At 56.4% G+C, this 56,815-nt stretch carries 54 protein-coding genes and 4 tRNA genes (2 of these 58 running past the window's edge); 45 read left to right on the top strand and 13 right to left on the bottom strand.

Annotation, left to right across the window (positions count from 1 at the left end; translation table 11 throughout):
* The 16 genes from wzzE to OQV00_RS25410 form a co-directional block, all read left to right on the top strand.
* Positions 1 to 623, top strand: partial view of an ECA polysaccharide chain length modulation protein gene (gene wzzE / locus OQV00_RS25485; RefSeq protein ID WP_015585414.1) — the 3' portion only. It extends 424 nt beyond the left edge of the window; only the last 623 of its 1,047 coding nucleotides appear in the window; its start codon lies beyond the left edge, outside the window; its stop codon occupies positions 621 to 623.
* A gap of 56 nt (positions 624 to 679) precedes the next feature.
* On the top strand, positions 680 to 1,810 hold the full coding sequence (gene wecB, locus OQV00_RS25480) for a non-hydrolyzing UDP-N-acetylglucosamine 2-epimerase (protein WP_004869538.1): 1,131 nt from the start codon (positions 680 to 682) through the stop codon (positions 1,808 to 1,810).
* Positions 1,807 to 3,069 carry a UDP-N-acetyl-D-mannosamine dehydrogenase gene (gene wecC, locus OQV00_RS25475; RefSeq protein ID WP_004869543.1) on the top strand — a complete coding sequence of 421 codons (1,263 nt, stop codon included), beginning with the start codon at positions 1,807 to 1,809 and terminating at the stop codon, positions 3,067 to 3,069. Before wecB ends, wecC begins: the two co-directional genes overlap by 4 nt.
* Complete coding sequence (gene rffG, locus OQV00_RS25470; protein WP_004869547.1) at positions 3,066 to 4,133, top strand: dTDP-glucose 4,6-dehydratase; 1,068 nt, start codon at positions 3,066 to 3,068, stop codon at positions 4,131 to 4,133. The genes wecC and rffG overlap by 4 nt, the downstream gene beginning before the upstream one ends.
* 17 nt (positions 4,134 to 4,150) lie before the next feature.
* Positions 4,151 to 5,032 carry a glucose-1-phosphate thymidylyltransferase RfbA gene (rfbA, locus tag OQV00_RS25465; protein WP_004869550.1) on the top strand — a complete coding sequence of 294 codons (882 nt, stop codon included), beginning with the start codon at positions 4,151 to 4,153 and terminating at the stop codon, positions 5,030 to 5,032.
* Complete coding sequence (rffC, locus tag OQV00_RS25460; RefSeq protein WP_266280722.1) at positions 5,010 to 5,684, top strand: dTDP-4-amino-4,6-dideoxy-D-galactose acyltransferase; 675 nt, start codon at positions 5,010 to 5,012, stop codon at positions 5,682 to 5,684. Before rfbA ends, rffC begins: the two co-directional genes overlap by 23 nt.
* Before the next feature lie 4 nt (positions 5,685 to 5,688).
* Positions 5,689 to 6,819, top strand: coding sequence for a dTDP-4-amino-4,6-dideoxygalactose transaminase (rffA, locus tag OQV00_RS25455; RefSeq protein WP_004869556.1), 1,131 nt, complete (start codon positions 5,689 to 5,691; stop codon positions 6,817 to 6,819).
* Between the two features lies 1 nt (position 6,820).
* On the top strand, positions 6,821 to 8,071 hold the full coding sequence (gene wzxE, locus OQV00_RS25450; RefSeq protein WP_004869559.1) for a lipid III flippase WzxE: 1,251 nt from the start codon (positions 6,821 to 6,823) through the stop codon (positions 8,069 to 8,071).
* A complete protein-coding gene (locus OQV00_RS25445; protein WP_032718474.1) occupies positions 8,068 to 9,147 on the top strand; it encodes a TDP-N-acetylfucosamine:lipid II N-acetylfucosaminyltransferase in 1,080 nt (359 codons plus the stop codon). Before wzxE ends, OQV00_RS25445 begins: the two co-directional genes overlap by 4 nt.
* A complete protein-coding gene (gene wzyE, locus OQV00_RS25440) occupies positions 9,144 to 10,493 on the top strand; it encodes an ECA oligosaccharide polymerase (RefSeq protein ID WP_004869567.1) in 1,350 nt (449 codons plus the stop codon). Before OQV00_RS25445 ends, wzyE begins: the two co-directional genes overlap by 4 nt.
* 8 nt (positions 10,494 to 10,501) lie before the next feature.
* Positions 10,502 to 11,242, top strand: a complete 741-nt coding sequence (wecG, locus tag OQV00_RS25435) for a lipopolysaccharide N-acetylmannosaminouronosyltransferase (RefSeq protein ID WP_015585408.1) — start codon at positions 10,502 to 10,504, stop codon at positions 11,240 to 11,242.
* Between the two features lie 344 nt (positions 11,243 to 11,586).
* Positions 11,587 to 12,972, top strand: a complete 1,386-nt coding sequence (gene thrP / locus OQV00_RS25430; protein ID WP_004869573.1) for a bifunctional threonine/serine APC transporter ThrP — start codon at positions 11,587 to 11,589, stop codon at positions 12,970 to 12,972.
* A 102-nt stretch (positions 12,973 to 13,074) separates the two neighbouring features.
* Positions 13,075 to 13,151, top strand: a tRNA-Arg gene (locus OQV00_RS25425).
* 67 nt (positions 13,152 to 13,218) lie between these two features.
* A tRNA-His gene (locus OQV00_RS25420) sits at positions 13,219 to 13,294 on the top strand.
* A 22-nt stretch (positions 13,295 to 13,316) separates the two neighbouring features.
* Positions 13,317 to 13,403, top strand: a tRNA-Leu gene (locus tag OQV00_RS25415).
* Between the two features lie 42 nt (positions 13,404 to 13,445).
* A tRNA-Pro gene (locus OQV00_RS25410) sits at positions 13,446 to 13,522 on the top strand.
* A 529-nt stretch (positions 13,523 to 14,051) separates the two neighbouring features.
* Here OQV00_RS25410 and hemY read toward each other — a convergent pair.
* From hemY to hemC, 4 genes are read right to left on the bottom strand one after another with little or no spacing between them, the layout of a single operon-like run.
* Positions 14,052 to 15,248 carry a protoheme IX biogenesis protein HemY gene (gene hemY, locus OQV00_RS25405; RefSeq protein ID WP_266279607.1) on the bottom strand — a complete coding sequence of 399 codons (1,197 nt, stop codon included), beginning with the start codon at positions 15,246 to 15,248 and terminating at the stop codon, positions 14,052 to 14,054.
* A 3-nt stretch (positions 15,249 to 15,251) separates the two neighbouring features.
* A complete protein-coding gene (gene hemX / locus OQV00_RS25400; RefSeq protein WP_032718476.1) occupies positions 15,252 to 16,439 on the bottom strand; it encodes a uroporphyrinogen-III C-methyltransferase in 1,188 nt (395 codons plus the stop codon).
* Positions 16,440 to 16,460: 21 nt separating this feature from the next.
* Complete coding sequence (gene hemD, locus OQV00_RS25395; RefSeq protein WP_088911967.1) at positions 16,461 to 17,201, bottom strand: uroporphyrinogen-III synthase; 741 nt, start codon at positions 17,199 to 17,201, stop codon at positions 16,461 to 16,463.
* Entirely contained in the window at positions 17,198 to 18,139 is a 942-nt protein-coding gene (gene hemC / locus OQV00_RS25390) for a hydroxymethylbilane synthase (RefSeq protein WP_032724311.1), read from the bottom strand. Before hemC ends, hemD begins: the two co-directional genes overlap by 4 nt.
* A gap of 356 nt (positions 18,140 to 18,495) precedes the next feature.
* Between hemC and cyaA the strand changes: the two genes are divergently transcribed.
* The gene (cyaA, locus tag OQV00_RS25385) at positions 18,496 to 21,048 is read left to right on the top strand and encodes a class I adenylate cyclase (protein WP_266279604.1); all 2,553 of its coding nucleotides are present in this window, start codon (positions 18,496 to 18,498) and stop codon (positions 21,046 to 21,048) included.
* Between the two features lie 84 nt (positions 21,049 to 21,132).
* On the opposite strand, the gene cyaY is transcribed toward cyaA, so the two are convergent.
* Positions 21,133 to 21,453 (bottom strand): iron donor protein CyaY, encoded by a 321-nt coding sequence (gene cyaY, locus OQV00_RS25380; protein ID WP_044348999.1) that lies wholly within the window; start codon positions 21,451 to 21,453, stop codon positions 21,133 to 21,135.
* 138 nt (positions 21,454 to 21,591) lie between these two features.
* Here cyaY and lptM point away from each other — a divergent pair, with 138 nt between their 5' ends.
* From lptM to OQV00_RS25340, 9 genes are all read left to right on the top strand, one after another.
* The gene (gene lptM, locus OQV00_RS25375) at positions 21,592 to 21,795 is read left to right on the top strand and encodes an LPS translocon maturation chaperone LptM (protein ID WP_015585402.1); all 204 of its coding nucleotides are present in this window, start codon (positions 21,592 to 21,594) and stop codon (positions 21,793 to 21,795) included.
* A gap of 35 nt (positions 21,796 to 21,830) precedes the next feature.
* Positions 21,831 to 22,655 carry a diaminopimelate epimerase gene (gene dapF / locus OQV00_RS25370; RefSeq protein WP_004869591.1) on the top strand — a complete coding sequence of 275 codons (825 nt, stop codon included), beginning with the start codon at positions 21,831 to 21,833 and terminating at the stop codon, positions 22,653 to 22,655.
* A complete protein-coding gene (locus OQV00_RS25365) occupies positions 22,652 to 23,359 on the top strand; it encodes a DUF484 domain-containing protein (protein WP_004869595.1) in 708 nt (235 codons plus the stop codon). The genes dapF and OQV00_RS25365 overlap by 4 nt, the downstream gene beginning before the upstream one ends.
* On the top strand, positions 23,356 to 24,258 hold the full coding sequence (gene xerC, locus OQV00_RS25360) for a tyrosine recombinase XerC (protein WP_004869598.1): 903 nt from the start codon (positions 23,356 to 23,358) through the stop codon (positions 24,256 to 24,258). The genes OQV00_RS25365 and xerC overlap by 4 nt, the downstream gene beginning before the upstream one ends.
* Positions 24,258 to 24,974: a 5-amino-6-(5-phospho-D-ribitylamino)uracil phosphatase YigB gene (yigB, locus tag OQV00_RS25355; protein ID WP_004869603.1), complete on the top strand. Its 717-nt coding sequence runs from the start codon at positions 24,258 to 24,260 to the stop codon at positions 24,972 to 24,974. Before xerC ends, yigB begins: the two co-directional genes overlap by 1 nt.
* 78 nt (positions 24,975 to 25,052) lie before the next feature.
* Positions 25,053 to 27,215: a DNA helicase II gene (gene uvrD / locus OQV00_RS25350; RefSeq protein WP_004869607.1), complete on the top strand. Its 2,163-nt coding sequence runs from the start codon at positions 25,053 to 25,055 to the stop codon at positions 27,213 to 27,215.
* Positions 27,216 to 27,363: 148 nt separating this feature from the next.
* Positions 27,364 to 27,420, top strand: coding sequence for a YsgD/CorL family protein (gene ysgD / locus OQV00_RS27200; protein ID WP_350028775.1), 57 nt, complete (start codon positions 27,364 to 27,366; stop codon positions 27,418 to 27,420).
* A gap of 148 nt (positions 27,421 to 27,568) precedes the next feature.
* The gene (corA, locus tag OQV00_RS25345) at positions 27,569 to 28,519 is read left to right on the top strand and encodes a magnesium/cobalt transporter CorA (protein WP_004869610.1); all 951 of its coding nucleotides are present in this window, start codon (positions 27,569 to 27,571) and stop codon (positions 28,517 to 28,519) included.
* Positions 28,520 to 28,734: 215 nt separating this feature from the next.
* A complete protein-coding gene (locus OQV00_RS25340; RefSeq protein ID WP_004869612.1) occupies positions 28,735 to 29,637 on the top strand; it encodes an endonuclease/exonuclease/phosphatase family protein in 903 nt (300 codons plus the stop codon).
* A gap of 57 nt (positions 29,638 to 29,694) precedes the next feature.
* Here the strand turns inward: OQV00_RS25340 and rarD are convergent, their stop codons facing one another.
* Positions 29,695 to 30,588 (bottom strand): EamA family transporter RarD, encoded by an 894-nt coding sequence (gene rarD, locus OQV00_RS25335; protein ID WP_004869614.1) that lies wholly within the window; start codon positions 30,586 to 30,588, stop codon positions 29,695 to 29,697.
* A gap of 49 nt (positions 30,589 to 30,637) precedes the next feature.
* Positions 30,638 to 31,102, bottom strand: coding sequence for an acyl-CoA thioesterase YigI (yigI, locus tag OQV00_RS25330; protein WP_004869617.1), 465 nt, complete (start codon positions 31,100 to 31,102; stop codon positions 30,638 to 30,640).
* 155 nt (positions 31,103 to 31,257) lie between these two features.
* On the opposite strand from yigI, the gene pldA reads away from it, so the two are divergent.
* From pldA to rhtC, 3 genes are all read left to right on the top strand, one after another.
* On the top strand, positions 31,258 to 32,130 hold the full coding sequence (gene pldA / locus OQV00_RS25325) for a phospholipase A (RefSeq protein ID WP_004869621.1): 873 nt from the start codon (positions 31,258 to 31,260) through the stop codon (positions 32,128 to 32,130).
* Positions 32,131 to 32,197: 67 nt separating this feature from the next.
* Positions 32,198 to 34,024, top strand: coding sequence for an ATP-dependent DNA helicase RecQ (gene recQ, locus OQV00_RS25320; RefSeq protein WP_004869624.1), 1,827 nt, complete (start codon positions 32,198 to 32,200; stop codon positions 34,022 to 34,024).
* An 84-nt stretch (positions 34,025 to 34,108) separates the two neighbouring features.
* Positions 34,109 to 34,729 (top strand): threonine export protein RhtC, encoded by a 621-nt coding sequence (gene rhtC, locus OQV00_RS25315; RefSeq protein WP_015585398.1) that lies wholly within the window; start codon positions 34,109 to 34,111, stop codon positions 34,727 to 34,729.
* Positions 34,730 to 34,774: 45 nt separating this feature from the next.
* On the opposite strand, the gene rhtB is transcribed toward rhtC, so the two are convergent.
* On the bottom strand, positions 34,775 to 35,395 hold the full coding sequence (gene rhtB, locus OQV00_RS25310; protein WP_004869632.1) for a homoserine/homoserine lactone efflux protein: 621 nt from the start codon (positions 35,393 to 35,395) through the stop codon (positions 34,775 to 34,777).
* 109 nt (positions 35,396 to 35,504) lie between these two features.
* Here rhtB and pldB point away from each other — a divergent pair, with 109 nt between their 5' ends.
* The 3 genes from pldB to OQV00_RS25295 all read left to right on the top strand — a co-directional run bounded on the left by pldB (position 35,505) and on the right by OQV00_RS25295 (position 38,330).
* A complete protein-coding gene (gene pldB, locus OQV00_RS25305; protein ID WP_266279600.1) occupies positions 35,505 to 36,527 on the top strand; it encodes a lysophospholipase L2 in 1,023 nt (340 codons plus the stop codon).
* Positions 36,528 to 36,541: 14 nt separating this feature from the next.
* Positions 36,542 to 37,342: a sugar/pyridoxal phosphate phosphatase YigL gene (yigL, locus tag OQV00_RS25300; RefSeq protein WP_004869637.1), complete on the top strand. Its 801-nt coding sequence runs from the start codon at positions 36,542 to 36,544 to the stop codon at positions 37,340 to 37,342.
* Between the two features lie 88 nt (positions 37,343 to 37,430).
* Positions 37,431 to 38,330, top strand: a complete 900-nt coding sequence (locus tag OQV00_RS25295; RefSeq protein WP_004869640.1) for a carboxylate/amino acid/amine transporter — start codon at positions 37,431 to 37,433, stop codon at positions 38,328 to 38,330.
* Here OQV00_RS25295 and metR read toward each other — a convergent pair.
* The gene (gene metR / locus OQV00_RS25290; RefSeq protein WP_004869643.1) at positions 38,218 to 39,171 is read right to left on the bottom strand and encodes an HTH-type transcriptional regulator MetR; all 954 of its coding nucleotides are present in this window, start codon (positions 39,169 to 39,171) and stop codon (positions 38,218 to 38,220) included. The two genes, OQV00_RS25295 and metR, sit on opposite strands and share 113 nt — an antisense overlap.
* A gap of 231 nt (positions 39,172 to 39,402) precedes the next feature.
* Here metR and metE point away from each other — a divergent pair, with 231 nt between their 5' ends.
* Positions 39,403 to 41,664 carry a 5-methyltetrahydropteroyltriglutamate--homocysteine S-methyltransferase gene (metE, locus tag OQV00_RS25285; RefSeq protein ID WP_048024900.1) on the top strand — a complete coding sequence of 754 codons (2,262 nt, stop codon included), beginning with the start codon at positions 39,403 to 39,405 and terminating at the stop codon, positions 41,662 to 41,664.
* Between the two features lie 161 nt (positions 41,665 to 41,825).
* Positions 41,826 to 42,515, top strand: coding sequence for a transporter substrate-binding domain-containing protein (locus OQV00_RS25280; protein WP_081351894.1), 690 nt, complete (start codon positions 41,826 to 41,828; stop codon positions 42,513 to 42,515).
* Between the two features lie 4 nt (positions 42,516 to 42,519).
* On the opposite strand, the gene OQV00_RS25275 is transcribed toward OQV00_RS25280, so the two are convergent.
* On the bottom strand, positions 42,520 to 43,332 hold the full coding sequence (locus OQV00_RS25275) for a dienelactone hydrolase family protein (protein ID WP_044347819.1): 813 nt from the start codon (positions 43,330 to 43,332) through the stop codon (positions 42,520 to 42,522).
* A 266-nt stretch (positions 43,333 to 43,598) separates the two neighbouring features.
* On the opposite strand from OQV00_RS25275, the gene udp reads away from it, so the two are divergent.
* The 9 genes from udp (at position 43,599) to tatD (ending at position 51,559) form a co-directional block, all read left to right on the top strand.
* On the top strand, positions 43,599 to 44,360 hold the full coding sequence (udp, locus tag OQV00_RS25270) for a uridine phosphorylase (RefSeq protein ID WP_004869655.1): 762 nt from the start codon (positions 43,599 to 43,601) through the stop codon (positions 44,358 to 44,360).
* Between the two features lie 139 nt (positions 44,361 to 44,499).
* Positions 44,500 to 45,948: a DNA recombination protein RmuC gene (gene rmuC / locus OQV00_RS25265; protein WP_004869657.1), complete on the top strand. Its 1,449-nt coding sequence runs from the start codon at positions 44,500 to 44,502 to the stop codon at positions 45,946 to 45,948.
* A 66-nt stretch (positions 45,949 to 46,014) separates the two neighbouring features.
* Positions 46,015 to 46,770 carry a bifunctional demethylmenaquinone methyltransferase/2-methoxy-6-polyprenyl-1,4-benzoquinol methylase UbiE gene (gene ubiE / locus OQV00_RS25260; RefSeq protein WP_004869660.1) on the top strand — a complete coding sequence of 252 codons (756 nt, stop codon included), beginning with the start codon at positions 46,015 to 46,017 and terminating at the stop codon, positions 46,768 to 46,770.
* A 13-nt stretch (positions 46,771 to 46,783) separates the two neighbouring features.
* Positions 46,784 to 47,389, top strand: a complete 606-nt coding sequence (gene ubiJ / locus OQV00_RS25255; protein WP_004869663.1) for a ubiquinone biosynthesis protein UbiJ — start codon at positions 46,784 to 46,786, stop codon at positions 47,387 to 47,389.
* The gene (gene ubiB / locus OQV00_RS25250) at positions 47,386 to 49,026 is read left to right on the top strand and encodes a ubiquinone biosynthesis regulatory protein kinase UbiB (RefSeq protein ID WP_004869667.1); all 1,641 of its coding nucleotides are present in this window, start codon (positions 47,386 to 47,388) and stop codon (positions 49,024 to 49,026) included. Before ubiJ ends, ubiB begins: the two co-directional genes overlap by 4 nt.
* Before the next feature lie 131 nt (positions 49,027 to 49,157).
* A complete protein-coding gene (gene tatA / locus OQV00_RS25245) occupies positions 49,158 to 49,409 on the top strand; it encodes a Sec-independent protein translocase subunit TatA (protein ID WP_004869668.1) in 252 nt (83 codons plus the stop codon).
* A gap of 3 nt (positions 49,410 to 49,412) precedes the next feature.
* Positions 49,413 to 49,961, top strand: coding sequence for a Sec-independent protein translocase protein TatB (gene tatB / locus OQV00_RS25240; RefSeq protein WP_004869670.1), 549 nt, complete (start codon positions 49,413 to 49,415; stop codon positions 49,959 to 49,961).
* Between the two features lie 2 nt (positions 49,962 to 49,963).
* Complete coding sequence (gene tatC / locus OQV00_RS25235) at positions 49,964 to 50,737, top strand: Sec-independent protein translocase subunit TatC (protein ID WP_004869672.1); 774 nt, start codon at positions 49,964 to 49,966, stop codon at positions 50,735 to 50,737.
* A 27-nt stretch (positions 50,738 to 50,764) separates the two neighbouring features.
* Complete coding sequence (tatD, locus tag OQV00_RS25230; RefSeq protein WP_162268847.1) at positions 50,765 to 51,559, top strand: 3'-5' ssDNA/RNA exonuclease TatD; 795 nt, start codon at positions 50,765 to 50,767, stop codon at positions 51,557 to 51,559.
* An 8-nt stretch (positions 51,560 to 51,567) separates the two neighbouring features.
* On the opposite strand, the gene rfaH is transcribed toward tatD, so the two are convergent.
* The gene (rfaH, locus tag OQV00_RS25225) at positions 51,568 to 52,056 is read right to left on the bottom strand and encodes a transcription/translation regulatory transformer protein RfaH (protein WP_004869678.1); all 489 of its coding nucleotides are present in this window, start codon (positions 52,054 to 52,056) and stop codon (positions 51,568 to 51,570) included.
* A gap of 177 nt (positions 52,057 to 52,233) precedes the next feature.
* Here rfaH and ubiD point away from each other — a divergent pair, with 177 nt between their 5' ends.
* Both ubiD and fre read left to right on the top strand, forming a co-directional pair.
* Positions 52,234 to 53,703 carry a 4-hydroxy-3-polyprenylbenzoate decarboxylase gene (gene ubiD, locus OQV00_RS25220; protein WP_004869680.1) on the top strand — a complete coding sequence of 490 codons (1,470 nt, stop codon included), beginning with the start codon at positions 52,234 to 52,236 and terminating at the stop codon, positions 53,701 to 53,703.
* A gap of 55 nt (positions 53,704 to 53,758) precedes the next feature.
* Positions 53,759 to 54,460: an NAD(P)H-flavin reductase gene (gene fre, locus OQV00_RS25215; RefSeq protein ID WP_004869682.1), complete on the top strand. Its 702-nt coding sequence runs from the start codon at positions 53,759 to 53,761 to the stop codon at positions 54,458 to 54,460.
* Between the two features lie 295 nt (positions 54,461 to 54,755).
* On the opposite strand, the gene fadA is transcribed toward fre, so the two are convergent.
* Together fadA and fadB are read right to left on the bottom strand one after the other, a co-directional pair.
* Positions 54,756 to 55,919, bottom strand: a complete 1,164-nt coding sequence (fadA, locus tag OQV00_RS25210) for an acetyl-CoA C-acyltransferase FadA (protein WP_004869684.1) — start codon at positions 55,917 to 55,919, stop codon at positions 54,756 to 54,758.
* 9 nt (positions 55,920 to 55,928) lie between these two features.
* Positions 55,929 to 56,815, bottom strand: the 3' portion of a protein-coding gene (fadB, locus tag OQV00_RS25205) for a fatty acid oxidation complex subunit alpha FadB (RefSeq protein WP_004869686.1). 1,303 nt of this gene lie beyond the right edge of the window; 887 of the gene's 2,190 nt are visible here — the last part of the coding sequence; the start codon falls outside the window, past its right edge; it ends in the stop codon at positions 55,929 to 55,931.

Here is a 56,815-nt window from a genome sequence, read left to right as displayed (position 1 = left end):
TGATTAACAATATTCAGTTCATGCCCGGCGACCCGCTAAAAAATGTTAACGACAGCGTGAAGCTGACGGCCGAGACCGCGGCGGATGCCAATAATCTGCTGCGCCAGTACGTGGCCTTCGCCAGCCAGCGTGCGGCAGGGCATCTGAATGACGAGCTGAAAGGTGCCTGGGCGGCCCGCACCGTGCAGATGAAAGCACAGGTGAAGCGCCAGGAAGAGGTGGCGCGCGAAATTTTCAACCGTCGTACTCACAGCGTGGAAGAGGCGTTGAAAGTGGCGCAGCAGCACAACATCTCCCGCAGTGAAACGGATATCCCGGCCGATCAGCTGCCGGATTCCGAGCTGTTCTTGCTCGGCAGGCCAATGCTGCAGGCGCGGCTGGAAAACTTGCAAGCGGTGGGGCCGGAATACGATCTCGACTATGACCAAAGCCGGGCCATGCTGAATACGCTCAACGTCGGACCGACATTAGATCCACGTTTTCAGACTTACCGGTATTTGCGTACGCCGGAAGAACCGGTAAAACGCGATAGCCCGCGGCGCGTATTTCTGATGGTGATGTGGGGTATCGTGGGCGCGCTCATCGGCGCAGGCGTTGCATTATCGCGACGCAGAGTCCAGTGAATGCGGCCTGTGATGAAGCATTAATCAACTTCATCACCTAATCGAAGAGAATCGATGTGAAAGTACTAACGGTATTTGGCACCAGACCCGAAGCCATCAAAATGGCACCTCTGGTTCATGCGCTGGCAAAAGATCCTCACTTTGAGGCGAAAGTTTGCGTCACGGCGCAGCATCGGGAGATGCTCGACCAGGTGTTGAAACTTTTTTCTATTGTGCCGGATTACGACCTCAATATTATGCAGCCAGGTCAGGGCCTGACGGAAATCACCTGCCGTATCCTCGAAGGGTTAAAACCGGTGCTGGAATCGTTCAAACCGGACGTTGTGCTGGTTCACGGCGATACCACGACGACGATGGCTGCAAGTCTGGCCGCGTTCTATCAGCGTATCCCGGTCGGACACGTCGAAGCGGGGTTGCGAACCGGCGATCTGAGCTCGCCGTGGCCGGAAGAGGGGAACCGTACGCTGACCGGACATCTGGCAACCTACCACTTTGCCCCGACAGAAACCTCGCGGCAGAATCTGCTCCGCGAAAATATCACCGATGGCCATATCACGGTCACCGGCAATACGGTCATTGATGCGTTGTTCTGGGTTCGCGACCGGGTGCTGGGCGATGAGGCGCTGCGTAACGTACTGATGCAGCGCTACCCTTTCCTGGCGAACGGCAAGAAGATGATTCTGGTCACCGGCCACCGCCGGGAAAGCTTTGGCCGCGGGTTTGAGCAAATTTGCCACGCGCTGGCAGAAATCGCCGCCAGCAATCCCGATGTCCAGATTGTGTACCCGGTGCACCTGAACCCGAACGTCAGCGAGCCGGTGAACCGTATTCTCGGCCATGTCGATAACGTGATGTTGATTGAACCGCAGGATTATCTGCCGTTTGTCTGGTTGATGGATCGCGCATGGCTGATCCTCACCGACTCCGGCGGTATTCAGGAGGAGGCGCCATCGTTAGGGAAACCGGTACTGGTGATGCGTGAGATGACGGAGCGCCCGGAGGCGATTGCCGCAGGTACCGTGCGTCTGGTCGGGACCGACAGCCAGCGTATCGTCGCTGAAGTCACGCATTTGCTGCAGGATGATGCCGCGTATCAGGCAATGAGCCGGGCGCATAATCCTTACGGCGATGGTCAGGCATGTCGCCGTATTTTGTCCGCACTTAAAAATAATCAGGTAACGCTATGAGTTTTTCTACCATTTCAGTGATTGGCCTTGGATATATTGGCCTGCCAACCGCTGCCGCGTTCGCCTCCCGGCAAAAGCGGGTGGTCGGCGTTGATATCAATCAACATGCCGTGGAGACCATTAACCGTGGCGAGATTCATATCGTAGAGCCGGATCTGGCGAGCGTGGTCAAAACGGCGGTTGAGCAGGGCTATTTATGTGCGACGACCGAGCCGGTTGCGGCAGATGCATACCTGATTGCCGTACCCACCCCGTTCAAAGATCTGCATGAACCGGATATGGTCTTCGTCGAGTCGGCGGCAAAATCCATTGCGCCAGTGCTGAAGAAGGGGGCGCTGGTGATTCTGGAGTCCACTTCTCCGGTTGGTTCGACGGAGCAAATGGCCGCGTGGCTCGCTGAAATGCGCCCGGACCTGAGCTTCCCGCAGCAGGCTGGTGAAGCGGCGGATGTCAATATTGCCTACTGCCCGGAGCGCGTGTTGCCAGGCCAGGTCATGGTCGAGCTGATTAAAAACGACCGCGTTATCGGCGGTATGTCGCCGGTTTGCTCCGCCCGCGCCAGCGAGCTGTATAAAATTTTTCTCGAAGGCGAATGCGTGGTCACCAACTCCCGCACCGCCGAGATGTGTAAGCTGACCGAAAACAGCTTCCGCGACGTTAACATTGCGTTTGCGAACGAGCTGTCGCTGATCTGCGCTGAGCAGGACATTAACGTCTGGGAGCTGATTCGCCTGGCGAACCGTCATCCGCGCGTGAATATTCTGCAGCCGGGACCTGGGGTAGGAGGACACTGCATCGCCGTCGACCCGTGGTTCATCGTGGCGCAAAATCCGCAGCAGGCGCGGCTGATTCGCACCGCTCGTGAAGTTAACGACCATAAACCTGACTGGGTTATCGAGCAGGTCAAAGCCCGGGTCGCCGATTGTCTGGCCGCCAGTAATAAACGCGCCAGTGAGCTGAAGATCGCCTGTTTTGGCCTGGCTTTTAAGCCGAATATCGACGATTTACGCGAAAGCCCGGCGATGTCGATCGCTATGCAAATCGCCCGCTGGCACAGCGGTGAAACGCTGGTCGTGGAACCCAATATTCACCAGCTTCCGGCGAAACTTGACGGTCTGTGTACGCTGGCCTTGCTGGATGACGCATTGGCGAACGCCGATGTGCTGGTGATGCTGGTTGACCATCACGAGTTTAAAGCCATCAGCGGCGATAGTGTGACGCAGGATTATATTGTCGATACCAAAGGGGTGTGGCGGTGAGTACGGTTCTGGTCACCGGTGGGGCCGGGTTTATTGGCTCAGCGGTTGTTCGCGAAATCATTCACGCAACTTCTGACACGGTCGTCGTCGTTGATAAGTTGACCTATGCCGGTAATTTACAATCACTGTCTCCTGTTGCCCAGGATGCCCGATTTGCTTTTGAACAAGTGGATATTTGTGATCGAACTGAACTCGATCGCATTTTTTGCCGCTACCAGCCCGACATCGTGATGCACCTTGCGGCTGAAAGTCATGTCGATCGCTCCATTGACGGTCCGGCAGCGTTTATTGAAACCAATATCGTCGGGACCTATACGCTGCTGGAGGCCGCACGTGCTTACTGGAATGGGGCTGACGATGAGAAAAAATCGGCGTTTCGCTTCCACCATATTTCGACAGACGAGGTATATGGCGATCTTCACGATAGTGGCGCGTTTTTTACCGAAATGACGCCTTATGCGCCTAGTAGTCCTTATTCCGCTTCTAAAGCCAGCAGTGATCATCTGGTGCGCGCATGGCAGCGCACCTATGGCCTGCCAGCGCTGATCACGAATTGTTCAAATAACTATGGACCGTATCATTTCCCAGAGAAGCTGATTCCGCTTACCATCCTCAATGCGCTGGCAGGCAAGCCGCTGTCGGTTTATGGCAATGGCCAGCAAATTCGCGACTGGCTGTATGTTGAAGATCACGCCAGAGCACTGTACCTGGTGGCGACACGCGGTAAGTCGGGCGAAACTTACAATATCGGTGGGCACAACGAGCGTAAGAATATTGAGGTAGTGGAAACCATTTGCGATCTGCTGGAAGAGCTGGCACCGCACAAGCCGAATGGCGTGGCGCACTATCGCGATCTCATCACCTTTGTCGCCGATCGCCCTGGCCACGATCTTCGCTATGCCATCGATGCGTCGAAAATTGAAACTGAACTAGGCTGGACACCGGATGAGACTTTTGCCAGCGGTATGCGCAAAACGGTTCAGTGGTACCTGACAAATGAAACCTGGTGGCAGCAGGTTCTGGACGGTAGCTATCAAGGTGAGCGTCTGGGACTGCAGGCCTGAACGCCCGGGAGAGAACAATGAAAGGTATTATTCTGGCAGGTGGTTCGGGCACCCGTTTGCATCCAATTACCCGCGGAGTGTCAAAGCAGCTGTTACCTGTCTACGATAAGCCGATGATTTACTATCCGCTTTCGGTGCTGATGCTGGCCGGTATTCGTGAGATTCTGGTGATCACCACGCCTGAGGATCAACGTGATTTTCAGCGCCTGCTCGGCGATGGGGAAGAATTCGGTATTCAGCTGCATTATGCCGTGCAACCAAGCCCGGATGGCCTGGCGCAGGCCTTTATCCTCGGAGAAGAGTTCCTTAATGGTGAACCTTCTTGTCTGGTGCTGGGTGATAATATCTTCTTTGGCCAAAGCTTCAGTCCTAAGCTACGCAGCGTCGCGTCGCGTACTCAAGGTGCGACGGTATTTGGGTATCAGGTCATGGATCCAGAGCGTTTTGGCGTAGTGGAGTTCGACGATAATTTTCGCGCGCTTTCTCTGGAAGAAAAACCGCAGAATCCCAAATCTAACTGGGCGGTAACGGGTCTCTACTTCTATGATGGCAAAGTTGCTGAATATGCGAAGCAGGTGAAACCGTCATCGCGTGGCGAGCTGGAAATTACCAGTATCAACCAGATGTATCTGGAGGATGGTGCGCTGACCGTTGAGCTTCTTGGGCGTGGTTTTGCATGGCTGGACACCGGTACGCACGATAGCCTGATCGAGGCCAGTATGTTCGTACAAACGGTGGAAAAGCGTCAGGGCTTCAAAATTGCCTGTCTTGAAGAAATTGGCTGGCGCAACGGTTGGTTGGATGATGACGGCGTGAAGCGGGCAGCCAAACGTCTGGAAAAAACCGGCTATGGCCAATACTTACTGGATCTTGTCCGTGTTCGCCCGCGGCAGTATTGAACCCCTGGAGTGGGAAAATCGCTTCTTCGGCATCCAGAGCGCGATTGTGCGCTTTGGCGATGACGCCCCGCCGCTGACGGCTCAGGCGCTGGCCGGCTGGACGCGTTTGCAGGCGAAGATTGCGGCGGATGATGGCGTGCGGCTGGATGCGCTACAGCAGCTGGGTTTCCAGCTCGTAGAAGGCGAAGTCGATCTGGCACTGCCGGTCGGTCGGTCTGCCGATGCGGGCTGTGAAGTGGCTACGGCGGCAGAGATTCCACGACTGCGCGAGCTGGCGGCGCAGGCCTTTGCGCAAAGCCGCTTCCGCGCGCCCTGGTATGCTGCCGATGCCAGCGGCCGTTTCTACGCCCAATGGATTGAAAACGCGGTTCGGGGAACCTTCGATAACCAGTGTCTGATTTTTCGCGCCGCCGATGGCGACATTCGCGCTTTTGTTTCACTGCGTCAGCTCAATGAGACGGATGCCCGAATCGGCCTGCTGGCCGGTCGCGGCGCGGGTGCTGAACTGATGCAGGCCGCACGGCATTGGGCCGAACTCCGCGGGCTGTCTACACTGCGGGTGGCAACCCAGATGGGGAACACCGCCGCGCTTAAACGTTATATTCTCAGCGGTGCGAATGTGGAAAACACCGCGTACTGGTTATACAGGTGACATGATGATTCCATTTAACGCACCGCCGGTGGTGGGAACCGAGCTTGATTATATGCAATCCGCGATGGACAGCGGAAAACTGTGCGGCGACGGCGGATTTACCCGCCGCTGCCAGCAGTGGATGGAGCAGCGGTTCGGGACTGCCAAAGCACTGTTGACGCCTTCCTGCACCGCTTCGCTGGAAATGGCCGCGCTGCTGCTGGATATCCAGCCGGGCGATGAAGTGATTATGCCGAGCTATACCTTCGTCTCCACCGCCAACGCCTTTGTATTGCGCGGGGCGAAAATCGTCTTTGTCGATATTCGTCGCGATACGATGAATATCGATGAAACCAAAATTGAAGCGGCAATCACTGAGAAAACCCGCGCTATTGTGCCGGTACACTATGCCGGCGTGGCCTGTGAGATGGACACCATCATGGCCCTTGCCAGCAAGTACAATCTGTTCGTGGTGGAAGATGCCGCGCAGGGCGTCATGTCGACTTACAAAGGGCGAGCGCTGGGCACGATCGGCCATATCGGCTGTTTCAGTTTCCATGAAACCAAAAATTATACTGCCGGTGGTGAAGGTGGCGCGACGCTGGTTAACGATCGTAAGCTGATCGATCGTGCGGAAATTATCCGCGAAAAAGGGACCAACCGTAGCCAGTTCTTCCGCGGGCTGGTGGATAAATACACCTGGCGCGATATCGGCTCCAGCTATCTGATGTCTGACCTGCAGGCGGCATATCTGTGGGCGCAGCTGGAAGCGGCGGAACAGATTAACCAGCAACGTTTAACGCTCTGGCAGCGCTATTATGATGCGCTGCTGCCACTGGCACGGGCCGGTCGCATCGATCTGCCGGTCATTCCGGCCGACTGCGGGCACAACGCGCACATGTTTTATATTAAGCTGCGCGATATTGACGATCGCAGTAACCTGATCGCCTGGCTAAAAGAGGCCGAAATTCTGGCCGTGTTCCACTACATTCCGCTGCATAGCTGCCCGGCGGGGGAGCACTTTGGCGAATTCCGCGGTGACGATCGTCATACCACCCAGGAGAGCGAACGTCTGCTGCGCCTGCCGCTGTTCTATAACCTGTCGTCAGCCAATCAGCGTACGGTGATTAATTCGCTGCTGAGCTATTTCTCCTGATATGTCGCTGGCTAAAGCTTCACTGTGGACCGCCGCGTCCACGCTGGTCAAAATTGGGGCCGGACTGCTGGTGGTTAAACTACTGGCTGTCTCCTTTGGCCCGGCAGGGGTGGGTCAGGCCGGTAACTTTCGCCAGCTGGTGACCGTGCTTGGCGTACTGGCGGGCGCCGGTATTTTCAACGGCGTCACCAAACTGGTCGCGCAGCATCATGACGATCGCCAGCAGCTGAATAAGGTCGTCGGCACCTCCTCAGCGATGGTGCTTGGCTTCTCAACGCTGCTGGCGCTGGTCTTTCTGCTGGCGGCCGCGCCGGTCAGCCAGGGGCTGTTCGGCCACACGCACTATCAGGGGCTGGTGCGGCTGGTGGCGCTGGTGCAGATGGGCATTGCCTGGGCAAACCTGCTGCTGGCCTTGATGAAAGGTTTTCGCGATGCGGCGGGTAATGCCCTGTCGCTGATCGCCGGTAGCCTGATTGGTGTCGTGGCCTATTACGCCTGCTATCACTTCGCGGGCTATCAGGGGGCGCTGCTCGGGCTGGCGCTGGTGCCGGCGCTGGTGGTGATCCCGGCGGCAATCGTGCTATGGCGGCGCGGGACAATCCCGCTCAGCGCACTGCGTCCGCGTTGGGATAACGGCCTTGCGGGACAGCTTTCCAAATTTACCTTGATGGCGCTGATTACCTCGGTGACGCTGCCGGTGGCTTACGTGATGATGCGTAACCTGCTGGCGGAGCATTATGACTGGGAGGCGGTTGGGATCTGGCAAGGGGTCAGCAGCATTTCCGATGCCTACCTGCAGTTTATCACCGCATCGTTTAGCGTCTACCTGCTGCCTACGCTCTCCCGATTGACGGCCAAATCAGAGATTACCCGTGAGATCGGCAAATCATTAAAATTTGTCCTGCCGGCGGTGGCAGTGGCGAGCTTAACCGTCTGGCTACTGCGCGACTTTGCCATCTGGCTGCTGTTTTCTGACCGCTTTACGGCGATGCGCGACCTGTTTGCCTGGCAACTGGTCGGCGATGTGCTGAAGGTCGGCGCCTATGTTTATGGCTATCTGGTGATTGCGAAAGCGTCGCTGCGTTTTTATATACTCACGGAAATCAGCCAGTTCACGCTGTTGACCGCATTCTCGCACTGGCTGATCCCGGCGCACGGCGCGATTGGCGCAGCGCAGGCGTATATGGCTACGTATATTGTTTATTTCGCCCTCTGTAGTGGCGTATTTTTACTCTGGCGTAAACGGGCATGACAGCACTGATACATGTACTGGGATCGGATATCCCACACCACAACCAGACCGTGTTGCGGTTCTTTAACGACGAGCTGGCCGTCCATGACGAGCAGGCGCGTAGGTTTATGGTCGTCGGTGATGCAACGGGAGTGCGCGAGGCCTGTCCGGCCTTGTCTGTCACCTGTTATCCCGGAAAAAAATCCCTGGCACAGGCGGTGATAGCTCTGGCAAAAGCCGATCGCCAACAGCGCTTTTTCTTCCACGGCCAGTTTAATACCGGGCTGTGGCTGGCGCTGTTGAGCGGGGGGATTCGTCCTGCCCAGTTTAACTGGCATATCTGGGGTGCCGATCTGTATGAAAATTCGTCCAGCCTGAAGTTTCGCCTGTTCTATCCGCTGCGGCGTCTTGCCCAGGGCCGGGTCGGGCGCGTTTTTGCCACCCGGGGCGATCTCAGCTGGTTTGCTCGCCGTCATCCGCGCGTGCCCGGCGAACTACTCTATTTTCCGACGCGCATGGATCCGGCGCTCAATTCGCTGGCCGATAGCGCACCGCACGCCGAGACGCTGACGATTCTGGTCGGGAACTCGGGTGACCGCAGTAATGAGCATATTGCGGCGCTGCGCGCTATCCATCAGCAATTTGGCGATACGGTAAACGTGATCGTGCCGATGGGGTATCCGGAAAACAATACGGACTATATTAACGAGGTCCGTGAAGCGGGCGCTGCGCTATTTAGCGCCACGCACCTGCAGATTCTCAGTGAGAAGCTGGCGTTTCCTGATTATCTGAATCTGCTGCGCCGCTGCGATCTGGGCTATTTCCTGTTTGCTCGCCAGCAGGGCATCGGCACACTATGTTTATTAATTCAGGCAGGGATACCCTGCGTGCTGAACCGGGAAAACCCGTTCTGGCAGGATATGACGGAGCAGAATATTCCGGTGCTGTTTACCGGCGATGCGCTGGATGTTGCCGTGGTGCGTGAAGCCCAGCGTCAGCTGGCAAGCGTTGATAAGAACCAGATTGCTTTCTTCCGGCCGAACTACCTGGCGGGCTGGCAGCAGGCATTGCAGATTGCCGCGGGGGTCAACGCATGACATTAATGCAATTTTGCGGGCTGCTGGTGGTCTGGCTGCTGTCAACGCTGTTTATCGCCACCGCGACGTATTTTGAGTTTCGCCGCGTGCGCTTTAACTTCAATGTGTTCTTCTCGTTGTTGTTTCTGCTGACTTTCTTCTTTGGTTTCCCGCTGACCAGTATCCTGGTGTTCCGCTTTGATGTCAGCGTTGCTCCGCCGGATGTGCTGTTGCAAACCTTACTGGTGTCGGTCTGTTTCTATGCGGTCTATTACGTGACCTATAAAACGCGTCTGCGTTCGGCCACGCAAGACAGCCAGCGGCGGCCGCTCTTTACGATGAACCGCGTGGAAACGCATCTGACATGGATCATTCTGCTGGGCCTGGCGCTGCTGTGCGTCGGGATTTTCTTTGCCCACAATGGCTTCCTGCTGTTTAAGCTCAACTCCTACAGTCAGATCTTCTCTGCCGAAGTCTCCGGCGTGGCGCTGAAGCGCTTTTTCTATTTCTTTATCCCGGCGATGCTGGTGGTCTATTTCCTGCGCCAGGATTATAAGGCGTGGATATTCTTCCTGCTCAGCACCGTGGCGTTTGGGCTGCTGACCTATGCCATCGTCGGCGGGACCCGCGCGAATATCATTATCGCTTTCGCCATTTTCCTGTTTATCGGCATTATTCGCGGCTGGATCAGCCTGTGGATGCTGGCGGCGGCTGGCGTCCTGGGCATCGTGGGAATGTTCTGGCTGGCGCTTAAGCGCTATGGCATGAACGTCAGCGGCGATGAAGCGTTTTATACCTTCCTCTATCTGACCCGCGATACGTTTTCGCCGTGGGAAAATCTGGCGCTGCTGCTGCAAAACTACGACAAGATTGCCTTCCAGGGGCTGGCGCCGATGATCAGGGATTTCTACGTCTTTATCCCCAGCTGGATGTGGCATAGCCGACCATCGATGGTGCTCAATACCGCTAACTACTTTACCTGGGAAGTGCTGAATAACCACTCCGGCCTGGCAATCTCGCCGACGCTGATCGGCTCGCTGGTGGTGATGGGGGGGATCTGGTTTGTTCCGCTGGGCGCGGTGGCGGTCGGACTGATTATTAAGTGGTTTGACTGGCTGTATGAGCTGGGTAACCGCGAGAGTAACCGTTATAAAGCGGCTATTCTGCACAGTTTCTGTTTTGGCGCTATCTTCAACATGATAGTGCTGGCGCGCGAAGGGCTGGACTCATTTGGCTCCCGCGTGGTGTTTTTCCTCGTGATCTTTGGTATCTGCTTACTGGCGGCGAAATTGCTGTACTGGTTCCTGGATAGCGCGGGACTGATTCACCGGCGGGTTAAACCGCTTTCGCAACCTCAGGTCAGATAAGGATGGACATGACTGAGACTATTTCTGCGCCGTTGTATCTGCTGAGAGGGTTACAACTCATTGGTTGGCGCAATATGCAGCACGCTCTGGACTATCTGTATGCGGACGGCACTATCCGCCAGGGAACGCTGGTGGCAATCAACGCCGAAAAGATGTTGGCAGTCGAGGACGATCCCGAGGTTCGGGCGCTGATTGAAGCGGCTGAATTTAAATATGCCGACGGCATTAGCGTGGTGCGTTCATTACGTAAAAAATATCCTCAGGCGCAGGTATCGCGCGTGGCGGGCGCTGACCTCTGGGAAGCGCTGATGGAACGGGCGGGCGCACAGGGGACCCCGGTTTTCCTGGTTGGCGGCAAGCCGGAGGTGTTGGCACAGACGGAGGCGCAGCTGCGTGCCCGCTGGAAGGTCAATATTGTCGGCAGTCAGGATGGGTATTTCGCTGCCGATCGGCGCCAGGCGTTGTTCGAGCGTATTCGCGATAGCGGTGCGAAAATCGTGACCGTGGCGATGGGCTCACCGCGTCAGGAGATCCTGATGCGCGACTGCCGGGAGGTCTATCCGCAGGCGCTGTATATGGGGGTTGGCGGCACCTACGATGTGTTCACCGGCCATGTCCACCGGGCGCCAAAATTCTGGCAGAACCTGGGGCTGGAGTGGTTCTATCGTTTGGTCTCTCAGCCGAGCCGGATTAAAAGACAGATTCGCCTGCTGCGATATTTACGTTGGTATTATACCGGTCAGCTCTGATATTCCACTGCAAACTGGCGAGTTTACGTACGTATTGTGTTTACTACAGTAACTCGCCTGATACTTTATTTGCCATTTCCTGAAAATTCATTAACCATTCGCATGCTTAATGCGCGGCGGGCAGCGTGTGCCGTCGTGCAGGCAAGAACATTTCCTTTCATTCATTAATAAAAATAACCGGTATATGGGCAAGACCGACCATTCGCAGGTCGCGCCATGGCAAACCTGTCACTCCCCGGCGGCATGAATCGCTGTGCTACGGGAAGGTGTGAGGCTGGCCATCAGGCGTGCCGTTCGAGGGGCGAGGAACAAAAACCGGAAGCAGGGCAAACACAAGAGGTTATATGACAGAGAAAAAAGCGGAACTCCAGCGCGGACTGGAGGCCAGACACATTGAGCTTATCGCCCTTGGCGGGACGATTGGCGTGGGTTTGTTTATGGGGGCGGCAAGCACGCTGAAGTGGGCCGGTCCTTCGGTCCTGCTGGCGTATATTATCGCCGGTTTATTTGTCTTCTTTATCATGCGCTCAATGGGCGAAATGCTGTTCCTTGAGCCGGTGACCGGTTCATTCGCCGTTTACGCACACCGCTATATGAGCCCGTTTTTCGGCTATCTTACCGCCTGGTCATACTGGTTTATGTGGATGGCGGTCGGGATCTCGGAGATTACGGCTATCGGGGTGTATGTACAGTTCTGGTTCCCGGATATGGCGCAATGGATACCGGCGCTTATTGCCGTCGGGCTGGTGGCGCTGGCAAACCTGGCCGCAGTACGCCTGTACGGTGAGATCGAATTCTGGTTCGCGATGATAAAGGTCACCACCATCATTGTGATGATTGTCGTCGGGCTGGGGGTTATTTTCTTTGGCTTTGGTAATGGTGGGCACTCTATCGGCTTTGGCAACCTGACCGAGCACGGCGGCTTCTTTGCCGGCGGCTGGAAAGGGTTCCTGACGGCGCTGTGTATCGTGGTGGCCTCCTATCAGGGCGTTGAACTTATCGGCATCACCGCCGGTGAGGCGAAGAATCCGCAGGTCACGCTGCGCAGCGCGGTGGGTAAGGTTCTGTGGCGTATCCTGATTTTTTATGTGGGCGCGATTTTCGTGATTGTCACGATTTTCCCGTGGAATCAAATTGGTTCCGGCGGCAGTCCGTTCGTCCTGACCTTTGCGAAAATCGGTATTACTGCGGCGGCGGGTATTATCAACTTTGTGGTGCTGACGGCGGCGCTTTCCGGCTGTAATAGCGGGATGTATAGCTGCGGTCGTATGCTCTACGCGCTGGCGCGCAACCGGCAGCTGCCTGCGGCGATGGCGAAAGTTTCGCGCAATGGCGTACCGGCCGTGGGCGTCGCGCTGTCGATTCTGATTCTGCTGATTGGCTCCTGCCTGAACTATATTATTCCCAATCCGCAGCGGGTCTTCGTCTATGTCTATAGCGCAAGCGTACTGCCGGGCATGGTGCCGTGGTTTGTGATTCTGATTAGTCAGCTGCGTTTTCGCCGTGCGCATCAGAAGGAGATGGCCAGCCACCCGTTCCGTTCGCTGCTGTTCCCGTGGGCGAACTATTTCACGATGGCGTTTCTGGTTTGTGTGCTGATCGGCATGGGCTTTAATGACGACACCCGTATGTCGCTGTTCGTCGGAATACTTTTCCTGGCCCTCGTGACGCTTATTTATAAGGTGTTTGGTCTCGGTCGACATGGAAATGTCGATAAAACGACGGAATAAACGCCAAAGTGCACAAAGCGTGAGCAAACAGAAATTTTATTTAAAAAGGCACTAGACAGCGGGGGGGGAAGTCCGTATTATCCGACCCCGCAACGGCGCTAAGCGCCCGTAGCTCAGCTGGATAGAGCGCTGCCCTCCGGAGGCAGAGGTCTCAGGTTCGAATCCTGTCGGGCGCACCATTTAACCCGGTGCTTGAGCTGCGGTGGACTGTTAATTTAACAGTGCCGCGTGAAAAGATTTGCAGTGGTGGCTATAGCTCAGTTGGTAGAGCCCTGGATTGTGATTCCAGTTGTCGTGGGTTCGAATCCCATTAGCCACCCCATTATTTGATAGAGTTGTGAAATGCGAAGGTGGCGGAATTGGTAGACGCGCTAGCTTCAGGTGTTAGTGTTCTTACGGACGTGGGGGTTCAAGTCCCCCCCCTCGCACCACGACTTTAACGAATTGAACTAAAAATTCAAAAAGCAGTACATCGGCGAGTAGCGCAGCTTGGTAGCGCAACTGGTTTGGGACCAGTGGGTCGGAGGTTCGAATCCTCTCTCGCCGACCAATTTTGAACCCCGCTTCGGCGGGGTTTTTTGTTTTCTGTCGTACCGCAACAATCTTATATCTCCCTGATCTCCCGAACAAAAAGCGGCTATCCGTGCGCTATGCGAACGCGTAATTTCTTGGCCGGAATCCTCCCAATTTACCGTTGTGGCTAATGCAATTTCCACGGAACCTGTGCGATAATAAACGGGTAGATGCTCATTCCATCTCTTATGTTCGCCCTCGGGCCTCATAAACTCAGGAATGATGCAGAGCCGTTTACGGTGCTTATCGTCCACTGACAGATGTCGCGTTTATACGCACGTTCTTCACGCTGCTTCGACGCAGCCTGAGAGATACAGCGTATCGTCTCATCAAACACCATGGACATAACGTTGAGTGAAGCACCCAATTTGTTGTCAAACAGACCTGTTTTAACGCCTGCCCTGATTTCAGTGCAGGCGTTTTTTTATGCCCGCGACGGGATGAGCAGAAGAGAGCGAAGAGAAGCGCGCTATCGCCTCTGGAAGAGACGATAGCGAAAGGGCAGGTTAAGGCTGAGGATTGTTCTGTAGCGTTAACAGCAGGCCATCACGGCGCATTAATGCCGCTTCTTCTGGCTGATGCATACGGTCGAGCGTATCGGCCAGCCATGCATAATCAAAGGCATCCGGACGCTGCTTCAGCGCAGCACGGAACGCGATGCTGGCTTCCTGCCACTCGCCGTGGCGCATCAGGGATTGCCCCAGCGTGCTCCACAGTAAAGGCCGATCGCCGACCGATTTAATCTGCTGACGCAGCACTTTTTCCAGCTGCTCCGGATTATTCGTCTTCAGACGCGGAATAAGCATCACCAGGCGGTCATCATACTGCTTCTTCAGTCCGTCGATAATAATCTGCTGCGCGGTATCGTGATCGTCGCTCTCGATGAGCAGACTGGCCATCGCCACCTGCAGGGACACCTGGCCGCGAGTTTTGCGGTTCTGGTTTTTCCACCACTCACGTAACCCATCGCTTCCGCGATCGGCCAGGGTCTGGTCCATCAAGCCAATCCAGGCCTGCTGCTCCAGCGCGGCGCGGTGCTCTTCATCGCTGACGTTGGCTTTTGCCATTGACGGCAGGATATCCAGCAGTGAATTCCACGCGCCGGTGCGGGTATAGGCCTGCTCGGCCAGGCGCAAGACTTCCGGATGCCGTGGGGCAATCTCCAGCAGCTTATCAATGCCGTGGCGGGCCGCATGGTTTTCATTGCGGGCCAGCTGCAGGCGCACGCGCGCAATCTCGACCGGAATCAGATCGTCTCCGGCCAGCTCCGTGGCGCGCTCCAGATGCTGATTCGCCCGGGCTTCATCACCACGCTGCTGGGCCGCTTCCGCCGCCAGCAGATAGTTCACCACCGGTTGTTCGGCATGATCGGCATTCTTCGCCATCAGCTTCTCAACCTGCTGATAGTCGCCTTCCGCCAGCTTCAGCAATGCCTGTTCGGTTTGCTTACGTGCGCGACGGCGTTTGCGACCTACGAACCAGCCGCGGGTATGGGCGCCGGTACGGAAAATACGGCGGAACAGCCACTCAATCGCAAACAGTACCACCATGGTGAGGATCATGATGATCGCCAGTCCGGTTACGCTGGTTTCGATATTGTAGTTATCGGTCTGGATCAGAACGTAGCCCTGGTGCCCGGAGATAATCGGGCCGACAACGATCCCGGCGATCAGCAGTGCGAAGAGTAAGAGAATTTTCAGCATGCGTTACTCTCCTTGTGGCGCAGGTGCAGGTGCGGGTGCAGGTACAGGGGGCGTCGGCGCCGGGGCACTGCTCTGAGTCACGGCAGGCTGCGCCATCAGGTTGCGTACCCGCGTTTGCATCAGCTTCTCGAGAATGGCCTGGCTTTGCAGATTTTCCGGCACATTCATCGTGATGCTTTGCTGACTCAGCTTATCGACATCTTCCAGGAATGCCCTGGTCGTGGCATCTTCCGTGTCGTAATACGCGCGAACCCAGGTGGAAACATTATCCAGCGCTTGTTTGTATGTCTCTTCCTGATGGCGCGGTACCGCTTGTGCCGCAACCAGCAGACGGGAGCGAATATTTTCGCGCAGGTAGATATCCTGGTTTGGCGCCAGCAGCGGGACTGCCGTTTCGTCGCGGCGTCGAATGGTAATAAAGCTGTCCATAAAGCTCTGCCAGCTCTTTTGCAGATTCACGCGCCATTCGCCAATGGAGCTGGAGAGCTCTTCGCTGTCGGAGTCCATTGGGGAGTCGTCATCGTTATTGTCGGCAAGGCGCAGGTTATCAATCTGGTTAGCAAGCTGGTTGACCTTGAGAATGATACCGTCGTAGTCGACCTGGCTGACGGCCGACAGCGACGCGATATCGTCGGTAATGGCGCGGCGGGCGCTAATCAGACTGGGATCGTTCATATCGGCGAGGCTGGCATCGGCGCTTTTTAACAGCGCAGCGGCGGTGGTGACGTCCCGATCGCTCCACAGCTTACGCCCGGCCGATTTGACCAGAAAATCAGCCTGCGCCAGCAGCCAGGTTTTGGCATCGCTGCCGGAAATGACGGCCACTTTTTGCTGCACGTCTTCCAGCTGCTTCGCCAGCGTCTCCTGCTGATGCTTCGCATCGGCTAGCTGGTCCGCCTGCTGCTTGATAATCCCTTCGAGTTCATTTTTTTGGCTTTCTTGCGCTTTTTGCAGTTCCGCCACCCGATCGGCGAGCGCCGTGCTGGTCTCGTTCTGTCGTGATACTTGCTGTTTATTTAAACCAAACAGGCCGACGCCAGCGGCGAGGGCAATGGCGATAGCAACCGCGCTCAGAACGAGGCTGGTTTTATTGCCGCCGTTTTTCTTTCCGGTATTCTCTGGCTGTGGCGCCTTGTCCACGGCCTCCCTGGTCTCTTCAACCACGGCGGATTGGTTTTGTTGTTCCGTCATTATGGCTTCCAATGTTGAGAGTTATTGTAATGCGCGTAGCAGCGCATCGTTGTCGGCGCTATCGGCAACCTGGATATCCTGCCAGCCCAATTCACGGGCCTGCCGGGCCAGGCGTTCACTGACAACTAAAATGCGACAGCGAAGGAGCCACCGTTCGCGATACCATTGGGGTATCAGCGCCCAAAGCTGTTGCAGCATCTCGCCGCTGGTGACGACCAGCGTAGTGATGCCGCGGGACTGCCAGCGCATTGCTTCTTCTGCGCCATCGTAATGCTTTGCACTACGTTGATAGCATTCACAAAAAGTGACGTCGGCGCCGCGCTCGCGGAGCGTTTCGCCTAATAATTCCCGCCCGCCGTTACCGCGAAGAAGAAGGGCTTTCTTCCCGGCAATGTTTTGTAATTCAGGTAATTGTAGCAAGACTTCGCTAATTTCCCGATCTAATGGGTAGCGAATATTCTGCCCACTGACCGTATGCAGGGCCAGCGCCGTAGTGCGGCCAATCGCAAAATAGCCGGGTGCTTTCGGCCAGCGTTGGCCCAGTTGATGCAAGCGAGCATGGGCAAACTCTACCGCATGCTGCGAGAGCGCAAACAAAAGATCGCCTGTGGATAAGGCGGCCAGCTGGCCGCTTAGCGCAGGCAGTTCGCGCCCGGGCGTAAACTCAATGAGTGGAAAACTCCAGGCCACATGTCCCAGCGCGCGCAGGCGGCTGACCAGCTCTTCACTTTGGGGCAACGGACGGGTGACCAGAATACTCATCGAGGCGCTTCTCCTGCATACACGGCGGCGAGAATGTCGCGGGCGCCACTATCCAGCAGCTCTTCCGCCAGCGAGACGCCGAGGCGCTCGGCATCTTCCGGCTGGCCGCGTCGTTCACCGCGCACCACCTGCGAACCGTCCGGCGCACCGACCAGGGCGCGCAGCCACAGCTCACCGTTAATCAGCTCAGCGTAGCTGCCGATCGGAACCTGACAGCCGCCTTCCAGCCGGGTATTCATCGCGCGTTCCGCGCGGACGCGAATGGCGGTTTCCGCATGATTCAGCGGTGCTAACAGCGTTTGCGTCCATTGATCGTCAAGACGACATTCAATACCGACCGCGCCCTGGCCGACCGCGGGCAGCGACTGCTCAGGCGTTAACGGTTGACGAATGCGCGACTCCAGCCCCAGGCGTTTCAGCCCGGCCGCCGCAAGGATAATCGCATCATATTCGCCGCTATCGAGCTTGCCGAGGCGGGTCCCGACGTTACCGCGCAGAGAGCGGATCTCCAGATCGGGACGTTGAGCTGCCAGCTGGCACTGGCGACGTAAACTTGAAGTGCCAACGATGCTGCCGTGCGGCAGCGCATCGATTGATGCATAGTGATTAGAGACGAAGGCGTCGCGCGGATCTTCGCGCTCGCAAATCGTGACCAGCCCCAGTCCCTCGGGAAACTCGACGGGAACATCTTTCATGGAATGCACGGCGATATCCGCGCGCCCTTCCATAATGGCCAGTTCTAATTCTTTGACAAACAAGCCCTTGCCGCCCACTTTTGCCAGCGGAGTATCAAGGAGCACGTCGCCGCGAGTGACCATCGGCACCAGTTCCACCGCCAGCCCAGGATGGCAGGACTCAAGGCGCTCTTTCACATAATGCGCCTGCCATAGCGCAAGTGGGCTTTGCCGTGTGGCAATTCTCAAAACTTTGTCTAACATGCTTGTTACCGTCATTGTCGACCACAAACTATCCTAACATTGTTGCCTTATGGATGTTAGTTTTGTGGGATTAGGGGGGCGGCTCTTTCTTTTTTTGCGTTATTTGCGTTTGGTGCCATTGCGGTTGCCACAACCGTAGTGAGGAATTTACACGCAGTAAACGGTGCTACACTTGTATGTAGCGCATCTTTCTTTACGGTCAATGAGCAAGGTGTTAGATTGATCACGTTTTAAACCATTTGTCCGTCAGCAGCTCATCACAACCACACCGACGACAAATGGTGACGGTTTTTGTTGAAATACTGAAATCCTCCGTACTATTGTACGACGGGTTTTTGAACATCAGGCGATATGTCTTGTACCTCTATATTGAGACACTGAAACAGAGACTGGATGCCATCAACCAACTGCGCGTGGATCGCGCGCTTGCTGCCATGGGACCCGCTTTCCAGCAGGTTTACAGTCTACTGCCGACATTACTACATTATCATCACCCGTTGATGCCGGGTTACCTTGACGGTAACGTTCCCCGCGGCATTTGCCTCTACACGCCTGATGAAACCCAACGCCACTACCTTGACGAGTTAGAACTGCACCGCGGCATGCTGGCGCAGGAGCCGCCGAAAGGCGAACTGCCGATTACCGGCGTCTACTCGATGGGCAGTACCTCCTCCGTAGGCCAAAGCTGCTCTTCCGACCTGGATATCTGGGTTTGTCATCAGGCATGGCTTGATACCGAAGAGCGTCAGCTGCTGCAGCGCAAATGTAGCCTGCTGGAAAGCTGGGCGGCATCACTGGGGGTTGAAGTCAGCTTCTTCCTGATTGACGAAAACCGCTTCCGCCATAACGAAAGCGGCAGCCTTGGCGGCGAAGACTGCGGGTCGACGCAGCATATCCTGCTGCTGGATGAGTTCTACCGCACCGCCGTGCGCCTCGCCGGGAAACGTATTCTGTGGAATATGGTGCCGTGCGACGAAGAGGATCATTACGACGATTACGTGATGGGACTCTACGCGCAAGGCGTACTGACGCCCAATGAGTGGCTCGATCTGGGCGGCCTGAGCTCGCTGTCGGCGGAAGAATATTTCGGCGCCAGCCTGTGGCAGCTCTATAAAAGTATCGATTCACCGTATAAAGCGGTGCTGAAAACGCTGCTGCTGGAAGCCTACTCCTGGGAGTACCCGAACAACCGCCTGCTGGCGAAAGACATTAAACAGCGTCTGCATGACGGAGAAATCGTCTCGTTTGGGCTCGATCCCTACTGCATGATGCTGGAGCGCGTGACCGCCTATCTGCAGGCCATTGAAGACGACACGCGTCTCGATCTGGTGCGCCGCTGTTTCTATCTGAAGGTGTGTGAAAAACTCAGCCGCGAGCGCGCCTGCGTCGGCTGGCGTCGCGAAGTCGTCAGTCACCTGGTGAAAGAGTGGGGCTGGGATGAAAAGCGTCTGATGATGCTCGACAACCGGGCCAACTGGAAGATCGACGAAGTCCGTAAAGCGCACAACGAACTGCTTGATGCGATGATGCAGAGCTATCGCAACCTGATTCGTTTTGCGCGCCGCAATAACCTGAGCGTTTCCGCCAGCCCGCAGGATATTGGCGTGCTGACGCGTAAGCTGTACGCCGCCTTTGAAGCGCTGCCGGGGAAAGTCACCCTGGTAAACCCGCAAATTTCACCGGATCTGTCTGAGCCGAATCTGACCTTTATCCACGTGCCGCCGGGCCGCGCCAACCGCACCGGTTGGTATGTCTATAACCGGGCGCCGGACATGGAATCGATCATCAGCCATCAGCCGCTGGAATATAACCGTTATCTTAATAAGCTGGTGGCCTGGGCCTGGTTTAACGGCCTGTTGACGTCACGTACGCGCCTGTTTATTAAGGGCAACGGCATTGTCGATCTGGCGAAGCTGCAGGAGATGGTGGCCGATGTGGCGCATCACTTCCCGCTGCGCCTGCCTTCTCCGACGCCGAAAGCGCTGTACAGTCCGTGCGAAATCCGCCATCTGGCGATTATCGTCAACCTGGAATATGACCCGACGGCGGCCTTCCGCAATCAGGTGGTGCATTTTGACTTCCGCAAGCTGGATGTTTTCAGCTTCGGCGAAGAGCAAAAGTGCCTGATTGGCAGCATCGACCTGCTGTACCGCAACTCGTGGAACGAGGTGCGTACGCTGCACTTTAACGGCGAGCAGGCGATGATCGAAGCGCTGAAAACCATTCTTGGCAAGATGCACCAGGACGCCGCGCCGCCGGATAGCGTGGAGGTTTTCTGCTATAGCCAGCATCTGCGCGGTCTGATCCGCACTCGCGTACAGCAGCTGGTGTCTGAATGCGTTGAGCTGCGTCTTTCCAGCACCCGTCAGGATACCGGCCGCTTTAAAGCGCTACGCGTTTCCGGGCAGACCTGGGGGTTGTTCTTCGAGCGTCTTAACGTTTCGGTTCAGAAACTGGAAAACGCCATCGAATTCTATGGCGCGATTTCCCATAACAAATTGCACGGGCTGTCGGTGCAGGTGGAAACTAACCACGTCAGGCTGCCGCAGGTAGTGGACGGCTTTGCCAGCGAAGGGATTATTCAGTTCTTCTTTGAAGAGGCGGATAACGAGAGCGGATTTAATATCTATATTCTCGACGAGAGCAACCGCGCCGAGGTTTATCATCACTGTGAAGGCAGTAAAGAGGAGCTGGTGCGTGACGTGAGCCGCTTCTACTCTTCATCCCACGATCGTTTCACCTACGGCTCCAGTTTTATCAACTTCAACCTGCCGCAGTTCTATCAGATTGTCGACGTTGACGGTCGACCTCAGGTGATTCCGTTCCGCAGCCAGGCGATCGGGGCGGCTGCCGCGCCGGTGAGCCCGGATGCCGTGGCGTCGCCCATGCTGCAGCAGCACTATTCCTGATCGACATTCCTGAGTCACTATTTCCCCGGCGACGTTGTGTTTTCGCCGGGGTTTTGCTTTTCCGGTTACGATGAAAGTGCGGGCTTAGCGAAAACTCACGGCTTCGCCAGCCTGCCGGGTCGCCGCCTGCTCCAGCAGATCCCAGAAGGTTTCACCGCTGCGGTCGCACACCCACTCATCATCTTTAAGATCAAAATGGTAGCCGCCTTGCTTGGTCGCCAGCCACACCTGATGCAGCGGCTCCTGACGGTTGATAATAATTTTGCTGCCGTTCTCAAAACTGAGAGTCAGCACGCCGCCGTTGATCTCACAGTCGATATCGCTATCGCCGTCCCGCTCGTCCAGACGCTCTTCGATGGTCATCCACAGGCTATCAGCCAGGCGATGGAATTCACTGTCGTTCATGGTTCTACCCTGCTTTTTTGAAGATGGCGGCAGTATAGCGCGAAACAAAAGCGCGCGCAGTCGGATGCTAAACGCTTGCTTTTACGTCTTCTCCTGCGATGATAGAAAGCAGAAAGAGTGAATCACGGGCAACTATCAATGAAAAACGTTTTTCCAACGCTTGCCGTTTTATTGGCGATCTTCAGCCTGACCGGCTGTGGTCTGAAGGGACCGCTTTATTTCCCTCCGGCAGAAAAGACGGCGGCTCCGCCAACCAAACCGGTCAATAGCGGTATCCAGAGCTCGGCGCCAGATCGTAACGATCGCGGCGATAGCGGCGGCCCGACCCAGGTAAACTATTAACGATAACGTTCTGTTCCGCGCGACTGGAGTAGATGATGCAGTTCTCTAAAATGCATGGCCTTGGCAACGACTTTATGGTCGTTGACGCGGTAACGCAGAATGTTTTTTTCTCACCGGAGCTGATTCGCCGCCTGGCGGATCGGCATCTGGGCGTCGGTTTCGATCAGCTGCTGGTTGTTGAGCCGCCTTACGATCCGGATCTGGATTTCCATTATCGTATCTTCAACGCCGACGGCAGCGAAGTGTCGCAGTGCGGTAACGGCGCGCGCTGCTTTGCCCGATTTGTCCGTCTGAAAGGCCTGACCAATAAACGTGACATCCGCGTGAGCACGGCGAACGGTCGTATGGTATTAAGCGTAACGGAAGACGATCTGGTGCGCGTCAACATGGGGGAGCCGAACTTCGAACCCTCTCAGGTACCCTTCCGCGCCAACAAAGCGGAAAAGACCTATATTATGCGCGCCGCCGAGCAGACAGTATTGTGCGGCGTGGTCTCGATGGGGAACCCGCACTGCGTCATTCAGGTCGATAATGTGGAAACCGCCGCGGTGGAAACTCTCGGTCCGGTGATGGAAAGCCACGAACGCTTCCCGGAGCGCGCCAACATCGGTTTTATGCAGGTGGTCGAGCGCGATCGCATTCGTCTGCGTGTTTATGAGCGCGGCGCAGGCGAAACTCAGGCCTGCGGTAGCGGGGCCTGTGCGGCGGTAGCGGTTGGTATCCAACAGGGACTGCTGGCCGAAGAAGTACGCGTGGAATTGCCAGGCGGGCGTCTTGATATCGCCTGGAAAGGCCCGGGCCAACCGTTGTTTATGACTGGCCCGGCGGCACATGTCTACGACGGATTTATTCACTTATGAAACAAGTCGGGGAAGAACAGCAGGAAATCACCGGCGCGCTGAATGACCGCGCGGTGGTGGACTATCTGTTGCAACATCCTGAATTTTTTATTCGTAATGCTGCGCTGGTCGAGCACATGCGCGTTCCGCATCCGGTACGCGGCTCGATCTCGCTGGTGGAATGGCACATGGTGCGGGCACGTAACCATATCAACGTGCTGGAAGAGAACATGATGCTGCTGATGGAGCAGGCAACGGCGAATGAGAGCCTGTTCCAGCGTCTGCTGCATCTGCAGACGCGGCTGGCGGCGGCGGAAAGCCTTGATGAGATGCTGAACCGTTTTCATCGCTGGGCGCGCGAGATAGGGCTGGCGGGCGCGACGGTGCGTTTGTTTCCCGATAGCTGGCGGCTGGGCGCACCGTCAAAATTCACCCATCTGGCGCTAAGCCGGCAGGCATTTGAGCCGATCCGCATTCAGCGTCTTGGGCAGGCTCGTCATTATCTCGGGCCGCTGCACGGACCTGAACTGCTGGTGGTGCTGCCGGAAGCGAAAGCTATCGGCTCGGTGGCGATGTCGCTGCTGGGCGGCGATGACGCCCCTGGCGTGATGCTTTTCAGCAGTCGCGATGCCCAGCATTATCAACAAGGCCAGGGAACGCAGCTGCTGCAGGAAATTGCGTTAATGCTGCCGGGTCTGTTGGAGCGCTGGGTTGAACGCGCATGACCGACTCTCCCTTATTCACCGCCGTTGACCGCTTTCTACGCTACCTGGGCGTGGAGCGTCAGCTGAGCCCGATCACGCTACTGAACTACCGGCGTCAGCTTGATGCGCTGATGGCGCTCGCTGAACAGGCGGGGCTCAAAAGCTGGCAGCAGTGCGATGCCGCTCAGGTTCGTGGCCTGGCGGTCCGTAGCCGTAAACAGGGCCTGGGGCCGGCAAGTCTTGCGCTGCGACTTTCCGCGTTGCGCAGTTTCTTTGACTGGCTGGTGGCGCAGGGCGAGCTGGCGGCGAACCCGGCGAAAGGTATCTCCGCCCCGAAAATTCCCCGTCACTTACCTAAAAATATTGATGTCGATGATGTCAACCGGCTGCTGGATATCGATCTTAACGATCCGCTGGCGGTACGCGATCGGGCGATGCTGGAGGTCATGTACGGCGCGGGTCTGCGTCTCTCCGAGCTGGTCAATCTTGATATTAAACACCTCGATCTGGAATCCGGGGAGGTGTGGGTGATGGGCAAAGGAAGCAAAGAACGCCGTCTGCCGATTGGCCGCAGCGCGGTGGCGTGGATCGAACACTGGCTCGATTTACGCGGTCTGTTTGGCACGGATGACGATGCGCTGTTTTTATCTAAACTCGGGAAACGTATTTCCGCGCGTAATGTGCAGAAGCGCTTTGCCGAGTGGGGCATTAAGCAGGGGCTGAATAGCCACGTGCATCCGCATAAACTGCGCCACTCCTTTGCCACCCATATGCTGGAGTCGAGCGGCGATCTGCGCGGCGTACAGGAGCTGCTGGGTCATGCCAATCTCTCGACGACTCAAATCTATACCCATCTTGATTTTCAACACCTTGCCTCGGTGTATGATGCGGCGCATCCGCGCGCCAAACGGGGGAAATAATGCGTTTTTACCGACCGCTGGGCCAAATTTCTGCACTGACGTTTGACCTGGACGATACCCTTTACGACAACCGCCCGGTCATCGACCGGACGCTGCACGAGTCGCTGGCCTTTGTGCGCAGCTACCATCCGTCACTGAGCCGGTTTGATGCGAACGAGCTGCAACAGCTGCGTCAGACGCTGCTCGAGACAGAACCGGAGATTTACCACGACGTGACCGAGTGGCGGCGACGCGCGCTGGTGCTGGGGATGACCAATGCCGGGCTCTCTCCCGGGCAGGCTGCCGCGGGCGCGGATGCGGCAATGGCGAATTTTGCCCACTGGCGGAGTCTGATCGATGTGCCGCAGGAAACTCACGATACGCTGGCTGCGCTGGCGGAGAAATGGCCGCTGGTGGCGGTGACCAACGGCAACGCGCAACCTGAACTCTTTGGTTTGAGCGACTATTTCCGTTTTGTTCTGCGTGCTGGTCCGGACGGGCGATCGAAACCCTTTGCCGATATGTATCATCTGGCGGCGGAGCGTCTTGATTTGCCGCTGGATCGGATACTTCACGTGGGGGATGATCTGACCACCGATGTGGCGGGCGCTATTCGCTGCGGCATGCAGGCCTGCTGGATCAAACCGCAGGGGGCCGATCTGATGCGTGCGACCGACAGCCGCCTGCTGCCGCACATTGAAATTTCACGGTTGGCATCTCTGACCTCGCTGATATAATCACCACTAGTTCTGTATATATTAACAGTATGCCCGGTAGACGATGCGTGGCCGGGCAGCTCATTTCCGGCGGTGCCAATGGACGTTTCTTACCTGCTCGACAGCCTCAATGATAAACAGCGTGAAGCCGTAGCCGCTTCACGCACCAATATGCTGGTTCTGGCGGGAGCGGGCAGCGGTAAGACGCGGGTTCTGGTACACCGTATTGCCTGGCTGCTGAGCGTGGAAAACTGCTCACCGTATTCGATTATGGCGGTGACCTTTACCAACAAAGCGGCAGCGGAGATGCGCCATCGTATTGGCCAGCTGATGGGGACAACCCAGGGCGGCATGTGGGTCGGGACATTCCACGGGCTGGCGCATCGCCTGCTGCGGGCCCACCATCTGGACGCTAACCTGCCGCAAGATTTTCAGATCCTCGATAGCGAAGACCAGCTGCGTCTGCTGAAGCGTCTGATTAAGGCGATGAACCTCGACGAGAAGCAGTGGCCGCCGCGTCAGGCGATGTGGTACATCAATAGCCAGAAAGATGAAGGGCTGCGCCCGCATCATATTCAGAGCTACGGCAACCCGGTGGAACAGACCTGGCAGAAAGTTTATCAGGCCTATCAGGAAGCCTGCGATCGCGCCGGTCTGGTGGACTTTGCTGAACTGCTGCTGCGCGCGCACGAGCTGTGGCTCAATAAACCGCATATTCTCCAGCACTATCGCGAACGCTTCACCAACATCCTCGTGGATGAGTTTCAGGATACCAACAACATCCAGTATGCCTGGATTCGCCTGCTGGCGGGCGATAGCGGCAAGGTGATGATTGTGGGGGATGATGACCAGTCGATCTACGGCTGGCGCGGCGCCCAGGTGGAGAATATTCAGCGCTTTCTCACCGATTTCCCCGGCGCGCAGACCATCCGCCTGGAGCAGAACTACCGCTCGACCAGCAATATCCTGAGCGCCGCTAACGCCCTGATTGAAAACAACAGCGGGCGTCTGGGCAAAAAGCTGTGGACCGACGGGGCCGACGGTGAGCCTATCTCCCTCTATTGCGCGTTTAACGATCTTGATGAAGCGCGCTTTGTCGTCAACCGCATCAAAACCTGGCAGGAGAACGGCGGGGCGCTTGAGCAGTGCGCCATTCTCTACCGCAGTAACGCCCAGTCGCGCGTGCTGGAAGAGGCGCTGCTGCAGGCCAGCATGCCGTACCGTATCTATGGCGGCATGCGCTTCTTCGAACGCCAGGAGATCAAAGATGCGCTCTCCTATCTGCGTCTGATCGCCAACCGTAACGACGATGCGGCGTTTGAGCGGGTGGTGAATACGCCCACTCGCGGTATCGGCGACCGCACGCTGGACGTGGTGCGCCAGACCTCGCGCGACCGTCAGCTCACGCTGTGGCAGGCTTGCCGCGAGCTGTTAAAAGATAAAGTCCTCGCCGGGCGCGCCGCCAGCGCGCTGCAACGCTTTATGGAGCTGATTGACGCCCTGGCGCAGGAGACGGCGGATATGCCGCTGCATGTGCAGACCGACCGGGTGATTAACGACTCCGGCCTGCGGACGATGTACGAGCAGGAAAAGGGCGAAAAAGGCCAGACGCGGATAGAAAACTTAGAAGAGCTGGTGACGGCAACGCGCCAGTTCAGCTACAACGATGAAGATGAGGATTTAATGCCGCTGCAGGCCTTCCTTTCTCACGCCGCGCTGGAAGCGGGTGAAGGGCAGGCGGATACCTGGCAGGATGCGGTGCAGCTGATGACGCTGCACTCGGCGAAAGGTCTGGAGTTCCCGCAGGTGTTTATCGTCGGCGTGGAAGAGGGGATGTTCCCGAGCCAGATGGCGCTGGATGAAGGTGGCCGACTGGAAGAGGAGCGTCGTCTGGCTTACGTCGGCGTGACGCGCGCGATGCAGAAACTGACTCTCACCTATGCGGAAACCCGCCGTCTGTACGGCAAAGAGGTTTACCATCGCCCGTCGCGCTTTATCGGCGAGCTGCCGGAGGCCTGTGTGGAAGAGGTACGCCTGCGCGCGACGGTGAGCCGTCCAGTCAGCCATCAGCGGATGGGGACGCCGATGGCGGAAAACGATACTGGCTACAAACTGGGACAGCGCGTACGCCATCCGAAGTTTGGCGAAGGCACCATCGTGAATCTGGAAGGCAGCGGCGAGCATAGCCGTTTGCAGGTCGCCTTCCAGGGGCAAGGTATTAAATGGTTAGTGGCGGCCTATGCCCGGCTGGAAACAGTGTAACAGTAAGAAAAATATCGTTTTTTTGTAATAATCTGCTAGCCTTATATGCTAAAGGGCAGGATTTGCTCTTTAGCGTTCCGTTGCGTGTTGACGCCGTTTTTGTGCTGGCGTAACATGCGCGCACGATTACGCTAAGAGGACATTCGCCTTGGACACACCCAGTAGATGCTGGCTCAACTTCCTGTCCGTCAGGAACAACTCCTAAGGCTATCCTCTTATGCTGATAGCCTTAGCGGTTGTCAGCGACCCGTCATACCCGTCGCTCTGAGTCAGGCTTAATGGTCTGAAACCCAAATTGTTTCTGTGTGCCCACCGAACTGTCCGATAATTTTTTTGCATTGGGAGTCCCGGTCATGCTGAGCGCATTTCAACTGGAAAATAATCGTTTAACACGCCTGGAAGCTGATGAGATCAAGCATCTCGCCAGTTCGGTGTGGGTCGATCTGGTCGAGCCCGACGACGAAGAACGAAGCCGCGTGCAGACGGAATTGGGTCAGAACCTGGCAACGCGCCCGGAACTGGAAGATATCGAAGCATCGGCGCGTTTCTTCGAAGATGAAGACGGTTTACACATTCACTCTTTTTTCTTTTTTGAAGATGCAGAGGATCACGCCGGTAACTCCACCGTGGCATTTACGATTCGTGAAGGGCGCCTGTTTACCCTGCGCGAACGTGAATTACCGGCATTTCGCCTCTATCGCATGCGCGTTCGCAACCAGCTAATGGTTGATGGCAACGCCTATGAACTGCTGCTGGATCTGTTCGAAACCAAAATCGAACAGCTGGCGGATGAAATCGAAAATATCTATAGCGACCTGGAAAAACTCAGCCGCGTGATCATGGAAGGTCGTCAGGGCGATGAGTACGATGACGCGCTCTCAACGCTTGCCGAGCAGGAAGATATCGGCTGGAAGGTCCGTCTGTGTCTGATGGATACCCAGCGCGCTCTGAACTTCCTGGTGCGCAAGGCGCGTTTACCTGCGGGGCAGCTGGAGCAGGCGCGCGAAATCCTGCGAGATATCGAATCCCTGCTGCCGCACAACGAATCGCTGTTCCAGAAGGTCAACTTCCTGATGCAAGCGGCGATGGGCTTTATCAACATCGAGCAGAACCGCATCATCAAGATCTTCTCGGTGGTTTCCGTGGTCTTCCTGCCGCCTACGCTGGTGGCTTCCAGCTACGGGATGAACTTCGAGTTTATGCCGGAGCTGCACTGGAGCTTTGGCTATCCCGGCGCGATTGTTTTTATGATGCTTGCCGGTCTGGCGCCGTATCTCTACTTCAAGCGTAAAAACTGGCTTTAAAACAATAAATTATATCAAAGCCGGCTCCCTTCTGGGGGGGCCGGCTTTTTTTTGCCTTTATGGCTGCCATCGCGGTGGCCACCGGAAATATGCTTTTATTATCGCCGCCGCTTAATTCTCTTCGCACCAGAAGTGTGGGCCGTGTATCACAAAAAGGGGGTGGGATAATTGTTACCATCGCAATATTCCCGGTAAAAAAAAGGCGAAATTTTACAATGAAAAGTATCTTTACATTAACATTTCTGGCTCTTGCCTGCCTCTCTGTCAATGCACAAGCTGTTGAAAAACTTGCAGGTAATGAAATTCTCGCGGTTCAAAAAGGCGGCGTTGCGGATAAAGTCTATGCCGAGAATTATCCTCAGCTGAAGATTGCGACCTATAACATCGGCAAGAATGAAGCTTCCGATAACGTTGCGGATTTTACTTCACTCAATTTAGCGATTAAGAACATTGGCGCCGATATTATTGCGGTTCCGGAAGTCGATAATAAAACCGCCAGAAGCCAAAAAATCGATCAGCTCAAAACCATCGCGGACGCTAACGGCTACCACTATGCCTTCGGCAAAGCGCTGGAGTTCGACGGCGGAGAGTACGGTGTTGGTATTCTGTCTAAATATAAAATTGAGCACACTCAGGTTATTAAACTGCCGTCAGGGGATGCCGAGCAGCGAATAGCGCTATTGGCGCAAATCGCCGTTCCCGGCTTTGATAGCCCGGTGCTGGTGATGGTGACCCATCTCGACTGGCAAAAAGATCCGACGATGCGCATTGAGCAGGTCCGCCATCTTCTGGACGTGAGCATCGGCGATGCCCCATCGGACTTCAAAGATATCGCCTCATCAATCAAAATTCTCGCGGGTGATTTTAACTCCACGCACGATGAGCAGCCGCTAAAAGAGGTCGGTTATTTCTTTAACCCCGTGGCGAAGCAGGGGACGGATTACCGCACCTGGCCTGCGGTTAACCCGGCAATAGATATTGACCATATTTTCACCTTCAAAGGGCAAAAATGGAATGTGAAAAACATCGAGGTGCCGCACAACTCACCGGCCTTTAACTGGTCATCCGCCAGCGATCATTTACCCCTGATTGCCGAACTGGAGCTCACCGAGCAGTAAAATAACGCACCTGCCTCTACGCACGAGAGGCAGGTGCGTGATGTGGAGGTAGTGGCGTTATGCCCGACGCAGCCGGCGCTGGGTATACAGCGCATCGACGATAAACACCGCCAGCGCTACCCAGATAAAGGCGAAGGTCACCATCTTATCTGCCCCCGGCACTTCCCCGTAAAATACGACCGCCAGCAGGAACATCAGCGTCGGACCAATATACTGGAAGAATCCCAGCGTGGAGAGACGCAGGCGGGTGGCGGCCCCGGTAAAGCACAGCAGAGGAATCGTGGTGACAACGCCCGCCGCCATCAGCAGCAGGTTCAGCGACCACGGGTTCTCTCCCATATGGCTGGTTGGGCTGTCGGCGATGGCAAACAGGTATACGGCGGCGACCGGCAGGAGCCACAGGGTTTCAACTAACATTCCGGTTTGCGCATCCACGGCGATCTTTTTACGCAGCAGCCCGTAAAAGGCAAAGCTGAAGGCCAGCCCAAGGCCGATAACCGGCAGCGAACCAAAGGTCCACAGCTGTACCAGCACACCGCACACGGCCAGCAGCACCGCCAGCCACTGCATGCGGCGAAAACGCTCGCCGAGGAAAATCATCCCCAGCACAATATTCACCAGCGGGTTAATGAAGTAGCCGAGACTGGCCTCCAGCATGTGGTGGTTATTCACCGCCCAGATGAAGAGCAGCCAGTTACCGCCAATCAGCACCGCCGACAGCGCCAGCAGGAAAATCTTGCGCGGCATATGCAGCAGTTTTTTCACCTGCGGCCACTGGTGGCTGAGGCTGATTAACGCCAGCATAAAAAAGAATGACCAGATCACGCGATGCGTCAGGATTTCATCGGCGGGAACATAGTAGATAAGTTTGAAGTAGGCAGGTGCGATGCCCCAGATAAAATAGGCGGCAAGAGCCAGCATCACCCCCAGCCGCGTTTGTTTTGCATCCATCGGTAAAATCCGTTACGCCAAAACAACGATGTTACTTTATTTACCGCGATCAACCCACCATATACGTCGCCGTGGCGCTGGCGATATAGACCCGATCTTCGTTATGCAACTCCACGCGGGCGACCGCGACCTTATTCCCGGCGCGCAACAGGCTGCTGGTGGCGGTAAAGTGCTCGCCGCGCCCAGGGCGCAGATAATCAACGCGCAGATCGATGGTCCCCATCCGCGACAGCCGCTGGCGTAACTCTTCTTCATTAATGGTGTCATGCCGGGTCAGCGTACTGCCCACGCACACCAGCCCTGCGGCCACATCCAGCGCGGAGGCGATGACCCCGCCATGCAGAATACTTTGCGCCCAGTTGCCAACCATCATAGGCTGGTTTTTAAAGCTGAGCTGAGCAAACTCTTTTTCGTAACGCTCCAGCTTCAGTCCTAAGGCGCGATTAAAAGGCATGTGGTAGACAAAGATTTCTCCCACCAGCTTAAGGGCGGCTTCGGCTGTGAGTTCAGACATGACGATTGTATCCATTCGTTAATGAAATGTTGATTTTATGCTTCTAAAACGGTGATTTCCACTTTCAGAACGGATAACCGGGCGGGGAGCCCGTAAACAGGTAGAATGATGCCGGGTAAAACAGAAATAATAATCACTCATTCAGGAGAACAGTAATGCGTATCTCTTTGGCCTGGCTGTTAGCGCTGAGCGCGCTTCCGGCTGGCGTTTTGGCGCAGGATGCGCCGGTTAGTCATCCTGTTCATGATACCCCTGCGGTACGCGGTAGCATTATCGCTAACCTGTTGCAGGACCATGATAATCCTTTCTTGCTGTATCCCTACGAGAGCAACTACCTGCTCTATACGTGGAGTAGCGATATCAACAAGGAAGCGATCTCCAGCTATGACTGGGCGGAAAATGCCCGCAAGGACGAAGTGAAATTCCAGCTCAGTCTGGCGTTTCCGCTGTGGCGAGGGATCCTCGGCGAGAACTCGCTGCTCGGGGCTTCCTATACGCAGAAGTCCTGGTGGCAGCTCTCCAACAGCAAAGAGTCCGCGCCGTTTCGTGAAACCAACTATGAACCGCAGCTGTTCCTGGGTTTTGCGACGGATTACCAGCTTGCCGGCTGGACGTTGCGTGATGTCGAAATGGGTTACAACCACGATTCTAACGGCCGCTCGGATCCCACTTCCCGCAGCTGGAACCGCCTGTATGCCCGCCTGATGGCGCAAAATGGCAACTGGCTGGTGGAGGTGAAGCCCTGGTACGTTGTCGGGAGCACCAACGATAATCCGGATATCACGAAATATATGGGCTATTACCGCCTGAAGGTTGGTTATCAACTCGGTGACGCTATCCTGAGCGCCCAGGGGCAATATAACTGGAACAGCGGTTATGGCGGCGCAGAGCTCGGCGTCAGCTATCCGATCACCCGCCACGTGCGTTTCTACACCCAGGTCTACAGCGGTTATGGCGAGTCGCTCATTGATTATAACTTTAACCAGACCCGGGTTGGCGTCGGTGTGACGCTCAACGATCTGTTTTAATCGTTGCACTCTGGCTCACTGGCGCTGAAAATAGCGCCTGTTTTCTTTTCAGGCAGACGGGGTCAACGTGGCGCAGGCGGAAGTATTGAATCAAACATTGCTGGCAAAGCAGGTTTTACAGGAAACCTTCGGCTACCAGCAGTTTCGCCCAGGCCAGGAAACCATTATCGATACGGCGCTGGGCGGGCGTGACTGCCTGGTCGTAATGCCCACCGGCGGCGGCAAATCGCTGTGCTATCAGGTGCCCGCGCTGGTGCTGGGCGGCCTGACGGTGGTGGTATCGCCGCTGATCTCGCTGATGAAAGATCAGGTCGACCAGCTGCTGGCGAACGGCGTGGCCGCTGCCTGTCTTAACTCGACCCAGAGCCGCGAACAGCAGCAGGAAGTCATGGCCGGCTGTCGCAGTGGGCAGATTCGCCTGCTGTATATCGCCCCCGAACGCTTGATGCTGGATAACTTCCTTGAGCATCTCAGCCACTGGAACCTGGCAATGGTGGCGGTGGATGAAGCGCACTGTATTTCCCAGTGGGGACATGATTTCCGGCCGGAATATGCTGCCCTGGGCCAGCTGCGCCAGCGCGTGCCGCAGATCCCGTTTATGGCGCTCACCGCCACCGCCGATGACACCACCCGCCGCGATATCGTTCGCCTGCTGGGGTTGAATGACCCGCTGATTCAGGTCAGCAGCTTCGACCGCCCGAACATCCGCTACATGCTGATGGAGAAGTTTAAACCGCTCGATCAGCTGATGCGCTACGTGCAGGACCAGCGCGGCAAATCGGGCATTATCTACTGCAACAGCCGTTCGAAAGTGGAAGATACCGCCGCTCGACTGCAAAGCCGTGGAATCAGCGCGGCCGCCTACCATGCCGGGCTGGAGAACGACGTTCGTGCGGATGTGCAGGAGAAATTTCAGCGCGACGATCTGCAAATCGTGGTGGCCACGGTAGCTTTCGGCATGGGGATCAATAAACCCAACGTCCGCTTCGTGGTGCACTTCGACATTCCCCGTAATATTGAATCCTACTATCAGGAAACCGGTCGCGCCGGTCGCGATGGCCTGCCGGCGGAAGCGATGCTGTTTTACGATCCGGCCGATATGGCGTGGTTGCGTCGCTGTCTGGAGGAGAAACCCGCCGGGCCGCTGCAGGATATTGAACGCCATAAGCTGAACGCGATGGGCGCTTTTGCCGAAGCGCAAACCTGCCGCCGTCTGGTACTCCTCAACTATTTTGGCGAAGGGCGCCAGGAAGCATGCGGCAACTGCGATATCTGCCTCGATCCGCCGAAGCAGTACGACGGATTAATGGATGCGCGTAAGGCGCTCTCGACTATTTACCGCGTGAATCAGCGCTTTGGCATGGGCTATGTGGTGGAGGTGCTGCGCGGGGCGAATAATCAGCGTATCCGCGAAATGGCGCATGACAAGCTGCCGGTATACGGCATCGGTCGCGAACAGAGCCATGAACACTGGGTGAGCGTGATTCGTCAGCTGATTCATCTTGGCCTGGTCACGCAAAACATCGCCCAGCATTCGGCGCTGCAGCTGACCGAAGCCGCGCGTCCCGTGCTGCGTGGCGAGGTTCCGCTGCAGCTCGCCGTTCCGCGTATCGTGGCGCTGAAGCCGAAGGCGATGCAAAAATCCTTCGGCGGCAATTACGACCGCAAGCTGTTCGCCAAGCTGCGCAAGCTGCGTAAAGCGATTGCCGATGAAGAAAATATCCCGCCGTACGTTGTATTTAACGATGCGACGCTGATCGAAATGGCGGAGCAGTCGCCGATAACCGCCGGCGAGATGCTGAGCGTGAACGGCGTGGGAACGCGAAAACTGGAGCGTTTCGGGAAAGAGTTTATGGCGCTGATCCGCGCGCACATTGATGGTGAAGATGAGTAGTCAGCCGGACGAAAAAGTGTCAGGATAGTTTCGGTCTTCACTATATTCCTGCGATCCAAATTGCCGATAGATTAGGGTTCAATCATGCTGATGCTTTTCCTCACCGTCGCGCTGGTGCATATCATTGCGCTGATGAGTCCAGGTCCGGACTTTTTCTTTGTTTCTCAGACCGCCGTTAGCCGTTCTCGTAAAGAGGCATTGATGGGCGTGCTGGGGATTACCTGTGGCGTCATGGTCTGGGCGGGCGTCGCGCTGCTTGGCCTGCACCTGATTATCGAAAAAATGGCCTGGCTGCACACCATTATTATGGTCGGCGGCGGCTTATACCTGTGCTGGATGGGCTATCAGATGCTGCGCGGTGCGCTGAAGAAAAGCGATGCGCCGGCGCCGGAGCCGCAGGTCGAGCTGGCCCGCAGTGGCCGTAGCTTCCTGAAAGGGCTGCTGACCAACCTCGCTAACCCGAAGGCGATTATCTATTTTGGTTCCGTCTTCTCACTCTTTGTCGGCGATAACGTCGGCACGGGCGAGCGCTGGGGGATTTTCCTGCTGATCGTTCTGGAAACGCTGGCCTGGTTTACCGTCGTGGCCAGCCTGTTTGCCTTACCGGCTATGCGTCGTGGTTACCAGCGGATGGCAAAATGGATCGACGGCATTGCCGGAACGCTGTTCGCCGGTTTCGGTATTCATCTGATCATTTCGCGCTAAGCGCTGGTTTTCCCGGTTTGCTGAAGGCAAACCGGGGTTCTCGCCTCAGGCATGGCGTGCGGAAGCCAACAGCGCGCCCACCAGCATAAACAACGATCCGAAGACTTTGTTCAACGCCTTCATCTGTTTCGGTCCTTTAATCCATGCCGCAATACGCTGCGCCAGCGTCGCGTAGCCAATCATCACGATGATATCCACCGCAATCGTGGTAACGCCGAGAACCAGATACTGCATGACCTGCGGCTGATGCGGCACGATAAACTGCGGGAACAGGGCCGCCAGAAAGACAATGCTTTTCGGGTTGGTCAGGTTGACGAAAACCGCGCGCTGGAACAGTTTTCCACGCGTTTGCGCCTTTGCCAGGGTATTGAGATTGAGCGATCCCGCCGCGCGCCATTGCTGAATACCCAGCCAGATAAGATAAGCCGCCCCGGCCCACTTCAGCACCTCGAAGGCCAGCACCGAGCGGGAAAACAGCGTTCCCAGGCCGATACCAACAAGGACGATATGAATCGCCAGTCCGGTTTGTAATCCGGCAATCGAGGCGGCCGCGCCGCGGTAGCCGTGGTTGATCGAGGTCGTCATGGTATTAATGGCCCCGGAACCTGGCGACAGGCTGAGGATAATGGATGTCAGCAGATAGGCGAACCACCACTCGAACGTCATGAGAAACTCCCTGGTTGTCTGTTTTTATGCCACAATACGCTATTGCGTAAGCATTGTGTGATGCGCGCTAAAAAAACGATTTTCAGTGGTTAACAGGGGTGTAAGCCCGATGTTTCGGCAGCAAAAGGATTGGGATACACGAGAAAACGCGTTTGCGGCTTTTACGATGGGGCCACTTACCGATTTCTGGCATCAGCGGGAAGAGGCGGAATTCAGGGGCGTTGATGATGTCCCGGTCCGTTTTGTTCGCTTTTGCGCCAAAGAAAACGATCGGGTCGTGGTCATCTGTCCGGGGCGTATTGAAAGCTACGTGAAATACGCCGAGCTGGCTTACGATCTGTTCCACAGCGGTTTCGACGTGATGATTATCGACCATCGCGGCCAGGGGCGTTCCGGGCGAATATTGACCGACAGCCATCGCGGCCACGTGGTGCGCTTTAGCGATTATGTTGACGATCTGGCTGCGCTCTGGCAGCAGGAAGTTGCCCCCGGCCACTGGCGAAAAAGGTTTATCCTCGCCCATTCGATGGGGGGCGCCATTGCGACGCTGTTTTTGCAGCGTCACCAGCAGCATTGCGACGCTATTGCGCTGTGCGCGCCTATGTTCGGTATCGTCATGCGTTTCCCGGACTGGATGGTACGCCATATTCTCGATTGGGCTGAGGGCCATCAGCGCATTCGTGAAGAGTATGCGCTGGGTACCGGTCGCTGGCGGGCGCTGCCCTTTTCGGTCAACGTGCTGACGCACAGTCGCCAACGCTATCGTCGTAATCTGCGCTTCTATGCCGATGAACCACAGCTGCGCGTCGGCGGGCCAACCTACCACTGGGTGCGTGAGGGGATCCTCGCAGGTGAAGAGGCGCTGGCGGGCGTAGAGAAAGACACCACTCCCACATTGTTATTGCAGGCAGAAGAAGAACGCGTAGTCGATAACCGCATGCACGAACGCTACTGCGAACTCCGTGCCGCGGCAGGTCGGCCCTGCGAAGGTAGTAAGCCGCTTGTTATAGAAGGGGCATACCATGAGATCCTTTTTGAAAAGGACGCCATGCGCTCAGTCGCGCTGAATGCCATCGTCGATTTTTTCAGTCGACACAATGAATCCGACGAAAACGCTCGTCGCCCTGCTTAGAGGTTAAAATTTTTATGTACCAGGTTGTTGCGTCTGACTTAGATGGCACGCTGCTTTCTCCCGATCACTACTTAACTCCCTACGCAAAAGAGACGCTGCAGCTGCTGACCGCGCGCGGGATCGATTTTGTCTTTGCCACCGGTCGTCATTACATCGATGTCGGTCAGATTCGCGATAATCTCGGCATCCGGTCCTACATGATCACCTCCAACGGCGCGCGCGTGCACGACGGCGAGGGGAAACAGATCTTTGCCCATAACCTTGACCGCGACATTGCGGCCGATCTGTTTGAAATGATGCGCAATGACCCGAAAGTGGTGACCAACGTCTACCGCGAAGATGAGTGGTATATGAACCGCCACCGCCCGGAAGAGATGCGTTTTTTCAAAGAGGCCGTCTTCAACTATCAGCTCTACGAAGCGGGCGAGCTTGATCCGCAGGGGATCAGCAAAGTGTTTTTCACCTGCGAGGATCATGAGCATCTGCTGCCGCTGGAGCAGGCGATCAACGCCCGCTGGGGCGATCGCGTGAACGTCAGCTTCTCCACGCTGACCTGCCTGGAAGTGATGGCCGGTGGCGTGTCGAAGGGGCATGCGCTGGAAGCGGTCGCCAAAATGCTGGGCTATCGCCTGAAAGACTGCATCGCTTTTGGTGATGGCATGAACGACGCAGAAATGCTGTCGATGGCGGGAAAAGGCTGCATTATGCAGAATGCTCACCAGCGGCTGAAAGACCTGCATCCGGATCTGGAAGTGATCGGCAGCAACGCTGACGATGCGGTGCCGCACTATCTGCGTAAGCTCTATCTCGCCTGATAAAGATTGACGACTGTTTGTTTATTGCTCAGTCGTCAACCTGACTCTCCGCTACAATGAGTGCTCTTCTTCCTGAGAGACATTCATTGTGGCGCTACTGATTATTACCACTATCCTGTGGGCTTTTTCCTTTAGCCTGATAGGCGAATACCTGGCTGGCAGCGTCGATAGCTACTTTTCCGTGCTAATGCGCGTGGGGCTGGCGGCACTGGTGTTTCTGCCGTTTCTGCGTACCCGCGGGCAATCGCCGCGTACTATCGTGCTCTACATGCTGGTCGGCGCCATGCAGCTTGGCATCATGTACCTGCTGGCATTCCGCGCCTATGTGTACCTGACGGTGTCTGAATTCCTGCTGTTTACCGTCTTTACGCCGCTTTATATCACGCTGATTTACGATCTGCTCAGCGGACGCAAGCTCCGCTGGGGATATCTGCTGAGCGCGGGGCTGGCGGTGCTGGGCGCGGCCATTATTCGCTATGACAAAGTGAGCGATCATTTCTGGACGGGGCTGCTGCTGGTTCAGCTGTCGAACCTTAGCTTTGCTATCGGAATGGTGGGCTATAAGCGGCTGATGGAGCTACGTCCTATGCCGCAGCACAACGCGTTTGCGTGGTTCTATATGGGGGCTTTCCTGGTGGCAGTGGCGGCCTGGTTTATGCTGGGCAATCCGCAGAGGCTGCCAACCACAACCCTACAGTGGGGTGTCCTGGTCTGGCTGGGCGTGGCAGCGTCGGGGCTGGGGTACTTTATGTGGAACTACGGGGCCACGCAGGTGGATGCCGGAACGCTGGGCATTATGAATAACGTGCATGTCCCCGCCGGGCTGCTGGTTAACCTTGCCATCTGGCAAGAACAGCCCCACTGGCCGAGCTTTATTACAGGAGCTCTGGTGATCCTGGCCTCACTGTGGGTCCATCGCCGTTGGGTCGCTCCGCACTCCGGACAAACGGCAAATGATCGCAAGCGTGATTCCGCGCTGAGCGAATAAACGCTTCGGTGACCGGCTGGCGCTGCTCGCCGTCGCGTACCGCGGCGTACAGTCGGCTCCACAGTCCTTCGCCCAGGGTTTTGGTGACGACCAGACCCTGGCGCTCAAAACTTTCCACCACCCAGTGCGGCAGGGCGGCGATGCCCATCCGCGCGGCGACCATCTGAATTAACAGCAGGGTATTGTCGACGCTTTTGAGCTGCGGGCTGATGCCGGCCGGCTGCAGGAAGTGGCGCCAGATATCCAGGCGACCGCGCTGAACCGGATAAATCAACAGCAGTTCCGATGCCAGATCTTCCGGCGAGATGCGCGTTTTCGCTGCCAGCGGATGCTCCGGCGCCAGCACCAGGCGAACTTCAAAATCGAACATAGGCGAATAGTGCAGGCCGCTACGCGGCAGGATATCGGAGGTCATGACCAGGTCCAGCTCGCTTTGCTGCAGAGCTGGCTGCGGGTCAAAGGTTACGCCGGACTGAAAATCCACTTCGACATGCGGCCAGCGGGCGCGGAAACTCTCCAGCGCCGGGGTCAACCACTGTATACAGCTATGACACTCGATAGCGATGCGCAGACGGGTTTGCTGCGGCTCGTGGCAGTCCTGCAGCGCGCGGCTGATTTGCGGCAGAACCTGGTTTGCCAGCTGGAGCAGGATCTCCCCCTGTGGGGTGAAGCGCAGAGGCTGACTTTTACGCACAAACAAGCGGAAGCCAAGGCGTTGTTCCAGATCGCTGAACTGGTGAGACAGGGCGGACTGAGTTTGATGCAGAGCTGCCGCAGCGCCTGCCAGCGACCCGCTATTCCGCAACGCCTGTAGCGTTTTCAGGTGTTTTATTTCGATCATGAAAGTCCTTCACTTCGGCATGAATAATTTGCGCTTGAGGAATATACAGTAACCGCCAATTATGGATGTGTAAACATCTGGACGTCTAAATCCTTTATCTTTCGAATTTATGGTGCGTTGGCCGCACTTCCTCACCCCGGTCACTTACTTCAGTAAGCTCCTGGGGATGAGCAAGTTTGCCGCCTTCCCTGAATCCGAAATCTTTCGGATTGCAATCATGAGGCTCAAAAAATGACAATTATTAATCACACCCTCGGTTTCCCTCGCGTTGGTCTACGTCGCGAGCTGAAAAAAGCGCAAGAGAGCTACTGGGCAGGTAACTCAACCCGCGAAGAACTGCTGGCGGTGGGCCGCGAGCTGCGCGCCCGTCACTGGGAGCAGCAGAAGCAGGCGGGCGTTGACCTGCTGCCGGTGGGTGATTTCGCCTGGTACGACCATGTTCTGACTACCAGCCTGCTACTGGGTAACGTGCCGGCTCGTCATCAGAACAAAGATGGCTCGGTTGATATCGATACCCTGTTCCGCATTGGCCGCGGCCGTGCGCCGACCGGCGAACCGGCGGCAGCGGCAGAAATGACCAAATGGTTTAACACCAACTATCACTACATGGTGCCAGAGTTTGTAAAAGGGCAGTCGTTCAAACTGACCTGGACCCAGCTGCTGGATGAAGTGGACGAAGCGCTGGCGCTTGGTCATAAGGTTAAACCCGTCCTGTTGGGGCCGGTCACTTATCTGTGGCTGGGCAAAGTCAAAGGCGAACAGTTTGACCGTTTGAGCCTGCTGAAGGATATCCTGCCGGTTTACCAGCAGGTGCTGGCAGAGCTGGCAAAACGCGGCATCGAGTGGGTACAGATTGACGAGCCGGCTCTGGTACTGGAACTGCCGCAGGCGTGGCTGGAGGCGTTCAAACCGGCGTATGACGCGCTCGCAGGTCAGGTTAAGCTGCTGCTGACCACCTACTTTGAAGGCATCACCGCCAACCTCGACACCATCACCGCGCTGCCGGTGCAGGGTCTGCACGTTGACCTGGTTCACGGTAAAGATGATGCGGCCGATCTGCACCGGCGTCTGCCAGCCGACTGGCTGCTCTCTGCGGGCCTGATCAACGGCCGTAACGTCTGGCGCGCCGATCTGACGGAGAAGTATGCGCAAATTAAAGACATCGTCGGCCAGCGTGCGCTGTGGATCGCGACCTCATGCTCCCTGCTGCACAGCCCGATCGACCTGAGCGTGGAAACCCGTCTCGATGCGGAAGTGAAAAGCTGGTTCGCTTTTGCCCTGCAGAAATGTACCGAGCTGGCCCTGCTGCGCGATGCGCTGAATAGCGGCGAGACCGCAAAACTGGTTGAATGGAGCGCGCCGATTCAGGCTCGCCGTCACTCTACCCGCGTACATAATGCGGCGGTAGAAAAACGTCTGGCGGCCATTACCGCTCAGGACAGCCAGCGCAACAGCCCATATGCTGAACGCGCCAGGGCGCAGCGTACGCGCTTCAATCTACCGGCGTGGCCGACCACGACCATCGGCTCTTTTCCACAGACTACCGAGATCCGTGGCCTGCGTCTGGACTTCAAAAAAGGCAATCTCGATGCCAACCACTATCGCACCGGTATTGCGGAGCATATCAAGCAGGCGATTGTTGAGCAGGAACGTTTAGGGCTAGATGTTCTGGTTCACGGCGAAGCCGAGCGTAACGACATGGTGGAGTACTTCGGTGAGCATCTCGACGGGTTCATCTTCACGCAAAACGGTTGGGTACAGAGCTACGGCTCCCGCTGCGTGAAGCCGCCGGTGGTCATCGGGGATGTCAGTCGCCCGGAAGCAATCACCGTTGAGTGGGCGAAGTTTGCCCAGTCGCTGACCGACAAGCCGGTGAAAGGCATGCTGACCGGTCCGGTGACGATTCTTTGCTGGTCATTCCCGCGTGAAGACGTCAGTCGCGAAACCATCGCCAAACAGATTGCGCTGGCGCTGCGTGACGAAGTGGCGGATCTGGAGGCGGCCGGTATCGGCATCATCCAGATTGATGAGCCGGCGCTGCGTGAAGGACTGCCGCTCAAGCGTAGCGACTGGGATGCTTATCTGCAGTGGGGCGTGGAAGCCTTCCGGATCAATGCCGCGGTGGCGCGGGATGATACCCAGATCCACACCCATATGTGCTACTGCGAGTTCAACGACATCATGGATTCGATTGCCGCGCTGGATGCGGACGTGATCACCATTGAAACCTCGCGTTCTGACATGGAGCTGCTGGAGTCGTTTGAAGAGTTCGAATACCCGAACGAAATCGGACCGGGCGTGTATGACATCCATTCGCCGAACGTTCCGAGCGTGGAGTGGATTGAAGCACTGCTGGAGAAAGCGGCGCAGCGTATCCCGGCAGAGCGTCTGTGGGTCAACCCGGACTGTGGCCTGAAAACTCGCGGCTGGCCGGAAACCCGCGCCGCGCTGGCTAACATGGTGAAAGCCGCGCAGAATCTGCGTCAGGCATAACTCCGTTAACCCTCGTCCCGGAGGAGGCCCAGGCCTCCTCTTCTTTTCTCTTTTTCTTTTCTCTTTCGTGCTGGCAAATGTCCCGTCTAACCTGCGGAGTGCCTGCGGCTGGGCTACGCTTAGCTGCACTGAGCAAGCACAGACATTTCCGGGGGAGAATGATGACCAGGCTCGACGATCCGCAGCGGTCCTTATGTTTTGCTATTAATCTGGGGAACCCGGTTCTCGCCACGTTATTGCCGGATAATACCCCGGGTGGCATCACCGCCGAGTTAGCCAAAAAACTGGCCGCTGAATGCGGTTGCGAGGCGCGATTTGTGACCTGGCCGACGGCCGGGAAAGTGGTTGATGTAGCTTTGCTGGACCAGTGGGATATTGCTTTCCTGGCGATTGATCCCGCTCGTGAAGACAAACTGTGCTTCACCCCGCCGTATGTCACGATTGAAAGTTCAGTGCTGGTCAGAAACGACAGCGATATTCACTCCGTACAAGCGATGGATCGCCCGGGAGTAACGATTAACGTCGGGAGAGGGGCGGCCTATGAACTGTATCTGATTCGAACGCTACGCCATGCGGCGATGCAGCAGTACGCTACCTCCCAGGAGGCGATCCGCGCGTTTATCGCCGGGGAAGGGGAGATGGTTGCCGGGATCCGTCAGCCGCTTGCCAGCGTGGCGCGGGAATATCCCCAGTTTCGCCTCCTGCCTGATAGTTTCAGCCAGATACAGCAAGCGATTTGCGTTCCCCGAAACCGGCTACAGCACTATGAATTTGTCTGTGGTTGTCTGGCGGCATGGAAGAGTGACGGAACGATCGCCGATATGATTAACCGCCATATCGGCAACCGATAGCGGCTTACGCGCGCTTCCCGCCATACTGCGCAAACCATGCCAGCATACGCTGCCAGCCGTCTTTGGCCGATTCTTCATGATAGCTGGCGCGATAATCGGCGTTAAAGGCGTGATCGGCTTCCGGGTAGACGATGATCTCCGCTTTGGCGTTGGCCGCGCGAAGCGCGTGACGCATGGTTTCCACCGTATCCTGTGGAATGCTGGCGTCTTTGCCACCGTACAACCCCAGCACCGGCGCGTTGAGATCAACGGCGATATCCACCGGATATTTCGCTGAGTTCAGGGTTTTCTGCCCGACCAGCTTTCCGTACCAGGCGACGGCGGCTTTTAGCTGCGGGTTATGGGCGGCATAAAGCCAGGTAATGCGTCCACCCCAGCAGAAGCCGGTGATCAGCAGACGATGAGCATCGCCTCCGTGGCGTGCGGCCCAGCTGGCGACATGGTCGAGGTCGGCCAGCACCTGCGCATCCGGCACTTTGCTGACCAGCTCCTGGAACAGGGTGGGGATATCGGTATAGTCATTCGGATCGCCCTGGCGGAAGTAGAGCTCTGGCGCGATAGCCAGATATCCCTCCTGCGCCAGACGGCGGCAAATGTCGCGGATATGTTCATGGACGCCGAAAATTTCCTGAACAACGATAACGACCGGCAGCAGGCCATCGGCGTTCTTCGGACGAGCATGATAGGCCGGCATGTTCTCTCCCTGAGTGGGGATCGACGTTTCGCCTGTGATGATGCTCTCCTCCGAGGTATGAACGGTGGTAGAAGCGTGCGGCGTGGCTGCAGGCGCAAAGCCAGGTTGCTTGGTTGTGGTCATGGTATTCTCCGTACCCTTATTTATTAGCGCATCGATAACTATAGACGCTATCGACCGGACGTTAACAAAGCACAGTGCCTGAAACAGGCTATCTTTTGTTCAGACACGATGAATATAACTTGTTAATGTGATGTTTATCACTTTTTGATGGAAAATCATTGCAATGATTTTTGTTCATGGTGATTTTTGTCACAAAACTAAGCGGGTAGCTTCTGTAAAGTACCGTTTTGCTTCTGCTGATAATTCGACCCACAGAGGAGTTTTTTATGTCTAAGTCTGATGTTTTTCATCTCGGCCTCACCAAAAACGATTTACAAGGGGCTACGCTGGCTATCGTCCCTGGCGATCCGGAGCGTGTGGAAAAGATCGCCGCGCTGATGGATAAGCCGGTCAAGCTGGCATCTCACCGCGAATTTACCTCCTGGCGTGCCGAACTGGATGGCAAGTCGGTCATTGTCTGCTCTACCGGTATCGGCGGCCCGTCAACGTCCATCGCCGTTGAAGAACTGGCGCAGCTGGGGATTCGTACCTTCCTGCGTATCGGCACCACCGGCGCTATCCAGCCACACATTAACGTCGGTGACGTGCTGGTTACCACCGCATCCGTACGTCTCGATGGCGCGAGTCTGCACTTTGCGCCGATGGAATACCCGGCCGTGGCTGACTTTGCCTGCACCACTGCGCTGGTTGAAGCGGCCAAATCGATCGGCGCGACCACCCATATCGGCGTGACCGCATCATCTGACACCTTCTACCCGGGCCAGGAGCGCTACGACACCTTCTCCGGTCGCGTGGTCAGCCGTTTTAAAGGTTCTATGGAAGAGTGGCAGTCAATGGGGGTCATGAACTACGAGATGGAGTCTGCGACTCTGCTGACCATGTGTGCCAGCCAGGGGCTGCGTGCCGGGATGGTTGCCGGGGTTATCGTCAACCGTACCCAGCAGGAAATTCCGAACGCGGAAACCATGAAGCAAACCGAAAGCCACGCGGTAAAAATCGTCGTCGAAGCGGCTCGCCGTCTGCTGTAATTCCTCGCCTCTCCACCCAGGGCCGGATCTTCCGGCCTTTCTTTTTTGCGCTGCGCCTCGCAGGAAATCTCTTTTAAACTGGACGTTTGTACAGCACAATTCTATTTTTGTGCCGTAAGTTGTTGCCGCAGGGGGCGTTGTGGATATCTCGATTGTGATAAGTGCCATCGTGGCGCTGGCCGTAGGGCTGGTCGCAGGGTGGCTGGCGACCAAAGCCAAAGCTGACCAAATTCGCGCCGACCTTATCGAGGAGCGCCGTGAACTGGATATCGAGCTCAGCGCCGCGCGCCAGCAGCTGGTGCAGGAGGCCCACTGGCGCGATGAATGTGAGTTGCTGAATAACGAACTGCGCAGCCTGCGTGATATCAATAGCTCTCTGGAGGCCGATCTCCGCGAAGTCACCACCCGCCTTGAATCTACCCGGATCCACGCCGAGGATAAAATCCGCCAGATGGTGAACAGCGAACAGCGTCTGAGCGAGCAGTTTGAAAACCTGGCAAACCGCATTTTCGAACACAGCAACCGGCGCGTCGATGAGCAGAACCGGCAGAGTTTACATGGCCTGCTGACGCCGCTGCGTGAACAGCTGGACGGTTTCCGCCGCCAGGTGCAGGACAGTTTTGGCCAGGAGGCGCGTGAGCGGCATACGCTGGCCCATGAGATCCGCAATCTGCAGCAGCTGAACGCGCAGATGGCGCAGGAGGCGTTGAACCTGACCCGGGCGTTGAAAGGGGATAACAAAACGCAGGGTAACTGGGGAGAGGTGGTGCTAACCCGCGTGCTGGAAGCTTCCGGGCTACGCGAAGGGTATGAATACCAGACCCAGGTCAGCATCGAAACAGAAGGTCGTTCGCGCATGCAGCCCGATGTCATCGTTCGCCTGCCGCAGGGGAAAGACGTGGTCATTGATGCCAAAATGACGCTGGTGGCCTACGAACGCTATTTCAATGCCGAAGATGACTACACCCGCGAGGCGGCGCTGCAGGAGCATATCGCCTCGGTGCGTAACCATATTCGCCTGCTCGGACGTAAAGATTATCAACAGCTGCCGGGCCTGCGCTCGCTCGACTATGTGCTGATGTTTATTCCCGTGGAGCCGGCTTTCCTGCTGGCTATCGACCGCCAGCCTGAACTTATCAGCGAAGCGCTGAAGAACAACATTATGCTGGTCAGTCCGACGACGCTGCTGGTGGCGCTGCGGACGATTGCCAATCTCTGGCGTTATGAACATCAAAGCCGCAATGCGCAGAAAATCGCTGAGCGCGCAGGTCGTCTGTACGACAAAATGCGACTGTTCGTTGATGATATGTCCGCCATCGGGCAGAGCCTGGATAAAGCCCAGGATAACTATCGCCAGGCGATGAAAAAGCTTGCTTCCGGGCGCGGAAATCTGCTGGTGCAGGCAGAAGCGTTCCGCGGTCTTGGCGTTGAAGTGAAGCGCGGGATTAATCCTGATTTAGTCGATCAGGCAACGGCTCAGGATGACGAATATCGTTCTGAAGAAGACGAAAAAGCGCTTGAAGATAACGAATTTACCTCCGATCCGGCCGATGAGACGATGTCCGGCGAGTCCTCTATGCCGCGTTGAACCGTATGGGAAATGCGCTGAATCTGTTACACTCGGCGAACATTTTCTTGATAAGCAGGCATTGAGATGGTTGAGGATTCACAAGAAACGACGCACTTTGGTTTTCAGACGGTAGCCAAAGAGCAGAAGGCGGACATGGTGGCACATGTATTCCATTCTGTGGCCGCAAAATATGATGTTATGAATGATCTGATGTCGTTCGGTATTCATCGTTTGTGGAAGCGTTTCACCATCGATTGCAGCGGCGTACGCCGTGGACAGACCGTTCTGGACCTGGCCGGCGGTACCGGCGACCTGACGGCGAAGTTCTCTCGCCTGGTGGGTGAAACGGGGCGCGTCATGCTGGCAGATATCAACGACTCTATGCTGAAAATGGGGCGCGAAAAGCTGCGCAACATCGGCATCGTCGGCAACGTTGAATACGTTCAGGCTAACGCAGAAGCGCTGCCGTTTGCCGACAACACTTTTGACTGCATCACGATTTCATTTGGCCTGCGTAACGTCACCGATAAAGAAAAGGCGCTGCGTTCAATGTATCGCGTCCTGAAGCCGGGCGGTCGTCTGCTGGTGCTCGAGTTCTCGAAACCGATTATTGAGCCGCTCAGCAAAGCCTATGATGCCTACTCCTTCCACGTGCTGCCGCGCGTAGGGGAACTGGTTGCCAAAGACGGTGAAAGCTATCGCTACCTGGCGGAATCTATTCGTATGCACCCGAATCAGGACACCCTGAAAGCCATGATGCAGGACGCCGGTTTCGAAAACGTCGACTACTACAACCTGACGGCTGGTATCGTTGCGTTGCACCGCGGTTATAAGTTCTGACAGGAGGGATCGCATGCCTTTCAAACCACTGGTTACCGCTGGCATTGAAACCGCCCTCAATACCTTTCTCTGGCGCGACAAAGCGTTAAAACCTGCTCGCCAGCGTCTGCTGGGGAAGGTGCTGCGCGTTGAGCTGAAGGAGCTGTCGACGCCGGTTGTGCTGGTCTTCAGCGAGCGTCAGGTGGATGTGCTGGGGACCTGGGAAGGCGATGCCGACTGTACCGTCATTACTCGTCTCAGCGTGCTGCCACAGCTGCGCAACCGTCAACAGCTCACGGCGCTTATTCGCAGCGGTGATCTGGAAGTGCAGGGCGACCTGCAGGTGGTGCAGAACACGGTGGCGCTATGTGACCTGGCGGAATTCGATCCGGCTGAGCTGCTGGCGCCTTACACCGGCGATATCGTTGCGGAAGGGGTCAGTAAGGTCTTTCGCTCCGGAGCTCGTTTTCTGCTGCACGGCGCTCAGCGTCAGCAGCGGTATGTCGCTGAAGCGCTGACCGAAGAGTGGCGTATGGCGCCTGGGCCGCTGGAAATGGCCTGGTTTGGCGAAGAGACCGCGGCTGTGGAACGCGCGCTTTCCGCACTGGAAAAACGGCTGGAAACGCTGGAGGGCAAATGACGCCAGGAGAATTACGGCGCCTGTATCTTATTATCCGCACCTTTTTGAGCTATGGGCTTGATGAGCTCATTCCCAAAATGCGTATCACGCTGCCGCTGCGTATCGGGCGGCGGATGCTGTTCTGGATGCCGAATCGTCATAAAAACCAACCTCTCGGCGAACGTCTGCGCCTTGCGCTGCAGGAGCTGGGGCCGGTGTGGATCAAGTTCGGCCAGATGCTCTCCACCCGCCGCGATCTGTTCCCGCCGCAAATCGCCGATCAGCTCGCGCTGCTGCAGGATCGCGTAGCGCCCTTCGATGGCCGGTTGGCAAAACAGCAGATCGAACAGGCGATGGGCGGTCTTCCCGTAGAGGCCTGGTTTGACGATTTCTCGATTGAACCGCTGGCATCGGCCTCTATTGCGCAGGTCCATACCGCACGGCTGAAAGAAAACGGTAAAGAGGTCGTTATCAAAGTGATCCGCCCGGATATCGTGCCGGTGATTAAAGCGGACATGAAGCTTATCTATCGTCTCGCGCGCTGGGTGCCGCGTTTACTGCCCGACGGTCGCCGCCTGCGCCCGCAGGAAGTGGTTCGCGAATACGAAAAAACGCTGCTGGATGAACTTAACCTGCTACGTGAATCGGCGAACGCCATTCAGCTGCGGCGCAACTTTGAAGACAGCCCGATGCTATATGTACCGGAGGTCTACTCCGATTACTGTAGCGAAAACATGATGGTCATGGAGCGGATTTACGGGATCCCGGTTTCCGACGTGGAGGCGCTGGAAGCGCAGGGCACGAACATGAAGCTGCTGGCGGAACGCGGCGTGCAGGTCTTTTTCACCCAGGTGTTCCGCGACAGCTTCTTCCATGCAGACATGCATCCAGGCAATATTTTTGTTAGCTACGACCATCCGGAGAACCCCCAGTACATCGGGATCGACTGCGGTATCGTGGGGTCGCTGAACAAAGAAGATAAGCGCTACCTGGCGGAAAACTTCATTGCGTTCTTCAACCGCGATTATCGTAAAGTCGCCGAGCTGCACGTAGATTCAGGCTGGGTTCCTGCGGATACCAATGTTGAAGAGTTCGAGTTTGCTATTCGCACCGTCTGCGAGCCGATCTTCGAGAAGCCGCTGGCTGAGATCTCGTTTGGTCATGTGCTGCTGAACCTGTTTAACACCGCCCGGCGCTTCAATATGGAAGTGCAGCCGCAGCTGGTATTACTGCAGAAGACATTACTTTACGTAGAAGGGGTAGGCCGCCAGCTCTATCCTCAGTTAGACTTGTGGAAAACGGCGAAACCTTTCCTTGAGTCGTGGATTAAAGATCAGGTCGGCATTCCGGCGCTGGTGCGTGCGTTTAAAGAAAAAGCGCCGTTCTGGATCGAAAGAATGCCGGAAATACCTGAGCTGGTGTACCAGACTTTGCAGCAAAGCAAACAGCTGCAGACCAGCGTGGATACCATCGTGCGCGACTTCCAGGTGCGACATGTTCGTCAGGGGCAGTCCCGTTATCTGTTTGGTATAGGCGCGGTTCTGTTACTGAGTGGTACGCTGTTATTTATCCACCGCCCGGAATGGGGCATGATGCCAGGCTGGCTGATGGCCGCTGGCGCGGTGTCCTGGCTGATTGGCTGGCGGAAAACGCACTGATGGGAAGCGCCTTTATCACCGCGCATTCGTTGTTGCGCGAAGTCATACGAGCGGCCTGACAAAGAGGCGGCTTGTGGGATGACGTGTATAATGCGTCCTAATAATTCATCATCTGTCATAGAGGAATGTGTATGGGTGGTATCAGTATTTGGCAGTTATTAATTGTTGTCGTCATTGTGGTTCTGCTTTTCGGGACGAAAAAGCTGAGCTCGCTGGGGTCGGATTTGGGTGCATCGATTAAAGGCTTTAAAAAGGCCATGAGCGATGATGAAAAACCTGAAAAGTCTGCTCCGGATGCAGATTTCACGGCGAAATCGATCGCCGATAAGCCGGATGATGCGAAAAAAGACGAGACAAAACGCCACGACAAAGAGCAGGTGTAATTCGTGTTCGATATCGGTTTTAGTGAACTACTGCTGGTGTTCGTTATTGGCCTCATTGTTCTGGGGCCACAGCGATTGCCTGTAGCGGTAAAAACGGTGGCCAGCTGGATTCGTACGCTACGATCGCTGGCGGCCACCGTACAAAATGAGATCACTCAGGAACTAAAACTGCAGGAGTTCCAGGAAAGCCTGAAGAAAGTGGAAAAGGCGAGCCTGGATAACCTGACGCCGGAGCTGAAAGCGTCGATGGATGAGCTGCGTGAAGCCGCTGAATCTATGAAACGTTCTTATACCGCCCACGATCCTGAGAAAGCGAGCGACGAAGCGAACACGATTCATAACCCGGTAGTGAAGGGCAGTGAAGCGCAGCGCCAGGACATTACGCCGGCGACGGCTGAACATCAGGCCAGCGCGCCCGTTCACGCTCCAGCCGCAGAAGAGAGCGTGGCGTCAGAGCAGCCGGCTGCGCAGCCTGACCCTCTCCCGGTCGCCAAAGAAAAAGTTGCCGTGACAGCTTCCGATTCCTCCCCTGCATCGAGTGATAAACCGTAAAAATGGGCGTAGAAGATACTCAACCGCTAATTTCGCATTTGATTGAGCTGCGCAAGCGCCTGATCAATAGCATCATCGCGATACTGGTCATTTTTCTGGCGTTAGTGTACTTCGCCAACGACATCTATCAGCTGGTTTCCGCACCGCTTATCCGGCAGATGCCGGTGGGTGCAACGATGATCGCCACCGACGTGGCTTCCCCTTTCTTTACGCCGATCAAACTGACCTTCATGGTTTCGGTGATTCTGTCGGTGCCGGTTATTCTTTACCAGGTCTGGGCGTTTGTTGCCCCGGCGCTGTATAAACATGAGCGTCGGCTGGTTATGCCGCTGCTGGTTTCCAGTACGCTGCTGTTCTATATCGGTATGGCGTTTGCCTACTTTGTCGTTTTCCCGCTGGCGTTTGGTTTCCTGACCCACGCGGCGCCGGAGGGCGTGCAGGTCTCGACGGATATTCGCAGCTATCTCGATTTCGTCATGGCGCTGTTTATCGCCTTTGGCGTTTCGTTTGAAGTGCCGGTTGCGATCGTGCTGCTGTGCTGGATGGGCGTCACGACCCCGGAAGATTTGCGTAAGAAGCGGCCGTACGTGCTGGTGGGAGCATTCGTCGTCGGCATGCTGCTGACGCCGCCGGATGTCTTCTCGCAAACGCTGCTGGCGATTCCGATGTACTGCTTGTTTGAGATCGGGGTTTTCTTTGCGCGTTTCTATACCGGAAAACGTCTGACGCGTGACGAGGATGCCGCCGCTGAAGAAGCGGGGAGCAAAGAAGAGTAACCAGCCGCCCGTCAGGGCGGTTGTCATATTGGAGAAGCGATGTTTGATATCGGCGTCAATCTGACCAGTCCACAGTTTTCCCGCGATCGCGATGAGGTCGTGGCCCGCGCTCAGGCGGCGGGCGTGACCGGCATGCTGTTCACCGGAACTAACCTGCATGAAAGCGAGCAGGCCCGGCAGCTGGCACATCGCTATACCCGCTGCTGGTCAACCGCCGGCGTGCATCCGCATGACAGCAGCAGCTGGACGGCAGCGGTGGCCGACTCCATCTTTCAGCTGGCGCGCCAGCCGGAGGTCGTCGCTATCGGCGAATGTGGGCTGGACTTCAACCGCAACTTTTCTACCCCTCAGGAGCAAGAGGCCGCCTTCAGCGCACAGCTGGCGCTTGCAGCCGAGCTGTCTATGCCGGTTTTTTTGCACTGCCGCGATGCCCATGAACGTTTTCTGACGCTCCTGACGCCCTGGCTGGATAAACTGCCTGGTGCGGTGCTGCACTGCTTTACCGGAACCCGCGAAGAAATGCGTGCCTGTGTGAACCACGGTTTGTATATTGGCATTACAGGCTGGGTCTGCGACGAGCGACGCGGACTGGAGCTGCGCGCGCTGTTGCCGGATATCCCGGCAGAACGCCTGTTGATTGAAACGGATGCCCCGTATCTGCTGCCCCGCGACCTTAGCCCGAAGCCCGCTTCCCGGCGCAATGAACCGGTATATCTGCCGCATATTCTGGCCAGTATTGCGGGATGGCGCGGGGAGGAGGCTCAGCGGCTGGAAGAGATCGCTGACACGAATGTCAGAACGCTCTTTGGCATCCGTTTTTAAGCGTACCGTCAGATTTTATGAAAGTCGGTATTTTTGATGCTTTGCAGTACCTGTTTGTTAAGCAGATTCAGCAGCAGCATGGAGCGCGCTTCACCATCCGGTTCGCTAAAGATAGCCTGCAGGCCTTCAAACGCGCCGTCGGTAATCAAGACGAAGTCACCTTCGTGCGGCGTTTCCGGGTCGGTGATGCCTTCCGGCTTATAGATAGAGAGCTGGTGAATGACCGCGGACGGTACCGTGGCTGGCTGGGCGCCAAAGCGCACGAAGTTATTCACACCTCGCGTGGCGCTGATAGTTGTAGTGTGGATAATTTCCGGATCGAATTCGACAAACAGGTAATTGGGGAACAAAGGTTCACTGACCGTAGTGCGTTTGCCGCGGATGATTTTTTCCAGTGCGATCGTCGGCATCAGGCAATTCACTGCCTGTCGTTCGAGGTGTTCCTGGGCGCGCTGAAGCTGCCCACGTTTGCAATACAGTAAATACCAGGCTTGCATAATAACTCTTTCCACTCTATTAGCTGCAAGCATAACAAAAGCCTGGGGCGATCGCGAAAGCCAATATAAGTGAAATCAAAAATTCTATGTTCTTTCACTCTAATTTAACAAAAGTACAGCATGGCGCTGGCGAACACCGTATAATCAGCCGCCTGTATAGAGGTTAATAATAACTCCATGAAATACCACGATCTACGCGACTTTCTGACATTACTGGAGCAGCAGGGCGAACTGAAAAGAATATCCCTGCCGGTCGATCCGCACCTTGAGATCACCGAAATTGCCGATCGCACTTTACGTGCCGGCGGCCCGGCCCTGCTTTTTGAAAACCCCAAAGGCTACACCATGCCCGTGTTGTGCAATCTGTTTGGCACTCCGCGCCGCGTCGCCATGGGAATGGGGCAGGAGGATGTCAGCTCGTTGCGTGAAGTGGGTAAGCTGCTGGCTTTTCTGAAAGAGCCGGAACCGCCGAAAGGCTTTCGCGATCTGTTCGATAAGCTGCCGCAGTTCAGGCAGGTCTTGAATATGCCGACAAAGCGCCTGCGCGGAGCACCCTGCCAGCAAAAGATCATTGAAGGCGACAACGTTGATTTGACGCGTATCCCGATCATGACCTGCTGGCCAGAAGATGCTGCCCCGCTGATTACCTGGGGACTGACGGTTACTCGCGGTCCGCATAAGGAACGGCAGAACCTGGGCATCTATCGCCAGCAGCTCATTGGTAAGAACAAGCTGATCATGCGCTGGCTCTCCCATCGCGGCGGCGCGCTGGATTTTCAGGAGTGGTGTGCGGCTCATCCGGACGAACGTTTTCCGGTTTCCGTGGCGCTGGGCGCTGACCCGGCGACCATCCTTGGGGCCGTCACTCCGGTTCCCGATACGCTGTCAGAGTATGCGTTTGCCGGCCTGCTACGTGGCACCAAAACGGAAGTGGTCAAGTGCATTTCCAACGATCTTGAAGTACCGGCCAGCGCGGAAATTGTGCTGGAAGGGTATATTGAGCCAGGTGAAATGGCGCCGGAAGGGCCGTACGGCGATCATACCGGCTACTACAATGAAGTGGATAATTTCCCGGTATTTACGGTTACGCATATCACTCAGCGTGAAGATGCGATTTATCATTCAACGTATACCGGACGCCCGCCGGATGAACCTGCGGTCCTGGGCGTCGCGCTGAACGAAGTCTTTGTGCCGATTCTGCAAAAGCAGTTCCCTGAAATTGTTGATTTCTACCTGCCGCCGGAAGGTTGCTCTTATCGTCTGGCCGTGGTCACGATGAAGAAACAGTACGCCGGACATGCCAAGCGCGTCATGATGGGCGTGTGGTCATTCCTGCGCCAGTTTATGTACACCAAGTTCGTGATCGTCTGCGATGATGACGTTAATGCACGCGACTGGAACGACGTGATCTGGGCGATTACTACCCGAATGGACCCGGCTCGTGATACGGTACTGGTAGAAAATACGCCGATCGATTATCTGGATTTTGCCTCGCCGGTTTCCGGCCTGGGTTCAAAAATGGGGCTGGATGCCACAAATAAATGGCCAGGCGAAACCCAGCGTGAATGGGGTCGTCCTATTAAGAAGGATCCTGAGGTGACGGCGCGCGTTGACGCCATCTGGGATGAGCTGGCTATCTTTAAATAACAGTAAGCGGGGCTAACGCCGCTGTTTTGCTCTATAGACCCGACAGAGGGGACGCATGACAACCTTAAGCTGTAAAGTGACCTCGGTGGAGGCAATTACCGATACCGTGTATCGCGTTCGATTAGTGCCGGAAGCGGCGTTTTCTTTCCGCGCTGGTCAATATTTGATGGTGGTAATGGACGAGCGTGACAAGCGTCCGTTCTCCATGGCTTCCACTCCGGCGGAGCAGGAATGTATTGAACTGCATATCGGCGCCTCTGAGCTCAACCTGTATGCGATGGCGGTGATGGATCGCATTCTGAAAGAGCGCGAGATCGAGGTTGATATTCCGCATGGTGAGGCCTGGCTGCGTGAGGACGAAGATCGTCCGCTCATTCTCATCGCCGGAGGAACCGGGTTCTCCTATGTGCGTTCCATTCTGCTCACGGCGCTGGCTCGTAACCCGAACCGCGATATCGCAGTGTACTGGGGCGGTCGCGAAGCGAAACATCTCTACGATCTGGCAGAGCTGGAAGCGCTGAGCGTGGAGCACCCGGGTCTGCGTGTTGAGCCGGTGGTGGAACAGCCGGAAGAAGAGTGGCGTGGGCGCTCTGGCACCGTGTTGACCGCGGTACTGCAGGACTATGGCACTCTGGCAGAGCATGATATTTATATTGCCGGCCGCTTCGAAATGGCAAAAATTGCCCGTGAGCTGTTCTGCAATGAGCGCAATGCCCGCGAAGATCGCCTGTTTGGCGATGCGTTTGCCTTTATCTGATGCTCATGCCCTCTTCTTCAGGGAGAGGGAAGAGAACGGCAGAAATAAAAAACCCGCCCCTGACAGGCGGGAAAAACGGCAACTAAACCCCCTCTCTTCGCCATGGTCACCATAACTGCGTTGGCTGCGTTTATTCACCCGAATCACTGACGGTGGGTAAGTTCATCGGGATGAATAAGGGACATCCGCGTCCCTCACCAAAGGCAGCCTTCGGCTGTTCAAATTCGTTCCTGACGAATTGGCCATTCGCTTGCCGCCTCGTTCTGGCACCCATGGTTTTGAGATAACTCTTTAATCAAACACGCTCGAATACCGTCGCGATGCCCTGACCTAAACCAATACACATGGTAGCCAGACCGAACTGTGCGTCTTTACGCTCCATCTGGTTAATCAAGGTTGTACTGATACGTGCGCCGGAGCAGCCGAGCGGGTGACCCAGGGCAATCGCGCCGCCGTTGAGATTGATCTTCTCGTCGATCTGCTCCATCAGGCCAAGATCTTTAATGCACGGCAGGATCTGCGCGGCAAAGGCCTCATTCATTTCAAAAACGTCGATATCGCTGGTAGCCAGTCCGGCCTTTTTCAGCGCCAGCTTTGATGCCGGTACCGGACCATAACCCATAATCGATGGGTCACAGCCGACCACCGCCATGGAGCGCACGCGAGCGCGCGGTTTCAGCCCCAGTTCGCGGGCACGGCTTTCGCTCATTAATAACATGGCGGCTGCGCCGTCGGAGAGCGCGGATGAAGTTCCTGCCGTGACGGTGCCGGTCACCGGGTCGAATGCGGGTCTTAATGCAGCCAGCGCTTCCACGGTCGTTTCCGGGCGGATCACTTCGTCATAGTTAAATGACTTCAGCACGCCGTCGGCATCATGGCCGCCTGTCGGAATGATTTCCGCTTTAAATGCGCCGGACTGCGTTGCCGCCCATGCGCGAGCGTGGGAACGCGCGGCGAACTGGTCCTGCATTTCCCGGCTGATGCCGTGCAGACGCGCCAGCATTTCGGCGGTCAACCCCATCATACCGGCCGCTTTTGCCACGTTACGACTCAGACCCGGGTGAAAATCCACGCCATGGCTCATCGGGACGTGGCCCATATGCTCCACGCCGCCAATCAGGCAGACGCTGGCGTCGCCGGTCATGATCATGCGCGCCGCATCGTGCAGCGCCTGCATCGATGAACCGCACAGGCGGTTGACCGTCGTGGCCGGTACCGAATGCGGAATCTCGGCCAGCAGCGCGGCGTTACGCGCAATGTTGAAACCTTGCTCCAGCGTTTGCTGTACGCAGCCCCAGTAAATATCGTCAATCGCGGCCGGATCAAGCGACGGGTTACGCGACAGCAGGCTACGCATCAGGTGCGCAGAGAGGTCTTCCGCGCGCACGTGGCGAAAGGCGCCGCCCTTCGAACGGCCCATCGGGGTGCGAACTGCATCAACAATGACAACCTGTTCCATTGTGACTCCTTAAGCCGTTTTCAGAACGCCCGCCGGGCGGGCTGGTTCTACCGGGGGATAATAGGGTTCGTTATGGCGTGCTTTATTACGCAGTCCTTCCGGCACTTCATACAGCGGACCGAGGTGCTGGTACTGCTGCGCCATATCGAGATATTTTGCGCTGCCCAGGGTATCCAGCCAGCGGAATGCGCCGCCGTGGAACGGAGGGAAGCCGAGACCATAAACCAGCGCCATATCCGCTTCCGCCGGGCTGGCGATAATGCCTTCCTCCAGGCAGCGGACCACTTCGTTGACCATCGGAATCATCATCCGGGCGATAATCTCATCGTCGCTGAAGTCATGTTTTGGCTGACTGACTTCCGCCAGCAGGGCGTCGACGGCCGGGTCTTCTTCTTTCTTCGGTTTGCCTTTACTGTCTTCTTTATACCGCCAGAAGCCGAGACCGTTTTTCTGGCCGAAACGGCTGGCGTCGAACAGCGCATCGATCGCGTCGCGATAATCTTTCTGCATGCGCTGCGGGAAGCCGGCGGCCATCACCGCCTGCGCGTGGTGTGCGGTGTCGATGCCGACCACGTCGAGCAGGTATGCCGGGCCCATTGGCCAGCCGAACAGTTTCTCCATCACCTTATCGACTTTGCGGAAGTCCGCGCCGTCGCGAAGCAGTTGGCTGAATCCCGCAAAGTAGGGGAACAGCACGCGGTTGACGAAGAAGCCGGGGCAATCGTTAACCACGATCGGCGTTTTGCCCATTTTGCTCGCCCAGGCCACGACTTTTGCGATGGTGTCATCTGAGGTTTTTTCCCCGCGAATCACTTCTACCAGCGGCATGCGATGCACCGGGTTAAAGAAGTGCATACCGCAGAAGTTTTCCGGACGTTTCAGGACGCTGGCCAGCT

The organism is Klebsiella sp. DY2415, assembly GCF_026314315.1.
In the GTDB taxonomy this organism is placed as follows: domain Bacteria; phylum Pseudomonadota; class Gammaproteobacteria; order Enterobacterales; family Enterobacteriaceae; genus Klebsiella; species Klebsiella ornithinolytica.
Note: the sequence above shows the minus strand (reverse complement) of the source record. Positions and strands in the feature narration are given on the sequence as shown.

Excerpts from the sequence above, each read along its gene's own strand:
- hemY (WP_266279607.1), bottom strand. The coding sequence starts at position 15,248 with ATGCTGAAAATTCTCTTACTCTTCGCACTGCTGATCGCCGGGATCGTT.
- uvrD (WP_004869607.1), top strand. The coding sequence starts at position 25,053 with ATGGACGTTTCTTACCTGCTCGACAGCCTCAATGATAAACAGCGTGAA.
- ubiB (WP_004869667.1), top strand. The coding sequence starts at position 47,386 with ATGACGCCAGGAGAATTACGGCGCCTGTATCTTATTATCCGCACCTTT.
- wecC (WP_004869543.1), top strand. The coding sequence starts at position 1,807 with ATGAGTTTTTCTACCATTTCAGTGATTGGCCTTGGATATATTGGCCTG.
- cyaY (WP_044348999.1), bottom strand. The coding sequence starts at position 21,453 with ATGAACGACAGTGAATTCCATCGCCTGGCTGATAGCCTGTGGATGACC.
- rhtC (WP_015585398.1), top strand. The coding sequence starts at position 34,109 with ATGCTGATGCTTTTCCTCACCGTCGCGCTGGTGCATATCATTGCGCTG.
- OQV00_RS25340 (WP_004869612.1), top strand. The coding sequence starts at position 28,735 with ATGAAAAGTATCTTTACATTAACATTTCTGGCTCTTGCCTGCCTCTCT.
- ubiJ (WP_004869663.1), top strand. The coding sequence starts at position 46,784 with ATGCCTTTCAAACCACTGGTTACCGCTGGCATTGAAACCGCCCTCAAT.
- ubiD (WP_004869680.1), top strand. The coding sequence starts at position 52,234 with ATGAAATACCACGATCTACGCGACTTTCTGACATTACTGGAGCAGCAG.
- metE (WP_048024900.1), top strand. The coding sequence starts at position 39,403 with ATGACAATTATTAATCACACCCTCGGTTTCCCTCGCGTTGGTCTACGT.
- OQV00_RS25275 (WP_044347819.1), bottom strand. The coding sequence starts at position 43,332 with ATGACCACAACCAAGCAACCTGGCTTTGCGCCTGCAGCCACGCCGCAC.
- OQV00_RS25365 (WP_004869595.1), top strand. The coding sequence starts at position 22,652 with ATGAAACAAGTCGGGGAAGAACAGCAGGAAATCACCGGCGCGCTGAAT.
- xerC (WP_004869598.1), top strand. The coding sequence starts at position 23,356 with ATGACCGACTCTCCCTTATTCACCGCCGTTGACCGCTTTCTACGCTAC.
- rhtB (WP_004869632.1), bottom strand. The coding sequence starts at position 35,395 with ATGACGTTCGAGTGGTGGTTCGCCTATCTGCTGACATCCATTATCCTC.
- metR (WP_004869643.1), bottom strand. The coding sequence starts at position 39,171 with ATGATCGAAATAAAACACCTGAAAACGCTACAGGCGTTGCGGAATAGC.
- yigB (WP_004869603.1), top strand. The coding sequence starts at position 24,258 with ATGCGTTTTTACCGACCGCTGGGCCAAATTTCTGCACTGACGTTTGAC.
- lptM (WP_015585402.1), top strand. The coding sequence starts at position 21,592 with ATGAAAAACGTTTTTCCAACGCTTGCCGTTTTATTGGCGATCTTCAGC.
- rfbA (WP_004869550.1), top strand. The coding sequence starts at position 4,151 with ATGAAAGGTATTATTCTGGCAGGTGGTTCGGGCACCCGTTTGCATCCA.
- wecG (WP_015585408.1), top strand. The coding sequence starts at position 10,502 with ATGACTGAGACTATTTCTGCGCCGTTGTATCTGCTGAGAGGGTTACAA.
- yigL (WP_004869637.1), top strand. The coding sequence starts at position 36,542 with ATGTACCAGGTTGTTGCGTCTGACTTAGATGGCACGCTGCTTTCTCCC.
- hemC (WP_032724311.1), bottom strand. The coding sequence starts at position 18,139 with ATGTTAGACAAAGTTTTGAGAATTGCCACACGGCAAAGCCCACTTGCG.
- hemX (WP_032718476.1), bottom strand. The coding sequence starts at position 16,439 with ATGACGGAACAACAAAACCAATCCGCCGTGGTTGAAGAGACCAGGGAG.
- rfaH (WP_004869678.1), bottom strand. The coding sequence starts at position 52,056 with ATGCAAGCCTGGTATTTACTGTATTGCAAACGTGGGCAGCTTCAGCGC.
- OQV00_RS25280 (WP_081351894.1), top strand. The coding sequence starts at position 41,826 with ATGACCAGGCTCGACGATCCGCAGCGGTCCTTATGTTTTGCTATTAAT.
- wzxE (WP_004869559.1), top strand. The coding sequence starts at position 6,821 with ATGTCGCTGGCTAAAGCTTCACTGTGGACCGCCGCGTCCACGCTGGTC.
- thrP (WP_004869573.1), top strand. The coding sequence starts at position 11,587 with ATGACAGAGAAAAAAGCGGAACTCCAGCGCGGACTGGAGGCCAGACAC.
- hemD (WP_088911967.1), bottom strand. The coding sequence starts at position 17,201 with ATGAGTATTCTGGTCACCCGTCCGTTGCCCCAAAGTGAAGAGCTGGTC.
- wzyE (WP_004869567.1), top strand. The coding sequence starts at position 9,144 with ATGACATTAATGCAATTTTGCGGGCTGCTGGTGGTCTGGCTGCTGTCA.
- rffA (WP_004869556.1), top strand. The coding sequence starts at position 5,689 with ATGATTCCATTTAACGCACCGCCGGTGGTGGGAACCGAGCTTGATTAT.
- dapF (WP_004869591.1), top strand. The coding sequence starts at position 21,831 with ATGCAGTTCTCTAAAATGCATGGCCTTGGCAACGACTTTATGGTCGTT.
- tatA (WP_004869668.1), top strand. The coding sequence starts at position 49,158 with ATGGGTGGTATCAGTATTTGGCAGTTATTAATTGTTGTCGTCATTGTG.
- rarD (WP_004869614.1), bottom strand. The coding sequence starts at position 30,588 with ATGGATGCAAAACAAACGCGGCTGGGGGTGATGCTGGCTCTTGCCGCC.
- ubiE (WP_004869660.1), top strand. The coding sequence starts at position 46,015 with ATGGTTGAGGATTCACAAGAAACGACGCACTTTGGTTTTCAGACGGTA.
- pldB (WP_266279600.1), top strand. The coding sequence starts at position 35,505 with ATGTTTCGGCAGCAAAAGGATTGGGATACACGAGAAAACGCGTTTGCG.
- yigI (WP_004869617.1), bottom strand. The coding sequence starts at position 31,102 with ATGTCTGAACTCACAGCCGAAGCCGCCCTTAAGCTGGTGGGAGAAATC.
- fre (WP_004869682.1), top strand. The coding sequence starts at position 53,759 with ATGACAACCTTAAGCTGTAAAGTGACCTCGGTGGAGGCAATTACCGAT.
- fadA (WP_004869684.1), bottom strand. The coding sequence starts at position 55,919 with ATGGAACAGGTTGTCATTGTTGATGCAGTTCGCACCCCGATGGGCCGT.
- tatC (WP_004869672.1), top strand. The coding sequence starts at position 49,964 with ATGGGCGTAGAAGATACTCAACCGCTAATTTCGCATTTGATTGAGCTG.
- corA (WP_004869610.1), top strand. The coding sequence starts at position 27,569 with ATGCTGAGCGCATTTCAACTGGAAAATAATCGTTTAACACGCCTGGAA.
- OQV00_RS25445 (WP_032718474.1), top strand. The coding sequence starts at position 8,068 with ATGACAGCACTGATACATGTACTGGGATCGGATATCCCACACCACAAC.
- udp (WP_004869655.1), top strand. The coding sequence starts at position 43,599 with ATGTCTAAGTCTGATGTTTTTCATCTCGGCCTCACCAAAAACGATTTA.
- pldA (WP_004869621.1), top strand. The coding sequence starts at position 31,258 with ATGCGTATCTCTTTGGCCTGGCTGTTAGCGCTGAGCGCGCTTCCGGCT.